Source organism: Halomonas citrativorans, assembly GCF_900163645.1.
Taxonomy (GTDB): Bacteria; Pseudomonadota; Gammaproteobacteria; order Pseudomonadales; family Halomonadaceae; genus Vreelandella; species Vreelandella citrativorans.
Map to the genome: position 1 here is coordinate 1 of NZ_FUKM01000050.1, position 57,671 is coordinate 57,671.

Annotated in this window: 52 protein-coding genes and 1 pseudogene; 20 read left to right on the top strand and 33 right to left on the bottom strand. The window is 54.0% G+C overall.

Annotated features, from left to right (window positions below; genetic code table 11):
- Nucleotides 1-175 precede the first annotated feature (175 nt).
- From CZ787_RS12555 to ybaK, 3 genes are all read right to left on the bottom strand, one after another.
- On the bottom strand, nt 176-1,033 hold the full coding sequence (locus CZ787_RS12555; protein WP_087109706.1) for a PA4780 family RIO1-like protein kinase: 858 nt from the start codon (nt 1,031-1,033) through the stop codon (nt 176-178).
- 46 nt (nt 1,034-1,079) lie between these two features.
- Nucleotides 1,080-2,477, bottom strand: coding sequence for an ATP-dependent RNA helicase DbpA (gene dbpA / locus CZ787_RS12560; protein WP_087109708.1), 1,398 nt, complete (start codon nt 2,475-2,477; stop codon nt 1,080-1,082).
- Between the two features lie 104 nt (nt 2,478-2,581).
- Nucleotides 2,582-3,049, bottom strand: a complete 468-nt coding sequence (ybaK, locus tag CZ787_RS12565) for a Cys-tRNA(Pro) deacylase (protein ID WP_087109710.1) — start codon at nt 3,047-3,049, stop codon at nt 2,582-2,584.
- 123 nt (nt 3,050-3,172) lie between these two features.
- Here ybaK and CZ787_RS12570 point away from each other — a divergent pair, with 123 nt between their 5' ends.
- Entirely contained in the window at nt 3,173-3,358 is a 186-nt protein-coding gene (locus tag CZ787_RS12570) for a DUF3008 family protein (protein WP_087109712.1), read from the top strand.
- Nucleotides 3,359-3,457: 99 nt separating this feature from the next.
- Here the strand turns inward: CZ787_RS12570 and CZ787_RS12575 are convergent, their stop codons facing one another.
- Nucleotides 3,458-4,324 (bottom strand): cation diffusion facilitator family transporter, encoded by an 867-nt coding sequence (locus CZ787_RS12575; RefSeq protein ID WP_087109714.1) that lies wholly within the window; start codon nt 4,322-4,324, stop codon nt 3,458-3,460.
- A gap of 122 nt (nt 4,325-4,446) precedes the next feature.
- Between CZ787_RS12575 and CZ787_RS12580 the strand changes: the two genes are divergently transcribed.
- Nucleotides 4,447-5,316, top strand: coding sequence for a LysR family transcriptional regulator (locus tag CZ787_RS12580; RefSeq protein WP_087109717.1), 870 nt, complete (start codon nt 4,447-4,449; stop codon nt 5,314-5,316).
- A gap of 202 nt (nt 5,317-5,518) precedes the next feature.
- Nucleotides 5,519-6,928, top strand: coding sequence for a PhoH family protein (locus CZ787_RS12585; RefSeq protein WP_087109719.1), 1,410 nt, complete (start codon nt 5,519-5,521; stop codon nt 6,926-6,928).
- A 78-nt stretch (nt 6,929-7,006) separates the two neighbouring features.
- Here CZ787_RS12585 and CZ787_RS12590 read toward each other — a convergent pair whose 3' ends face one another.
- The 4 genes from CZ787_RS12590 to CZ787_RS12605 all read right to left on the bottom strand — a co-directional run bounded on the left by CZ787_RS12590 (nt 7,007) and on the right by CZ787_RS12605 (nt 10,985).
- The gene (locus CZ787_RS12590; protein WP_087109722.1) at nt 7,007-8,002 is read right to left on the bottom strand and encodes a YihY/virulence factor BrkB family protein; all 996 of its coding nucleotides are present in this window, start codon (nt 8,000-8,002) and stop codon (nt 7,007-7,009) included.
- On the bottom strand, nt 7,999-8,223 hold the full coding sequence (locus tag CZ787_RS18855) for a hypothetical protein (protein WP_176372219.1): 225 nt from the start codon (nt 8,221-8,223) through the stop codon (nt 7,999-8,001). Before CZ787_RS18855 ends, CZ787_RS12590 begins: the two co-directional genes overlap by 4 nt.
- Before the next feature lie 205 nt (nt 8,224-8,428).
- On the bottom strand, nt 8,429-9,094 hold the full coding sequence (locus tag CZ787_RS12600; protein ID WP_087109726.1) for an alpha/beta hydrolase: 666 nt from the start codon (nt 9,092-9,094) through the stop codon (nt 8,429-8,431).
- A gap of 121 nt (nt 9,095-9,215) precedes the next feature.
- Complete coding sequence (locus tag CZ787_RS12605; protein ID WP_087109728.1) at nt 9,216-10,985, bottom strand: SLC13 family permease; 1,770 nt, start codon at nt 10,983-10,985, stop codon at nt 9,216-9,218.
- Nucleotides 10,986-11,511: 526 nt separating this feature from the next.
- Here CZ787_RS12605 and CZ787_RS12610 point away from each other — a divergent pair.
- A complete protein-coding gene (locus CZ787_RS12610) occupies nt 11,512-11,808 on the top strand; it encodes a type II toxin-antitoxin system HigB family toxin (RefSeq protein WP_087109730.1) in 297 nt (98 codons plus the stop codon).
- A complete protein-coding gene (locus tag CZ787_RS12615) occupies nt 11,805-12,167 on the top strand; it encodes a helix-turn-helix domain-containing protein (protein WP_225733795.1) in 363 nt (120 codons plus the stop codon). The genes CZ787_RS12610 and CZ787_RS12615 overlap by 4 nt, the downstream gene beginning before the upstream one ends.
- A 399-nt stretch (nt 12,168-12,566) precedes the next feature.
- Here CZ787_RS12615 and CZ787_RS18860 read toward each other — a convergent pair whose 3' ends face one another.
- The 10 genes from CZ787_RS18860 to CZ787_RS12660 all read right to left on the bottom strand — a co-directional run bounded on the left by CZ787_RS18860 (nt 12,567) and on the right by CZ787_RS12660 (nt 22,818).
- Complete coding sequence (locus CZ787_RS18860; protein ID WP_176372220.1) at nt 12,567-12,740, bottom strand: hypothetical protein; 174 nt, start codon at nt 12,738-12,740, stop codon at nt 12,567-12,569.
- A gap of 92 nt (nt 12,741-12,832) precedes the next feature.
- On the bottom strand, nt 12,833-13,039 hold the full coding sequence (locus tag CZ787_RS12620; protein WP_054641278.1) for a cold-shock protein: 207 nt from the start codon (nt 13,037-13,039) through the stop codon (nt 12,833-12,835).
- A gap of 412 nt (nt 13,040-13,451) precedes the next feature.
- A complete protein-coding gene (locus CZ787_RS12625; protein WP_087109734.1) occupies nt 13,452-14,186 on the bottom strand; it encodes a tellurite resistance TerB family protein in 735 nt (244 codons plus the stop codon).
- A 103-nt stretch (nt 14,187-14,289) separates the two neighbouring features.
- The gene (locus CZ787_RS12630; protein ID WP_087109736.1) at nt 14,290-17,358 is read right to left on the bottom strand and encodes an AAA family ATPase; all 3,069 of its coding nucleotides are present in this window, start codon (nt 17,356-17,358) and stop codon (nt 14,290-14,292) included.
- Nucleotides 17,355-18,503 (bottom strand): exonuclease SbcCD subunit D, encoded by a 1,149-nt coding sequence (locus tag CZ787_RS12635; RefSeq protein ID WP_087109738.1) that lies wholly within the window; start codon nt 18,501-18,503, stop codon nt 17,355-17,357. Before CZ787_RS12635 ends, CZ787_RS12630 begins: the two co-directional genes overlap by 4 nt.
- An 80-nt stretch (nt 18,504-18,583) precedes the next feature.
- Nucleotides 18,584-19,408, bottom strand: coding sequence for an ammonia-dependent NAD(+) synthetase (gene nadE, locus CZ787_RS12640; protein WP_087109740.1), 825 nt, complete (start codon nt 19,406-19,408; stop codon nt 18,584-18,586).
- A gap of 77 nt (nt 19,409-19,485) precedes the next feature.
- On the bottom strand, nt 19,486-19,995 hold the full coding sequence (locus CZ787_RS12645; RefSeq protein WP_087109742.1) for a CinA family protein: 510 nt from the start codon (nt 19,993-19,995) through the stop codon (nt 19,486-19,488).
- Nucleotides 19,996-20,279: 284 nt separating this feature from the next.
- Nucleotides 20,280-21,269, bottom strand: a complete 990-nt coding sequence (locus tag CZ787_RS12650) for a lipid A deacylase LpxR family protein (protein ID WP_087109744.1) — start codon at nt 21,267-21,269, stop codon at nt 20,280-20,282.
- A 263-nt stretch (nt 21,270-21,532) separates the two neighbouring features.
- Complete coding sequence (locus tag CZ787_RS12655; protein WP_087109746.1) at nt 21,533-22,072, bottom strand: YaeQ family protein; 540 nt, start codon at nt 22,070-22,072, stop codon at nt 21,533-21,535.
- 56 nt (nt 22,073-22,128) lie between these two features.
- Entirely contained in the window at nt 22,129-22,818 is a 690-nt protein-coding gene (locus CZ787_RS12660; protein ID WP_087109748.1) for a glutathione S-transferase family protein, read from the bottom strand.
- Nucleotides 22,819-23,030: 212 nt separating this feature from the next.
- Between CZ787_RS12660 and CZ787_RS12665 the strand changes: the two genes are divergently transcribed.
- From CZ787_RS12665 to CZ787_RS12675, 3 genes are read left to right on the top strand one after another with little or no spacing between them, the layout of a single operon-like run.
- The gene (locus CZ787_RS12665) at nt 23,031-24,410 is read left to right on the top strand and encodes a GntP family permease (protein WP_087109750.1); all 1,380 of its coding nucleotides are present in this window, start codon (nt 23,031-23,033) and stop codon (nt 24,408-24,410) included.
- Between the two features lie 9 nt (nt 24,411-24,419).
- The gene (locus CZ787_RS12670) at nt 24,420-25,190 is read left to right on the top strand and encodes a glucose 1-dehydrogenase (RefSeq protein ID WP_087109753.1); all 771 of its coding nucleotides are present in this window, start codon (nt 24,420-24,422) and stop codon (nt 25,188-25,190) included.
- Between the two features lie 32 nt (nt 25,191-25,222).
- On the top strand, nt 25,223-26,233 hold the full coding sequence (locus CZ787_RS12675; RefSeq protein WP_087109756.1) for an L-idonate 5-dehydrogenase: 1,011 nt from the start codon (nt 25,223-25,225) through the stop codon (nt 26,231-26,233).
- A 102-nt stretch (nt 26,234-26,335) separates the two neighbouring features.
- Here CZ787_RS12675 and CZ787_RS12680 read toward each other — a convergent pair whose 3' ends face one another.
- The 4 genes from CZ787_RS12680 to CZ787_RS12695 form a co-directional block, all read right to left on the bottom strand.
- Nucleotides 26,336-27,109 carry an enoyl-CoA hydratase-related protein gene (locus tag CZ787_RS12680; RefSeq protein WP_087109757.1) on the bottom strand — a complete coding sequence of 258 codons (774 nt, stop codon included), beginning with the start codon at nt 27,107-27,109 and terminating at the stop codon, nt 26,336-26,338.
- 159 nt (nt 27,110-27,268) lie between these two features.
- Entirely contained in the window at nt 27,269-29,056 is a 1,788-nt protein-coding gene (locus tag CZ787_RS12685) for an acyl-CoA dehydrogenase (protein ID WP_087109759.1), read from the bottom strand.
- A gap of 129 nt (nt 29,057-29,185) precedes the next feature.
- Entirely contained in the window at nt 29,186-30,559 is a 1,374-nt protein-coding gene (locus CZ787_RS12690; protein ID WP_087109761.1) for an MFS transporter, read from the bottom strand.
- A gap of 170 nt (nt 30,560-30,729) precedes the next feature.
- Entirely contained in the window at nt 30,730-31,365 is a 636-nt protein-coding gene (locus CZ787_RS12695) for a class I SAM-dependent methyltransferase (protein ID WP_087109763.1), read from the bottom strand.
- A gap of 44 nt (nt 31,366-31,409) precedes the next feature.
- Between CZ787_RS12695 and CZ787_RS12700 the strand changes: the two genes are divergently transcribed.
- From CZ787_RS12700 to CZ787_RS12710, 3 genes are all read left to right on the top strand, one after another.
- Nucleotides 31,410-31,790, top strand: coding sequence for a VOC family protein (locus CZ787_RS12700; RefSeq protein WP_087109765.1), 381 nt, complete (start codon nt 31,410-31,412; stop codon nt 31,788-31,790).
- Nucleotides 31,791-31,906: 116 nt separating this feature from the next.
- Nucleotides 31,907-32,308 carry a DUF4870 family protein gene (locus CZ787_RS12705; RefSeq protein WP_087109768.1) on the top strand — a complete coding sequence of 134 codons (402 nt, stop codon included), beginning with the start codon at nt 31,907-31,909 and terminating at the stop codon, nt 32,306-32,308.
- A 3-nt stretch (nt 32,309-32,311) separates the two neighbouring features.
- Nucleotides 32,312-33,247, top strand: coding sequence for a lysophospholipid acyltransferase family protein (locus tag CZ787_RS12710; protein ID WP_087109770.1), 936 nt, complete (start codon nt 32,312-32,314; stop codon nt 33,245-33,247).
- A gap of 37 nt (nt 33,248-33,284) precedes the next feature.
- Here CZ787_RS12710 and CZ787_RS12715 read toward each other — a convergent pair whose 3' ends face one another.
- Together CZ787_RS12715 and CZ787_RS12720 are read right to left on the bottom strand one after the other, a co-directional pair.
- On the bottom strand, nt 33,285-34,694 hold the full coding sequence (locus CZ787_RS12715; protein ID WP_087109772.1) for a mannose-1-phosphate guanylyltransferase/mannose-6-phosphate isomerase: 1,410 nt from the start codon (nt 34,692-34,694) through the stop codon (nt 33,285-33,287).
- Nucleotides 34,695-34,718: 24 nt separating this feature from the next.
- Complete coding sequence (locus CZ787_RS12720; RefSeq protein ID WP_087109774.1) at nt 34,719-36,293, bottom strand: alkaline phosphatase; 1,575 nt, start codon at nt 36,291-36,293, stop codon at nt 34,719-34,721.
- 154 nt (nt 36,294-36,447) lie between these two features.
- Here CZ787_RS12720 and CZ787_RS12725 point away from each other — a divergent pair, with 154 nt between their 5' ends.
- The 4 genes from CZ787_RS12725 to CZ787_RS12740 all read left to right on the top strand — a co-directional run bounded on the left by CZ787_RS12725 (nt 36,448) and on the right by CZ787_RS12740 (nt 41,140).
- A complete protein-coding gene (locus CZ787_RS12725) occupies nt 36,448-37,989 on the top strand; it encodes a glucan biosynthesis protein (protein WP_087109776.1) in 1,542 nt (513 codons plus the stop codon).
- Nucleotides 37,982-39,964 (top strand): glucans biosynthesis glucosyltransferase MdoH, encoded by a 1,983-nt coding sequence (mdoH, locus tag CZ787_RS12730; RefSeq protein WP_087109777.1) that lies wholly within the window; start codon nt 37,982-37,984, stop codon nt 39,962-39,964. Before CZ787_RS12725 ends, mdoH begins: the two co-directional genes overlap by 8 nt.
- The gene (locus CZ787_RS12735) at nt 39,964-40,149 is read left to right on the top strand and encodes a hypothetical protein (RefSeq protein WP_087109779.1); all 186 of its coding nucleotides are present in this window, start codon (nt 39,964-39,966) and stop codon (nt 40,147-40,149) included. Before mdoH ends, CZ787_RS12735 begins: the two co-directional genes overlap by 1 nt.
- 223 nt (nt 40,150-40,372) lie before the next feature.
- The gene (locus CZ787_RS12740) at nt 40,373-41,140 is read left to right on the top strand and encodes a creatininase family protein (protein ID WP_087109781.1); all 768 of its coding nucleotides are present in this window, start codon (nt 40,373-40,375) and stop codon (nt 41,138-41,140) included.
- Nucleotides 41,141-41,178: 38 nt separating this feature from the next.
- Here CZ787_RS12740 and ribA read toward each other — a convergent pair whose 3' ends face one another.
- Nucleotides 41,179-42,285 carry a GTP cyclohydrolase II RibA gene (gene ribA, locus CZ787_RS12745; RefSeq protein WP_087109783.1) on the bottom strand — a complete coding sequence of 369 codons (1,107 nt, stop codon included), beginning with the start codon at nt 42,283-42,285 and terminating at the stop codon, nt 41,179-41,181.
- A 97-nt stretch (nt 42,286-42,382) separates the two neighbouring features.
- Here ribA and CZ787_RS19110 point away from each other — a divergent pair, with 97 nt between their 5' ends.
- On the top strand, nt 42,383-43,255 hold the full coding sequence (locus tag CZ787_RS19110) for a RibD family protein (protein ID WP_140398988.1): 873 nt from the start codon (nt 42,383-42,385) through the stop codon (nt 43,253-43,255).
- Nucleotides 43,256-43,318: 63 nt separating this feature from the next.
- On the opposite strand, the pseudogene CZ787_RS19115 reads toward CZ787_RS19110, so the two are convergent.
- The 4 genes and pseudogenes from CZ787_RS19115 to CZ787_RS12765 form a co-directional block, all read right to left on the bottom strand.
- Nucleotides 43,319-44,182: pseudogene (locus CZ787_RS19115) on the bottom strand (lysylphosphatidylglycerol synthase transmembrane domain-containing protein); the annotation flags it as partial.
- Between the two features lie 4 nt (nt 44,183-44,186).
- Nucleotides 44,187-46,112 carry a glycosyltransferase gene (locus tag CZ787_RS12755; protein ID WP_087109787.1) on the bottom strand — a complete coding sequence of 642 codons (1,926 nt, stop codon included), beginning with the start codon at nt 46,110-46,112 and terminating at the stop codon, nt 44,187-44,189.
- Nucleotides 46,109-46,507 (bottom strand): 6-pyruvoyl trahydropterin synthase family protein, encoded by a 399-nt coding sequence (locus CZ787_RS12760; RefSeq protein WP_087109789.1) that lies wholly within the window; start codon nt 46,505-46,507, stop codon nt 46,109-46,111. The genes CZ787_RS12755 and CZ787_RS12760 overlap by 4 nt, the downstream gene beginning before the upstream one ends.
- 28 nt (nt 46,508-46,535) lie before the next feature.
- Nucleotides 46,536-47,525, bottom strand: coding sequence for a zinc-dependent alcohol dehydrogenase (locus CZ787_RS12765; protein ID WP_087109791.1), 990 nt, complete (start codon nt 47,523-47,525; stop codon nt 46,536-46,538).
- Nucleotides 47,526-47,832: 307 nt separating this feature from the next.
- On the opposite strand from CZ787_RS12765, the gene CZ787_RS12770 reads away from it, so the two are divergent.
- Nucleotides 47,833-48,561 (top strand): CDP-alcohol phosphatidyltransferase family protein, encoded by a 729-nt coding sequence (locus CZ787_RS12770; protein ID WP_087109792.1) that lies wholly within the window; start codon nt 47,833-47,835, stop codon nt 48,559-48,561.
- Nucleotides 48,562-48,632: 71 nt separating this feature from the next.
- On the opposite strand, the gene CZ787_RS12775 is transcribed toward CZ787_RS12770, so the two are convergent.
- Nucleotides 48,633-49,043 carry a DUF1090 domain-containing protein gene (locus CZ787_RS12775; RefSeq protein WP_087109793.1) on the bottom strand — a complete coding sequence of 137 codons (411 nt, stop codon included), beginning with the start codon at nt 49,041-49,043 and terminating at the stop codon, nt 48,633-48,635.
- Nucleotides 49,044-49,269: 226 nt separating this feature from the next.
- On the opposite strand from CZ787_RS12775, the gene modA reads away from it, so the two are divergent.
- Genes modA through modC form a run of 3 tightly spaced genes read left to right on the top strand, consistent with a single transcriptional unit; the run spans nt 49,270 to nt 51,855 of the window.
- Nucleotides 49,270-50,055, top strand: a complete 786-nt coding sequence (modA, locus tag CZ787_RS12780; protein WP_087109795.1) for a molybdate ABC transporter substrate-binding protein — start codon at nt 49,270-49,272, stop codon at nt 50,053-50,055.
- Complete coding sequence (modB, locus tag CZ787_RS12785) at nt 50,052-50,750, top strand: molybdate ABC transporter permease subunit (RefSeq protein WP_087109797.1); 699 nt, start codon at nt 50,052-50,054, stop codon at nt 50,748-50,750. The genes modA and modB overlap by 4 nt, the downstream gene beginning before the upstream one ends.
- A complete protein-coding gene (gene modC, locus CZ787_RS12790) occupies nt 50,743-51,855 on the top strand; it encodes a molybdenum ABC transporter ATP-binding protein (RefSeq protein ID WP_087109799.1) in 1,113 nt (370 codons plus the stop codon). The genes modB and modC overlap by 8 nt, the downstream gene beginning before the upstream one ends.
- 219 nt (nt 51,856-52,074) lie before the next feature.
- On the opposite strand, the gene CZ787_RS12795 is transcribed toward modC, so the two are convergent.
- The 3 genes from CZ787_RS12795 to CZ787_RS12805 all read right to left on the bottom strand — a co-directional run bounded on the left by CZ787_RS12795 (nt 52,075) and on the right by CZ787_RS12805 (nt 56,859).
- On the bottom strand, nt 52,075-52,665 hold the full coding sequence (locus CZ787_RS12795) for an SIS domain-containing protein (protein ID WP_087109801.1): 591 nt from the start codon (nt 52,663-52,665) through the stop codon (nt 52,075-52,077).
- Between the two features lie 131 nt (nt 52,666-52,796).
- Complete coding sequence (locus tag CZ787_RS12800) at nt 52,797-54,713, bottom strand: FUSC family protein (protein ID WP_176372221.1); 1,917 nt, start codon at nt 54,711-54,713, stop codon at nt 52,797-52,799.
- A gap of 493 nt (nt 54,714-55,206) precedes the next feature.
- Nucleotides 55,207-56,859: a DASS family sodium-coupled anion symporter gene (locus CZ787_RS12805; protein ID WP_087109844.1), complete on the bottom strand. Its 1,653-nt coding sequence runs from the start codon at nt 56,857-56,859 to the stop codon at nt 55,207-55,209.
- Nucleotides 56,860-57,671: the final 812 nt, after the last annotated feature.

Below are 57,671 nucleotides of genomic sequence, written 5' to 3' on the forward strand. Positions count from 1 at the left end.
AATCCGCCCCCGCGGGTGAGCTGTTCAAGCACTTCGGCTTTACGGTTGAGAATATTCTTGGCACGGCAGAAGAAATGCTAAGGTAAGAAAAAAGCTGAACAACGTTCTACTCAGGGCATGGCTAGCATCACCACAAATGCCATGCCCTGATTACCAACGCTGGCTACCAATAAGCTTAATCTTCATCCTCGTCATCGCGCATCCGCGCCTGACGCTCAGCCTCTTCTTCTTTGGCGTCATCGATCACTTCCATCAACTCATCGACATTGGCGATGTGAGTATCGAAGTCAAAGTGACCGGTCAACTTACTCTCTGGATGCAACTCGCCTGCCTCATAAAGCGCCCACATCTCTTTGCCATAGTGGGTCTTTAGCAGTTCCGGCGCATAGTGGCCAAAGTAGGCGCGCATATTGTTAACGTCACGCTCAAGCATAGCGGCGGCGCTATTGTTACCAGCGGCATCCACGGCCTGGGGCAGGTCAATAATAACCGGCCCCTCGGCATCTACCAGCACGTTAAATTCCGATAAGTCGCCGTGGATCAGGCCAGCACAGAGCATGCGCACCACATCCTTGATGACTTTATCGTGATAGCGCAACGCCTGCTCGTGGGTCAGTGTTACGTCATCCAGGCGTGGCGCAACAGCGCCCTCGGCATCGGTAATCATCTCCATGAGCAGTACGCCATCCACAAAACCGAAAGGCTTGGGTACGCGTACTTCAGCCGCGGCAAGGCGATAAAGCGCATCTACTTCCGCAGTTAGCCACGCCTGCTCCTGCTCTTTTTGACCATAGCGGGTCTTCTTCGCCATGGCCCGGGCACGCCGGCTATTACGCTCTTTACGCCCTTCCTGGTACTGTACCGCCTGCTTAAAGCTGCGCTGTTTAGCCTCCTTAAATACCTTGGCACAGCGTACTTCTTCGCCACAGCGCACCACGTAAACCTGTGCTTCCTTGCCGCTCATCAACTGCGTCAGCACCTCATCGATCAGGCCGTCATCGACCAGGGGCTGTAATCGTTTGGGTGTTTTCATGGCTAGCTGCAATGGCTCCTATAGACGTAGGGACAGTTTCTGGCACTCAATAGCGAATGCGACGCACACGAAAGGCGCGCCCTTTTAGTTTGTCACGTTCGAGTTTGGCTTGGGCTTTTTGAACGGCGCTGCGCTCAACTGCGACATAAGCACTGCGGGCCAACACTTTAATTTTACCGACCTGATCGCCGCGCAGCCCGCCCTCGCTGGTCAGGGCACCCAAAATATCGCCTGGCCGCAGTTTATCCTTTTTGCCACCGGCTAATTGCAGCGTCGCCATAGGAGGTTCAAAGGGGGCTGTTTGTGTGGCTTTAGGAAGCGCTTCCGTGGTGAGCTGCTCGCTCAGAAGCTCTGCCAAGCGCCCCAGGCGATAGGTTTCTTGAGGGGTTACCAGTGTACAGGCAATGCCACTGGCACCAGCCCGCCCGGTACGCCCTACGCGGTGAACATGGACCTCTAGCTCACGGGCAATTTGATAGTTAAACACCGCATCCAATTGCGCAATATCCAGGCCACGTGCCGCCACATCGGTTGCCACCAGGATTGACGCACTTTGGTTGGCAAAGAGTATTAAAATACGATCACGGTCTTTTTGCTCTAAATCGCCGTGCAGCGCTACCGCGCTAAAACCGGCATCCACCAGGCTATCAGCTACCGCCTGAGTTTCGCGCTTGGTGTTGCAAAACACCACGCTGGTCGTCGGACGATTGACCAGCAACAGCTGTTTAAGCGCATCAAAGCGGGCATCTTCACTGGGCACTTCATAGAAGTGCTGATCAATGGTAGTGGCGTCATGCACCTCAGCCACTTTAACGCTGACAGGATCAATCATGACACCGCGCGTCATGGCCGCCAAGCCACCGGACTCCTGTTCATCAGGGAAGGTAGCGCTAAATAGCAGCGTCTGGCGATCCGCCGGGGTTTCCGCAATGATCGCGTCCAATGATGCTTGAAAGCCCATATCGAGCATACGATCCGCTTCATCCAGCACAAGCGTGCTTAGCGAACCCAGCGTCAACGAACCTTTACGCAGATGCTCTTCAATACGCCCCGGGGTACCAACAACGATATGCGCGCCATGCTCAAGCGAGCCTAACTGTGGCCCAAACGGCGCTCCGCCACACAGTGTTAACACTTTAACGTTAGCCATGGCTCGCGCCAAACGGCGCAGCTCTTCGGCCACCTGATCAGCAAGCTCACGAGTGGGGCAAAGTACCAGGCCCTGTACAGAAAATACTTCAACCCGTAGTTCAGCGAGTAGCGCCAAACCAAACGCCGCTGTTTTGCCCGAGCCTGTTTTGGCCTGAGCTAGCACATCCCGCCCGGCCAGCATGGGCGGCAGGCTTTGCGCCTGAACAGGCGTCATCTGGTGATAACCCAGCGACTCAAGGTTAGTAAGCAGCGTGGCCGGTAAGCCGAGCGACGAGAAGGAGACGTCTGACACAATAAAACCTGCAGGGCCGTTTAACGGCCAGTAAAGAGGTAACTAATACGGATGCACTTTAATGTGAAGCACCATACCAGAAAGTGCCGGCCCCTGCGTGTATCTCATACCGCTAGTGGCGCAAACTCAGCGTTGCAAAGGGTTGCCAGATCATTGGGCGCCAGCTCAATTTCAAGCCCACGCCGCCCGGCGCTGACAAAAATAGTGGCAAAGCCCACAGCCGACGCATCAATATAGGTTGCCAGGCGTTTTTTCTGCCCCAAGGGGCTTACCCCGCCCAACACATAGCCAGTGGCACGCTCGACCTCGGCAGGTACCCCCATGACGGCTTTTTTAGCTCCAGCGGCCTTGGCAATCTGCTTTAAGCCCAACTGCTGAGTGACCGGCACGATACCCACGGCAAGCGTCTTGCCATCCAGCGTTACTACCAGGGTCTTGAATACTTGCTCGGCCGCCACCCCCAGTTTTTCAGCGGCTTCCAGGCCGTAAGACTCCGCCGCTACATCGTGCTGATACTCATGAATTTCAAACAGGATACCCGCTTTTTTGGCCGTATTAATGGCTGGTGTCATGGCGCTCTCTTGATGTTTAGTAAAGTTGGGCAGCCCTCGTGGCGCGCTCTGGAAAGCCTCTTCCTGCCTGCTACGCTAAATAGCGTAAGCGCTAAAGGGAAGTCAACCGAAAGGAGCCTTATTATGCCAGCCACATCGAAAGCTCAGCAAAAAGCCGCAGGCGCCGCTCTTTCCGCCAAACGTGGAGAAACCAAGCCCAGCGAGCTTTATGATGCTTCCAAAGATATGTACGACTCAATGAGCGAAGAAGAGCTTGAGGAGATGGCAAGCACCGAGCGCAAAGGCAAACCAGAGAAGAAAGGCGATTAACTGCGCTTGTAGTGCTCCGCTTTTACATCATAACGCCCGTTTCATTAAGCAGGCGTTATGATGAACACTAACGAAAGTTACAATGCTATTACCCCCGGTTTACGTGGTCACCAGGGTAATACTGGTGATAGGGCGCAAATTACGCTGCAAGCAGTGCTGCTCAACGCTCTCCACAATCTCTTCAGCATCATCGATCTGCTGCTTGTCGAGCTGGATATCCACCATCAGAAAACTGCCCACCTGCGCCAAGCGCACATCGTCACTGGCGATATCAAAATCGGCGATCTCTTCCACCATATCCTGGCGAATGCTGCCCATGGGTTCGCCAAACATCAGTTCGCGAAGCGCTCCACGTACCATGCGGATAGGCATGGGTAAAAAGTAGCCTGCAATGACCAGCACCATTACCGGGTCTGCAAACCGCGCAAAATTTGCCCAAGGCGTTAACGTGAGTCCCCAGGTAAGTGCAAAACCAAGCATTACCGCCGCGCTTAACCAGGTATCCATTTGCCACTGACGCAGCTCAGCCGCCAATAAGGAGGAGCGAGCAATACGGGCATAGCGCTTTAGCCACCACCAGGTCAACAAACAGCCGCTCACGTTAGCGACACCAAATAACAAGGCCAAATCAAGTGTCACCAAGCGTCCGCCCTGCGCCAGGCTCCACACGGCTGACACTAAAGAGAACAGACACACCAGCGCAATCACCACGCCTTTGAGCAGCACCGCTAGCGGCTCTACCGTTAGCCGCCCAAAGGGGTAGTGATCATCCGCGGGTTTGCGGGCATGCTGTAACGCAAGCAGTGAGAGCGAAGCGAGAACAAGGCTTAACAGCGAATATCCGCTATCAAATAAAATCGTGATAGAGCCACTGGCTAATCCGAGGACCAAGCCAGACAGCGCAAAAAAGCTTGCTGAAATAGCTGAAAATCTTAGCGCACGGCGCTCAGCAATAAAGGGGGTCACGCAGAAAACTCCGTTCTGATTTAGCAGGATTGTAGGAAATCGTGCTGCATGGTAAAGGGTGTACTAACGTTTAACGAATCGCTCAGCGCTAAAAAAAATAGCGCTCAACCACGAGACTCCGTATGCGAGCTGAACAAGTCCAGGCGTTTGTTGAAGTTACCGAGCACGGCTCGTTTGCCGCCGCTGCGCGGCAGTCAGGCATAAAGCGCAGTACGCTAAGCGCGGCGGTCCATGCCCTGGAAGATAGCCTGGGTGTGGCGCTGTTTGAACGTTCGGGAAATAGCCTGACACTAACCGCCGTAGGTGAAAGCGTACTACCCGACTGTTACCGGCTACTAACAAGTGCCAATCGAATCAAAAAGCACTGTCACCAGCATCTGCAAGGGGTTGAAAACCAACTGTGTATTGCCCGCGATGATGCGCTTCCCGAGCAGCTCTGGCGCCAGGTTATGCACGATTTGAAGCAGCAGTTCCCGCTAACCGCGGTATCGGTTTATCTTGTTCCGCCGCAGGAGCACAGCCAATTTATTCTGCGCCAAACCGTCGATATTGCGTTTGGTCTTTATACCGCCGAAGGCGTTGCCACCCATGCAGCCAATCTGGCACCTGTAAGCATGCGCTTAGTGGCCTCTCCACAGCACCCACTGAGTCGGCTGCCCAGCGTCAATCGCGATGATCTCGCCCAATACACGCAAGTCTGCTTAACCCACATTCAGGACGACAAACTGGTGAGCGAGGCGCTGTTTTCCGCGAACTACCTGGGCTTCACCATGTTTGAGGTGATCCGAGACGCGGTAATAAACGGCACGGGATGGGCGCTCCTTCCCCACCCACTGGTTAAAGAAGCATTGGAAAGTGATCAGCTCTGTTCACTGAATCACGATCTTGCCTTGGACAGCCACTATTACCGCTATGTTGAGGGTGAAAATCTGGGCGTAGTGGCCACCGCGCTCCTTAACAAAGTGGCGCGTTTTCTAGGAAATGCGCAGTAGTGGCCACTTCGGTGAAATGTATGAGTAGTCACTTCGTTGAAATATAGCAGTGGAAAAAAGCGCAATATCCTTCCACGCTATAAAAAGTGCCTCACAAGGAGATTTAAAGACACGCCAGAGGAACGACACAGGCAAGTGTCATCTAGGCGTAAGATGTAGCTGCCAGTGTCGATGTTGCCGTCAACCAAGGAGCTATCGCCCGATGGTAAGACTCGATAAGAAAGCGACAAGGCTTTATGTCCTGGACACCAATGTCCTAATCCATGACCCCGCAGCGCTCTACCACTTTGAAGAGCATGACGTGGTTATCCCCATGACTGTTCTTGAGGAACTGGATAAGCATAAAAACGGAATTCGTGAGATTGCTCGTACGGCACGTCAAGTTAGCCGTACGCTCTCTGATCTTACCAACCAGGTTACTTTTGACGAGATTCAACGCGGCATCCCCATCCCACGTATTAGCGGCGAATCTGGACGCCTGCACTTTCTCTGCTTCAACGATTTAAAGCCCTTCGACTCGATGGACGACAGTCCGGATAACCGTATTCTGGCGGAAACCTGTCGGCTGCGCGATGAGCGCCCCGATGCCTCGGTCATTCTAATTACCAAAGATATCAACCTGCGCGTAAAGGCAGCCGCGCTAAAAGTCCCTGTGGAGGATTATTTTAACGATCGGGCATTCTCAGACAGCGATGCCATGATTGAGGGTGCCCAGGTGTACGCATCGGCGGGACACAACGGCGGGGCACTTTGGGAAGCGCTGAATGTTGATGTCAGCGTTGAGCGGGTGGAGCATCAAACGTTTTATCAATTAAGTGGCGACATGCCCCGTCACTGGCACTTGGGAATGCTTGTCTCCGACAGCGAGAATGGCGCTGAGTTTGAGGCCATTATTCGTGAGCTGTCGCCCTCATCAGCGCGGTTACAACTGTTGACCAACTATCGCCACCACGCTGGCGTGTGGGGCGTTCACGCCCATGATAGCCGTCAAAACTTTACCCTGAACCTGCTGATGGACCCGGACATTGATCTGGTCACTATTGCCGGCAACGCGGGCACGGGTAAGACCTTTATGACACTGGCCGCCGCTTTCCAGCAAACCCTGGATGCCAAGCAGTTTGAGCGCATCGTATTTACCCGCGCACCTATTCCGATGGGCGAGGACATTGGTTTTTTGCCCGGCACCGAGGAGGAGAAGATGTCACCGTGGATGGGTGCCTTCCACGACAATATGGATAACCTGTTGCGCAATGACGAAGGAGAGTCGACCTGGGATAATGGCGCAACACGGCAACTGATAGGCTCACGCGTGCAAATTCGCTCACCAGGCTTTATGCGAGGGCGCACCTTAAACGACACCTTTTTGATTATCGACGAAGCACAAAACTTTACACCCAAACAGCTTAAATCACTGGTTACCCGTGCTGGACGTAATACCAAAATTGTCTGTTTAGGCAACGTGGGGCAAATCGATACACCCTATCTAACCGCCAATACCTGCGGCATGGCGGCCGTAGTTGAGCGCTTCCGTGACTGGCCACACGCCGGGCATATTACGCTCAAAAGCGTTGAGCGTTCGCGCCTGGCGCTGGCGGCTGAAGAGCTTTTGTAAAAAAAGCTGTTCTAAAAAGGGCTCTTACAGCGAGGGTAACCGCCTAATACGCAAACGTACGGTAAATCCGCCAGCTAGCTACTGGCGGTTTTTTTCTTTATCGCCGTTCCAAGGGCTTTCAACCCCCAGCGTATCGGCGGCAAAAGCTTCGCGCTCGCCTAATGGGCGCTCTTCACCAATAGTGGTGTCTTTATAGGTCTGGCGCTCCATTTCACTGTTCACTTCTGCACCTAGCAGTACCACAAATGCAGACAACCAAAACCACATCATCAGTACAACCACGGCGCCCAATGACCCATAAAGCTCACTGAAGCTTGAAAAGTAGCGTACATAAAGTGAAAGCCCGCCTGACCCAAGTAACCATAAGGTGGTCGCCAGCAGCGTGCCATAGCTTAACCAGCGCCATTGCGCGGCACGCCGATAAGGCGCAAATCGGTACAACAGGGCAATTAAAAAGCTCATGATGATCAACAAGGCAGGCCAGCGCAGCCACTTAAATACTTTATCGAAAGGATCGTCCACCGCTAAGGCATCGACCACCACAGGCACAATCGCAATAAAGCCAAGCGATACCAGGGTCATGCCAATCAGGCCAAACGTCAGTAGTACCAACACAACACCGCGAAGAAAGAAGTTACGCCGCTCCCTTTCGCCATAAACCACATTCAGCCCCACCACGAGCACTCCCACGCCTTTGGAAGCGATATACATGGCGACCAACAGCCCTAAAAGCACCGCCATTACGTTGCCAGATTCGGCACTTTCAACCACTGTCTGAGTCTGCTGATCAATAAGGTTTGCCGCATCCGGGGGCATAAAACGGCTTATTTCATAAAGCTGCCGCCCTGCTTCCACCGGATCAAACAGTAATCCCCACAGCGATATTACTGCTGCAATGGTAGGAAATAGTGCCAGCAAAGCGTAAAACGCGACACCAGCCGCCAACATGGTAAGGCGGTCACGCTTAGCGGCGCGCAACACCCGCCATACAATATCAAGCCACCCACGGCGTGGAATCTCATCGGGCTTTTTGGCACGTCTCCCTCGGTGGTTCTGTGGACTCTCGTGACTCATGGCGACCCTTCCCAGATTAATAACAGTGCCAAAACAATGGCTAACGCCATCATCAAGCCGCTCGTATGGTGGCGCATCCAGCTTTCCATGGCCGTTAGTTGAGTTACGCGCGCCATCATCCGATTTTCAATGGCCAGAGTAATATCCACAGACGCTGCTTTAACATCGCCAAACCACTGCCCAGCAGAGCGAACCCTACCAAGGCATTTTGAACGAGCCACGCATAAGGCCACCATAAGTCGCCTGCAGGCGGCGGGCGTGTACGCCAATGGCGATCAAATGGGCAAACCAGCGCTGCCATCATAAGACACAGCGCTAATACAGCCTCGATGAGGTCTACCGACGAGATTACTGCCATTGCTATCCTTGCAGCGGCTTATAGACAAATTACTTTGCCTATCTTTTGATCACTTGTCGATGTAAGGGTTACTTCAGAAGAGTACTCAACCACTGGCCAATATCGCCCACTTGCTGAGGGCAAAGTGCGTGAGCCATAGGGTACTGGCGATAGTTGACGGTGTAGCCTTGGGCTTTTAGGCGATCAAACCCAGCCCGTCCCAAACTCTCTGCCACAATAGGGTCCAGGTTACCGTGTTGCACCTCAATCGGAATTGCCTTGTTGGCGTCACTTAACTCAATTGAGTCTGCCGTGGCAAAGTAGGTCGACATTGCCAGCAACCCGCCTAACGGCAACGGAAAAGATAGCGCCGCCTGATAAGCCACTGCGCCCCCCTGAGAGAACCCTGCCACGATAATCCGCTGGCTATCGATACCGTGATCAATCTGTTCCTGTATCAGTGCCTGAATACGCTCCGCAGAGCATTTCAGCTGTACTTCATCAACACGGCGCCCCAGGTCCATCGCCAGAATATCGTACCAGGCGGGCATCACCATGCCGCCGTTAACGGTCACCGGCAGCCGTGGTGCGTGCGGCATAATAAACCGTACGTGGGCATCTTCAGGAAGGTTAAGCGCGGGCACCAGAGGCTCGAAATCATGCCCATCGGCACCTAAGCCATGAATGATAAACACACAGGCATCGGCAGGTTGACCGTTTTGCGGCTCAATAATTAGTTCACCTGGGTCCGTCATGATATTTATCCTTACTTAATTGAAAAAGCACGCGATTAGGGCGCTTGAACGTTTAGCGCAAGCGGTGATGAAACATTAACAGACCCTAACGTAAACCGGCATTCACAGCGAATGATTACGCTTAGAAGGGCCACACGTGGGGAATCAATATGAGTGCGATGGCCCCGGTTAGCACGTTTAGGCCACCGCCTACGCGCATAAAATCACTGATACGATAACCGCCGGGCCCATACACCATTAAGTTGGTTTGATAGCCAATAGGCGTTAAAAAACTGGCCGAAGCGGCAAACATTATCGCGATCACATAAGGCATTGAGTTTACGCCAAGGCTCTCGGCGGCGGCCATGACGACCGGAAAAATGATGACCGCAGCACCGTTATTAGTGACAAGCTCGGTTAGCAGCGCCACGACACAGTACGTACCTATCAAGAGCAGCCAAGGGTTGCTGCCTACGACATGCAGTACGCCACCGGCAATAGCATCTGCGGCGCCCGAACTCTGAAGTGCGGCTCCTACGCCAAACGAGGCAGCAATCGTCAAAAGCACTTGGCTATCCAGCCCGCGCCGGGCAGCTTCAACCGAACAGCAGCCGCTTAAAAGCGCCAGTGCAGCGCCCAGCATCGCGGCATTTAGCATGCTCAAAACGCCGAATGCAGCCAGCAATACCGCCCCCAGCAAAATCCCCCAGGCGAGCGGTGCTTTTTCATGAACAGGCCGCGCAGAGCCATTTAGTTCACTGATCAAGAGAAAGTCTTTTGACTGACGGTGACGCTCAATAAACGGAGGACGCGCTTCCAGTAGCAGCACATCAGCGGGCTGCAGGCGTACCTGCCCCAGATTGCCGGTGACACGCTCACCGCCTCGGCAAATAGCCAGTACGGCCGCACCATAAAGCGTCCTAAAACGGCCATCTCGAATGCGCTGGCCAATGAACTGGCACTGGTTCGACACTACGGCTTCGACCAAGCGGCGCTCTTTGAACTCTTTTTCAAGGCTGGAGGTATGATCGTGCGAGGGTATTAATCCACGAATTTGCTGTAATTCGACAGCGGCATCGCTGGTGCCCACAAACACCAGCCTATCGCCACCCTTTAACTGCTCGCCAGGCCCCACAACACTCACAACATTACCGTCACGCTCGATCTCAACCAGGAACAGCTCTTGCAAGTGGCGCAGCCCAGCCTCCTCCACCGTTCGATTAACCAAAACGCCTTCTCGGTCGATCTCCATCTCAATGGTAAATTCACGCGGGTTAGCGAACGCATTGGCCAACCCCTCGCGGGCAGGTAGCAGGCGCGGCCCCAGAATCACCAGATAGGCAAGCCCTACCACGGCGACCGGCACACCCACCCAAGCAAGGTCAAACAAGCCCATGGTCACATTGGGATAACGCTCCGTCAGCAGCCCATACACCACCAGGTTGGTGCTGCTGCCAAACAAGGTAATCGTACCGCCAAGAATAGAGGCGAAACTTAACGGCATCAGCAGCCGCTGGGGGGAGCGTCGCAGCCGCCGACTCCAGCTCATAACAGCCGGTATATAGGTAGCCACTACAGGGGTGTTATTTAAAAAAGCACTTAAAGAGGCCACCGGCAGCAGTAACCGCAACAAAGCACCCCGCTCGGTTTTAGGACGCCCCAATACATAGCGAATAATAAGATCGATACCGCCTGTTTCACGGATGCTAGCCACCAGCACGTACATAAAAGCGACCGTAAACAGCCCACTGTTGGAAAAGCCACTTAACGCCTGAGCTGGCTCAATAACACCCAAGGTCATCAGTACAATGACAGCGCCAAGCAAAATGATGTCGGGCCCTAAGCGCGAGACGGTCATTAGCGGGAAGATGGTGACCACCACCGCTATCGCAATCCATGCATCCAGTGTCATAACGCGACACTCCTAACAAAAAGTAATGCGCTATTGTGACCTCAACCACATATTCTAAAAAGTTATTTTTAGAAACATTTAAAGACCAAAATGGAATAAAAAAATTCACACACAAAAAACCCCGCTCGTGAGCGTAATGCTGTTCGGTTAAGGTTTGCCGATGACCGAACAGCATTACCGCTTCGGCGGGGTCTTCCTATCTCAAGCCCTTGAGAATAAATAAGCGCCCTAGTAGGCAGTAGGCGATATATCCATGGTGCCACTGGAATCGATCGAAATACGGTATCGCGTTTCTTCATTCTCTCGCGCCAAGAATTCAGCCTCCTTCAGCCCCCCGCCGCAAGCGCCCCTTGGCCTGGGTCCTGAAAGGCATGCAGTCGATCACTAAGGACGCGCTTAGCGGCATCTGACGATATGGGCGTTCTAATCAATCTTAGCTTTAAAGGGGGAGGCGGCGCTAGCTTGCTGGAATCAAACTTTACTCCCAAATTGGGAGGCGCTACAATATCCCATATTGGGAGGTGGCATGAGAGTCATAGCAAAGCGTACGCTGAAAGAGTTTTGGGTGCAGGGCTATGGCGATGCCGAAACCCCGCTGACCGAGTGGTATAACATGATGCTAAAGGCATCTTGGGAAACACCACAGCAACTAAAGGCTGATATTAGAACAGCAAGCATCCTGAAAGGTGGGCGCGCTGTTTTCAATATCGGCGGCAATAAGTACCGGGTAATCCTATCCATTCGTTATGAGCAGCAAATTGCCTGGGTTCGATTCGTCGGCACCCATGCTCAGTACGATAAAGTTGATGCGGAGACAATATGATGAACATTCAGCCCATCCGTAATGATAGCGACCTTGATCGCGCTTTCGCTCGCCTAGAAGAGCTTTGGAGTGCCGCGCCTGACTCTCCTGAAGCCGATGAAATTGAAGTGCTTTCCATCCTTATTGAGAAGTACGAGGATAAGCACTATCCCATCGGCCCGTCCGACCCCATCGAAGCTATCAAATTTCGCATGGAGCAACAGGGGCTAACGCAGCGCGACCTTGAGGCTTATATCGGTTCTAGTGGCCGCGTCTCTGAAGTATTGAATCGTAAGCGCAAGCTAAGCCTGGGCATGATAAAAAGACTTCATGACGGCCTAAAAATCCCTTACGACAGTCTTATGAATCAGGTCGCCTAACCACCAGACCCCGCTTCGGCGGGGTTGAATCCTTCCTGCCCATCAAAAGACTCTAACCGCATTTCTGCTGTGTCTCAAAAAGTTCAACCGCATTACAAATCCCTACGGCATCGGATATCACACCTTCATCGCCTATTTCGACCGACGTATCAGGCTGTGGTGGTCCTGGATCACTACATCCCGCCAGTAACAAAGCCGTGGCTACGCCTATAATCAACCTCATTCCACCCCCCTAATCATATTTTTGTTAGAGCATCATGGGGTGGCTGGGAAGTGGATAGCAAAAAGCCCCGGCGCTAGGCTCGTAATGCTGTTCACTTAAGCGGCGCCGCCTTGCGATTTACTGGATAGCGGGTTTTGGATATTTTTACCGTCCTCGGCCTTGATGGCCGAGGACGGTCATCCAGAAAGGTGAAGAGCAGACTCTATCCATTCGACAGGGATATGCTGGGCAAAGGTGCTGAGGCTAGTGAAGGAATGTAGCTCATCAATATCGAGCAATGTCTGTTGAATAGGCACAAAAAATCCGGTATCCAATGAAGAATACCGGATTTTCTTAGAGCCTTCGGTCATCGGCAAGCCTTAACCGAACGGCATTACGCTCACGAGCGGTTTTTTCAGCATACTAACGCTTGGCGCTAGCAGCGAACATCAAATGCTGAGAATTAACCCAGAACTTTGATGTTGGAAGCCTGAAGGCCTTTTTTACCCTGAGTGACGTCGAAGGAAACCTTCTGGCCGTCTTGCAGAGTTTTGAAACCGTCAGCTTGAATTTCAGAGAAATGCGCGAACAGATCGTCGCCATTGTCGTCCGGAGAAATGAAGCCGAAACCTTTAGTGTCGTTAAACCACTTAACGGTACCAGTTGCCATGATCGAAATCCTCGATGTAGCTTAATGTAAAGCCGGGAAATACCCGAATTGCAGTGGGTAGAACAAGAAACTTTCACCAGACTCACGCTTAGGCGTTCGATACTGCTGACAACGTTCGACTTGCTAACCAACTGCGTTCAAGAATGCGCCTAACCAGGTCACACGTCAACACTATGCTTAAAAAAAAAGTTAATGCAACACATTTTCCTCTAAAACCCAATTTACTTCTTTTTCAGCAATTTTGGGGTGGCGAATGCATGTTACTTTGCGCGATCCCCCAGCACCCAACACGCTCCGCAGCACACCGTAGGAAGCGCTTAAGGCTGATACGGTCATTGACGCCGAATTGTTCGACCAGGGCTCCCTTCGCCACTTAATAGCACAGGCACCGCAACTTGAAATCGACCTTCAATTAGCCCGCCTGCTGGGCCTGGTGTTCAAGCTCTTTGGTGACATCCGGGGTAAGCTTTAACGCTTGCGCCAGTTGATCCAACCAGGCGCGCTCCATGGGGTTCTGGTCATCAGTCACCGCGACACTCATTAGATACATTTCCCGGGCAGCCTGGGGCGAGTCCGCTTCGCGGGCAAGCGCTTCGGCATCCAATGGAGCCTTTAGCTGCCTTTCGACCCAGTTATGCATTTCCTGGTCGGCCCCTAGCGCATCGATCTGCTCCGTAATCAGCACCTGTTCTTGCTCATCAATATGTCCGTCGGCGCGAGCCGCCATTATCATGGCCTGCAGCAGCTCGAGGCTACGCCGCTCCTGAATCTCGCCGCTTAATACATCAACACGCTCGCCTTCTGCGTCATTGCTGGTGGCGGGCTGGTTGTTAGCTGCCTGCGAATTCTGCCAGGCTTTCCAAGCCAGCATGCCAACGCCTGCAATGGCGCCATACTTAAGTGCTTTACCGCCCATACTGCGGCCACGTTTGGAGCCAACCAGCATCCCCATAGCGCCACCGCCCAAAAGGCTTTTCATATCAAACCCACTGGAACTCCCCGTCTGGCCTGAGCGCTGATCACTACCGCCTCCGCCCAACTGACGAGACAAGCCCTCCAGCATGCCCTTTACATTGACTCCGCTGCTGCCTTTTTGGCTGCCGCCGGCCTGCTGCATAAGCTGTTGAAGAATTTTACTAGCGTTCATCCTTGTACTCCTTGGGGCTGACAGATTGTACTGACAACGTACGTGCTAACTATGTACGTACTAACAACGAATGCACTCACAGATCCTATTGAGTCTAGAGGACCTACGCCGGTATAACACCCTGCACTTGTACCGTGCTTCCTTGGCGGCTGGCACGTACTTCTATACGAACCGGCATTTGCTCTTTGAGTTCACTGACATGAGAAATAATTCCGATCATACGCCCGCCCATTTGCAGCTCGCTTAGCATCGCAATGGCTTGATCAAGGGCATCCTGGTCCAGGCTGCCAAAGCCCTCGTCAATAAATAGCGTATCGAGCTGAATGCCGCCGGCATATGCCTGCACCACGTCAGAGAGCCCTAGTGCTAGCGCCAGCGCGGCCATAAACGATTCGCCACCCGAGAGCGTCGCGACGGGTCGATTTTTACCGGTATACGTATCGGCAACATCAAGCTCCAGGCCTGAGGCCTTATTTCCTTTGGAGGGGTCTTCACGGCGCACCAGCTGATAGCGCCCCCGGCTCATCCGCACTAGCCTTTCGGATGCCTGGATCAGCACATCATCCAACAGCACGCCAAGCACAAAACGCTGCAGGCTAATGCGATGCCCGGTGCGTCCATTGGCGATCTCGCTCAGCGTTCCCCACAGCCGATACTCGGCTTCAAGCTCTGCCTCGGCGGCGTGGGCGGCCTTGAGCTTTTGCTGAGTAGCGGTTAGCTGTGCGATTCGCGCCGTCAAGCGCTGGTAGGTTTGATCACAAACCTGCTCATGCGCCTGCGCGGCAGTTACCTGGTCAGCCAGAGCGGTCAAATCAGGCGGCGTTAGCCCCTCAAGGCGTGTCTGGCTATCCTCAAGCTGGCCATCCAGCTTGGCCAGCGCCTGCTGAAAGAGGGTGACGGTTTCAATAAGCGCTTGGCGCTCGGGGGCTTCCAGGCGGGCCTGAATAAAGTCAGCATCGTTGTCGAAAGCGCTACCGCTTAGCGCCAGTTGCCATTCGTTTTGGGCCACACTTAGCGCCTGAGTCGCGTCGGCGGCGCGCTGGGTAATATCTGACAGCGTGGTTTCGGCGCGGGCCAGCGCCGTTTGTGCGTGATGAGCACTCTCCTGAGCAGATTGCCACGCTGCCTCAGACTGCTGAATGTCGCTTTGCACACGGCCAAGCTCTGCCTGCAGTGACTCAAGTGACCCATGTGGCTCGGGCAGTGCCCTGCGCAGCTGCTCACATTGGGCTTCCAACTGATGACACCGCTTTTGGGCGGCCTCTAACTCAGGCTGCTGTGTCTTTACCTGGGTATCCAGCGCTTTCCATTCGCTGCGCTGTTGCTCAAGTGTGCGCTCTTGGGCTGCCAACTCTCGAGTAAGCACTTGATAGCGCTCAACATGTCGCTGGCTCTCCTGGCAGGCAGCCTCCAGTGCGCTTAGTGGCTTGGCGCCCCACTCGCCCAGAGTATGACGCAAGTACTCGCTCTGCTCATCGTTATACTTAAGCTGTTGGGTCAAACGCTGCTGCAACTGTTGAGCCTGCACCAGCGCTTGATGCGCCTGCTCATGCTCCGTGCGTGCGCGTTTCACATCCGCTTGGGTAACGGGGGGCTGCTCTTGTACGGCGGGTGCAGGATGCTCACGGCTGCCACACACCGGGCAGGGCTGCTGGTTTTCCAGCCGAGCGGCGAGTAACGCGGCTTGGCCCTGGTGCCAATGCATCTCCTGCTCAGTGGCGCGACGCTTATAGCGCTCAACCGTTTGTTGTTGACGCTCAACATCGCTTGCCGCCTGAGCCACTTGCTCGGCCAATACAGCACGCTGAGATTCAAGCCCGGCCAGTGTTTGCCGCTGCGTGTGCAGCGCTTGGCGGCTTTTTAACACTTCATCGCAGCCTGCAAGGTGATAGCGCTCTATCTGCTCCGCTTTCAGCCTGGCGGCAAGTGCCTCGCCCTGCTCGGCGATGGTGTCGCGCTGCTGTGTTTGTTGGTCAAGCTGCTGATGCAGGCTTTGCCATGTTTGTTGCGCCTGCTGTAGCGCCTGCTCTACAACAGTAAGCGCCTGAAATTGCTCCAACGCTTGCTGTAAACGACCAGCCTGTTCACGGCGTTCCGGCAACTGCTGGTAGCGGGTTTGTGCCTGTTGTAACGCTTGCTGAGCGTGTTGATGCGTCGCCTGCTGTTTTTCAACGGTCGTTTGAGCCTGAACGCGTTCTTGCTGGGTAGCGCTTGCCGTTTGCTGCGCGGTTTGCACGCGGTGAAAGGGTTCGGCCAGCGCCTGGGTTTGTTCATGGGCGTTTAAGCGCTGTTGAACGCGCTCTATTTCCGGCCGTTGGTATAGCAGCTGGTTTTTTTCTGCGCCCAACGCCGTATGGCGGTCAAAAAGCGCCTGGCACTCCTGTCCTTTGCGCTCGGCTACCAGGGCCTGCTGGTACTGTTGCTTGGCAATGGCTAACGTCTGTTCAGCAGCCTGATGCTCTGGGACCAGCGTTTCAAGCGCTTCGATAAGTGCCGCTTCGCTCTCACTGTCGCTTGCGTCCAGGATGCCTTGCACACGGTGCTGGTGATCTTTCACCGCTCGGTCTATCTGGTTGGCCTGCGTGCGCAGATGCTCTTCGATGCGTTGAAAAATTTGGGTTTGAAACAGCTGGGAAAAAATCTTTTCACGATCTTTGGACTCCGCTAACAGCAGCTCCCGGAACTTGCCTTGGGGCAACACCATGACCTGGCGGAACTGGCTGGCATCCAGCCCCAGTAGTGCCTGCACTTGAGCGGTAGCATCGTTAACGCTACGCGCGACGAGGCACTGATTTTCCTTGCCTTCAGCGGTTAGCCGCCACAGCTGGGCTTCTGCGTTTTGCGTTGTCGTCCCTTCACCTCGCGCTTTAGGGCGCTCCTGCTGAGGCACGCGGCGCACCCGGTAACTTTCTCCGCGCAGGTAAAAATCCAGTGTTACTTCAGTTAGCAACGTATCGGCGGCCTGGTCGCAACGCATCTGGGTGCCCGAACGTTCTTCTCCCGTGGTCTGGCCATAAAGCGCGAAGCAGATGGCGTCCAGAATCGAGCTTTTCCCGGCGCCTGTCGGGCCGTTGATCAAAAACAGCGGGCTTCTACCCAGCTGAGAAAAGTTGATGGTCTCCTCGGCCGCAAAAGGGCCGAAGGCCTGCATGGTGAGTACGAGCGGCGTCATGACTGGCCCTCTTCATCGCGGCTCAGGGAGGTGATGACATCACTCATGGCGCGCGCCTGGTCCGCGCTCATGGCGTCACCGCTGGTTTGTTCGAAGAAGTCGCTGAACATATCCAGGGCATTAAAGCGCAGCCGTTCGCGATCCAGTTGCTGACGCTGCTGCGTCCCTAGCATGCCGGGCTTTTCGAGGTGCAAAACGTTAGGGTAAATAGCGCGCAGCTTGCCCATGGGGTCTAAAATAGCGTGGCGGTCGGTTAATCTGACTAACAGGTAGTCATCGGCATGGAGGTCCTCGCGCCCTTGTCTCAACAGCTCATCAAGCTCGCCTTCCAGCACGCGCACTTCGCGCTTGGGCACCAGCGGGCGATGCTCAATGCCGGTCACTCCCTCGTTACCTATATCCACAAGCGTAACGCCTTTACGCTGCCGAGCTTCTGAAAAGCTGTATTTAAGCAGCGAGCCGCTGTAGCGAATATGTTCGCCGCCGCGGTATTGCGGGCCATGCAAGTGACCAAGCGCGACATAGTCGAAGCTGTGCATGGGCTCCCAGGCAACGCTTTCTGCACCGCCCAAGGTTAACGGGCGCTCGGAATCAGATGCGCTGCCGCCATCTACAAAGCAGTGGCTCATCAGCACCGTTGGGCGGGTAGCGTGGCGCTTCTCACCAATACGCGTTAGCAAGTAGCGGTGGGCGCTATCAAAGTCGCGGACCGGTTCACCGAACTGGCTGCGTACGCATTCCGGATCAGCATAGGGCACGCCAAAAATATCAATCTCAACGCCGTTACTAGCGAGCGTAACCGGGGTATCGCAGGCGCTCAAGTCAGAAAGAATATGCAGCCCGGCCTGACGCAAATGGCGTGCACCAAAGCCCAAGCGCTCGGCACCATCGTGATTGCCGGAAATGATGACCACTGGCAAACCACGCGCTTGGCAAAGCTCGCCCAGCACATCATCGAGCAGCGTCACGGCCGTGGCAGGCGGCACCGAGCGGTCATAGATATCGCCTGCAATCAGCACAGCATCCACGGCTTCGCGGTCGACGATCTCGATCAGTTGGTTTAGAACGTGGCGCTGGTCTTCAAGCAGTGAGATGTTGTGAAACAACCTCCCCAGGTGCCAATCGGCGGTATGAAGTAGACGCATGGTAGGCTCAACAGCAGGTTAGGTGGTAGCATCATAACAACCTAACCTGACGGCGTTTAGCCTTTACTGGTGAGAAACACTTAGGGGGTCTTGGGCAGCTGACGTTTATGCTCGGTGCGGGTATAGGTATCAATAATGGTGGTGTACGCCTCATCGCTGATGGCATCGCCGACCAGGAAGGCATCAATATCCACATAAGTCACGCCTAGCGCCACTTCATCCGCCAGCTGGGGTTTGAGCGTTTCAAGGTCAGCAGTGGGTTGTTTTTCAACCAAAGCGGCGGGGGCGCCCAGCGCCGCACCGACGTCACGCACCTGGCGTTTGGTTAGTCCGGTGAGCGGCGCAACGTCACAGGCACCGTCGCCATATTTGGTGAAAAAGCCCATTAGTGCTTCGGCGGCTTGATCCGTGCCGACCACCAGGCCGCTTCGTGCTCCGGCCGCTGCGTATTGCGTCACCATACGCTGGCGCGCCTTGATATTGCCCAACACAAAGTCGCGGTGAGCGTCGTCTCTAAACGTTAGCCCACCCTCTTCCAGTGCGGTCAGCAGGGCATCACTTGCCGGTTTAACGTTAACGGTCAGCACATGATCGGGGTCGATAAACGACAACGCCTTCTGCGCATCGTCTTCATCCTGCTGAGTACCATAAGGCAACCGCATCGCGTAAAAAGAGGCGTCGATGCCCTGCTCACGCGCCTTATTAACCGCCAGCTGCGCCAAGCGGCCGCCTACTGTGGAATCCACGCCGCCACTAATGCCCAATACCAGCGCATGCTGCCCTGTATCGATCATTTCGCGACACAAGAAATCAACGCGCTTATCAACCTCTTGCTGGGGGTCAATACGCGGCTTTACCTGTAAAACCGTTTGAATATGCGATTGGGTTGCCTGCTGATCTACCATCCTGGCCTCCTTGCGGTCGAATGTTCATCCATAGCGGATAGCGTTTTATTCAGGCTAGAGCAGAAATGTGTTTGGTTCTACTCATCTAATGGCGCGCTACCGTTCAATACATCACGGTGATATTTAGGAATGCGCTCCAATGCATAGTGCGCGGCGGCTAGGCGAACGTCGTTACGATCACCGGAAAAGCGGCGAGTCTCGGTAATCATGTAAATCTTCTGATCATGGAGAAATGCCCAGGCAAAGCATACCGTACCGACGGGAATATCATCATGCGGTTCAGGGCCTGCAATCCCGGTATTGGCGACGGTTATATTGGCATCGTTATTATTAAGTGCCCCTAACGCCATTTCTCGAGAGGTTTCTTCACTGGTAAGCCCATACGTATCAATTGTATCGAAGCTGACGGACAGGTAGCGATTTTTTGCCTCAGGGGAATAAACCGCCAGCCCACAGTCAATACACTGCCCGCTACCGGGCACACGGGCCAGCTCAGAGACGATCAACCCTGCGGTGCATGACTCGGCAGTGGCCAATTTGAGTTTTTGCTGCTGTAGATAATCAGTAATTTGCTTAAGCAATTCCATTGCGTATCTCCTGACAAATCACAATCCCTGTCGTTTTATTCTTCCCATTAAAAGGTAGCTGTTCTCGAAGAGGGCTGAAAAATCAGCCAGCAAGTTCATCATTTGTTAATAACGCGCCATTGCCCAGGGATCAAAAAAGCCCTTATCAATTGATAAGGGCTTAGCGCTGTTTCTTCCACCCATCCGTGTAGGAGCTATTCTGTAAGCGTTAGTCATGACGCTCCTCTACACTGACCAGGGCATTTGCCCTGGTCATGTGCTGAACAAGTCGGAAGGCTTTTTAACTAGAAGCTTTTTGAAAGCGTAATCGCGCCGTACTTGTCCTGCTTCTCTTGGCCATCAAATTCACGTGTCCGCTGAACACCGGAAAAAACGGCTTGCCACTCATCCCAGGCAATGGCAAAACCAGCGGCCCCTTCTCCTACCCACTCTTTACGGTCAACCGAGTGACTGCTGGAAAACACGTTGCCATCCAGAGTGAGGTTATGCGCGACGTAGTAGCCTTCGACATTAGCGAACACATACCACTGCCAGCCCGTTGTACTCGTCATGCGGCCACGGTTACTGGGGTTGGGGGTAAGCGTCGGGATACCGCTGGCATCATCACCCCAGCGAACGCCATAACCCGCACTGGCGTAGGTATTGAGGTTGCCCAAGGCAACGCTGACACCGGGGCCGTGAGCCAAGCGCTTACCGGCCAGAGGCACGTTATGCCACCACTGACGACGCATGGTTAGGTTAAGCAATGGCTCATCCTTTAATTGATGATGCCAGCCGTTTGGGCGTTCGCTATTGGTGGCACGGTGCACCTCACGCTGAATGCTGTCAGCAAGCGATGATGGGCCTACCAGGCCGGCCTCTATATGAAGATCAGTGGCTTGCTGCCAGCGCCCTACCGGGACATCTTCATAAAGCGACATACCCGCATAGACCAGGCCTGCATAGGGGCGGTCGTCCTCAATTAGCTCAGAGCGCTCGATATCATCCGGCGTATAAATCTGGTGCACCAATCGGAAAGCAACTGAATCCGCTTGGCCTATCAAACTATCAGGCAGCGCCGTGGCTAAACGCTGGGTCCAGTTTTCCGGGCTGGGCTTAAATGCCCAATTAAGCTCAAAACCGCTGGTAAAGTGCCCATCGTCACTGCTCATTAGACCGTCATTTTCATGTGTCACAGAAATGACGTTGTTATCTGCATTCGCCAAGGCAGGGAGTAGACTCATTGCTGCTACAAAGGGAAGCAGGCGCCAAGCAGGCAGGCAGACGTTGTACATTGCTCATCCCTTGAGTGGGGGTTAAAACCAAAGTAGCGCCCTTGAAGAGCGCTAGCAAACATTTCTGATTGTATGTAAACATGCAAAAAGATAGCAAGGAAATATTATTCGCCGAGCATCAATAACAACCCAAAACCCTGGCGCAAGGCGCTGCATCTCTTCTGTTCCAAAGGTTGGTAACAGTAAGCATAGCCAGTTCATATGCCCTCGATACGCGCACCACCAGTTGGCAGTACCTTGCTGTATGTATTTAAAGAAATAGCCTAGCGGTCCCTTAAAAGCCATTGCGGAGTAATTTCATGCTGGCCGTTTTCATCAGTGATAAACAGCGAGCCCTCACTCACCATAACAGCCCAGTTAATGGCGCGCGGGAGGTTCTGAGCAATCACTGCCAAGGCTTCTTGAGGCAAGGTCGCTACGTGAAGGTTTTTAAGGGTTGCCACGCCTGGAAGCACTTTGTTTTCCCATATATCGGTGCGCCCGTAGGCAAGCAGCGATACGCGCTCGGCGCGCCGTGAACACCAAGTTAGGCGTTCGGCATCCGACAAGCCTACTTCGACCCAATGCAGCACCCGCCCATCCAGGCTCTTTTCCCATAGTGCGGGTTCATCCACATCGGAAAGCCCGCGCCCAAATGCAATCGCCTCGCTGTACCACAGTACATAAGCAATCAGCCGCGCACTCATCCGCTCTTCTGTTTCAGAGGGGTGGCGTGCCACGGTAAAACGTAGCGTTTCATACACCCCACGATCCAGGTCGGTAAGGTTAATATCAACTTTGTAAGGCGTCGCACTAAGGGCCATCAGAATATCCAGCGATAAATTTTGGCTAGTTTACCTGATGCGCGGCCCGATAGGCGCTAGGCATTCCGATAATCAGCCGTTAGGGTGCTGTGTTTTAACGTATCGGCTTCGTGATTAGGCTCACGCCATTTTTCGTCGAGCGCTGCTTGATACCACGCCTGCATCGCTGGCAGCGTCAACAGGTGCTTTGCATAAGCGTTCGAAGCCTCGCTTAAAGGCAAGCCAAACGTTTGTACACGGAAGACGACAGGTGCGTAGAAGGCATCTACCGCCGTAAATTCGTCACCTGCCAGGTAAGGGCCACCAAAGCGTGAAAGGCCTTCTTGCCAAAGCCTATCCAATCGAGCGAGATCAGCTCTGAGCCCAGCAGAAACATCCTGAAGCGTGACGCGCACGCCGCAGTTCATGGGGCATTCGTTACGTAACGTGGAAAAGCCGCTATGCATTTCGGCGCTGGCCGAACGTGCCCAGGCACGTATTGTCGCCTCTTTTGGCCATACCCGAGCATGCTGCTCGGCAATGTATTCAACAATGGCCAGCGAATCCCAGACGGCCGTCTCGCCATCCACCAGGCAAGGCACAAGCCCGGAAGGCGAAAAGCGAATAAACGTATCACGACTCGCCCCATTGCCACCCTCAAAGGCCATAACGTGTTCCTTAAAAGGGATATTAAGCGCTTTCATAAGCACCCAAGGCCGCAATGACCATGAAGAGTAATTCTTGTTGGCAATGTAGAGATCAAACATGGTTACCCCTTTTTTACGTCAAATAAGCAAGGATGGCTACGCTGGTCGCATTAGGTCGCCTTTCTTTATCCCATAAACTGCCTGTTTCATCGTCAAACAGATTCTTTTTTTTACTTTATTTAAACCAAGGTCGTGTATGCAAGAAAATATCAAGCTGTACGATGTTACCGATAACATAGTCAGCAATTAGCACTATCATTGGGAGTACTCGCATGGATGGATGGACGCAAACGTTGTCCACAGGACCGTTGCTAGGCATTGCAGCATTAGCGGTCTTATCCCTTTTAATATTGATCATCAGACTCAAGATGCATGCGTTTGTGGCGTTGATGTTGGTGAGCTTACTGACGGCGCTCGCCACGCAGATTCCAGTCAATGCGATTGTTCCCACAATGGTGGATAGCTTTGGGGGAACGCTAGGCGCTGTTGCTCTACTGGTAGGGTTAGGGGCAATGCTTGGCAAGCTTGTTGAGCATTCAGGCGGCGCCAAAGCGCTTGCCGATAAAATGATTGATCTCTTCGGCGAAAAGCGAGCGCCTTTTGCCCTCGGTATCACGTCACTGCTAATGGGCTTTCCGATATTTTTTGATGCCGGTTTGATCGTCATGCTGCCCATTATCTTTGCAGTTTCGCGTCGTCTGGGCGGCCCCATCCTTCTTTATGCCATGCCTGCTGCCGCTGCCTTTTCGGTTATGCATGTTTTCCTGCCCCCTCACCCAGGCCCGGTTACCGCATCGGAGCTTTATGAGGCAAATTTAGGGTTATTGCTGCTTGCTGGCGTGGTGATTGCATTCCCCCTTTGGTGGATATCAGGCTATATGTGGGGGAAAATTGTCGCGAAGCGCTACCCCTTCCCTCTCGCAGACTCCCTGTTCGGTGACGTCAGCGATGACCACGTTATCAACCCGCCTTCGGTCAGCGTTGTTATCAGCATGCTGTTGCTGCCGATTGTGCTGATCTTCATGAACACCGGCTTAAACTTTCTTCGCTCAATGGGCGTTGTGGATAGTGACGCGCTATGGTTCCAACTGCTATCAGCCGTCGGCAACACGCCGGTAGCGCTGCTTATTTCAACGTTGGTAGCAATGTTAGTACTAGGCCGCCGCCAAGGTATCGGAGGCAGTGCGTTAGAAAAAATACTGGATTCTTCTCTGGGGCCGATTTGCTCGGTGATCCTGATAACCGGCGCTGGGGGCATGTTCGGAGGTGTACTCAGGGCATCCGGCATTGGCGATGCGTTATCGAGTTCGCTCAGCGATATTGGTTTACCGATCATTCTGGCGGCTTATGTCATTGCCGTGATTATGCGCTTGGCCCAAGGCTCGGCAACTGTCGCTCTGGTAACCGCCGCTGGGCTCATGGCACCCGCCGTGATTGGCGGTGACTTTACATCCATGCAGGTAGTGGCGATTACCCTGGCAACAGCAGCGGGCTCTGTCTTTGCGGGGCATGTCAACGACTCCGGGTTCTGGCTCGTTGGCCGCCTTTTAGGAATGGACGTCAAGACAACGCTCAAGACCTGGACAGTGCAGCAGGCGCTCGAATCCGTTGTCGGCTTTATATTCGCGGTTATTATTTTCATGCTGTTTTAGGTGAGCACGATGACAAAAACACTTTTCGATATTAACGGCCGCTTGGCACTGGTAACCGGATCCTCAAGGGGGCTGGGCAATGCGCTTGCTAGGGGGCTTGCTTCCCAAGGAGCTCATATCATTGTGCATGGGCGGGACCTGGAAAGCGTCAAGGAGGAAGCCCTCAACATCGCCCAAGAGACAGGCGCCAACGTTGAAGCCATCAGCTTTGATGTCACTGATGCCCGGGCGACTCAGCAAGCCGTAGAAGCACTTATCGATCAATTTGGCGTTCCGGATATCCTGGTCAACAATGCAGGGCTTCAACGCCGAGCGCCGTTCAATGAGTACTCTACGTCAGATTGGGATGCGCTCATCGCCACCAATCTTTCGAGCCTGTTTTACGTGTCTCGTGCGTTGACTCCAGCCATGAGTGAACGCGGCTCGGGTAAGGTCATCAACATCGGCTCGGTACAGTCCAAACTTGCCAGAGAAACCATCGCCCCCTATTCGGCAACCAAAGGCGGTGTTGCTCTGCTCACGCAGGGCATGGCTGCTGACCTCGCTCGCTTCAACATTCAGGTCAACTGCATTTCTCCTGGCTATTTCAAAACCAAAATGAATACAGCGTTATGGCAAGACCCGAGTTTTAATCAGTGGGTGGAAAAACGTACCCCAGCGCAACGCTGGGGGCATTTCGACGAACTGGTGGGCACGCTGGTCTATCTCTGTTCGGATGCTTCAAGTTTCGTTTCTGGACAAAATATTTTCGTTGATGGCGGAATGACCTCGGTGGTTTAACACCTGGAAATTGCCTTTGGGGATGAAGCACCATGCAAGCATTAGTTATTCACGGTAAGCAGGATCTGCGCGAAGAAAATATTGATCTCCCAGCGCTCGCTCCCGGAAAAGTGCGCTTACGTATGTCTTTCGGTGGAATATGTGGCTCGGATCTTCATTATTATCATGAAGGTGCCAACGGTGCTTTTGTTGTTCGTGAGCCATTGATTCCAGGTCACGAAATGTCAGGAGTAGTCGATGAAGACCCAAGCGGACAATGGCCGCTTGGCACACCGGTAACACTGCACCCCGCCACATTCGGGCAAAGCCAAACCGGTATCGAAGATAAGCCCCACTTGTGGCCCAACGGAGCCTATTTGGGCTCCGCGTCAACCTGGCCACATACGCAAGGGGGCATGAGTCAATTCCTTGATGTCGATGCCAGCATGTTGCGTGCATTACCCGATACTCTGCCACTCAAACGTGCAGCCTTAGCAGAGCCACTTGCTGTGGGTCTGCATGGAATCGAAGTAGCCGGAGGTGTTGACCAAAAGCGCGTATTGGTATGTGGAGCTGGACCTATAGGTCTACTCGCTGCCGCTGCTGCACTTGCCAGGGGCGCAAAAGAGGTATGCATTACCGATATTCTTGAGGGACCGCTGTCACGTGCGAAAATACTCGGGGTTCATCGCACCATTCAGGTGGATAGGGAAGTGCTCCCCGAGGAGGCCTTTGACGTGGTGCTTGAGTGCACCGGCGTTCCCGTCTCTATCAATAATGCTATTCTCGCCGTGCGCCGCGCTGGCGTTATTGCTCAAATAGGTATGATGCCTGCCGCTCCGCAGCCCATTGCGCTTGCATCGCTGATTGCGAAAGAAGTTCAGCTTAGAGGCTGTTTCCGGTTCAATAATGAGATTGATGAAGCTATCGCGCTACTGGCAGCTAATTCAAACTTTGATCACGTTATTACGCATGTATTGCCCGCCGCCGATGCTCAACAAGCCTTTGCTATAGCCAAAGATGCGGAGGTGTCCGGCAAGGTATTGATCGAGTTATGGAAGTAACAGATCAACGATTAAGATAATTGATCCCAAAAAGGGTGGCGTTACCGCCACCCCCTCAATAATTGACGGAAACCAACCGACGTACCTATCACGCCAACCTGACTAAAAGTTGGCCTTACGCTTTTCTATAAATGCGCTCATGCCCTCTTTTTGCTCTTCACCGGCAAAGCAGAGCGCAAACAGGCTAGTCTCCAGGGCCAATGCACTATCAAGGTCCTGGTCCATCCCGTCATGAACGGCCTGCTTGGCACCGCGTACCGACTGAGGGCCATTGCCTTTTAACTGCTGGGTAAGCTCTTCGACATAACTTTCAAGCTCTGCCTGAGGCATTACGCGGTTAACCAGACCGATGCGTAGCGCTTCTTTCGCGTCTATCTTGCGCCCTGTCGTCACAAGATCAATCGCCATGGCTGGACCTACGCGGCGTGGTAAGCGTTGCGTACCACCAAAGCCTGGGATGACACCCAACAGAACTTCGGGCTGGCCGAATACCGCGTTGTCGCTGGCTACTGCCCAGTCGCAGGCCAGTGCCAGTTCGCAGCCGCCGCCAAGGCAAAACCCGTTCACAAGGGCGACCACCGGCACCGGAAGCGTTTCAAGTCGTTGAATGGTTCGTAACGCCTGGCTTGCAAAGGCGCGCGCTTCTTCCGGCGTTTTATCACGCATTTCGGTGATATCCGCTCCAGCGACAAAGGACTTTTCACCGGCGCCAGTAATTAATACGGCGCGTAGGTTTGTCTGATTTTCAAGCTCAGTAAGGTGGGTCTCTAGCGCAGAAAGCACATCGCTATTTAACGCATTCAACGCCTTGGGGCGGTTGATGGTCAGGCGGACAATCCCCTCGCTATCGACCTTTTCAATAACTGATTCGCTCATATTGGCTCCTTCATTGTTATGGTGGCTTACATCGTTATGACGGCTTAACTGGCCTGCCTTGCAACCCTAGCGAACGCTTGGTTGGGGGGCAATTACTTCTTCCCTCCCCCTCCAGATAAACAATCGCCTCCAAGGGCGGCGATTGTTGCAATAAGGCGATTAGCCAATCTCGAAATCACTCAGGCATTGAATGCCTGCGTCAATTACCGCCCGCTGGGCACGCCCTACAGGGAGCCACTGGGTGATCACAAACTGTGCGCTTAGGAGTTTTGCCTTATAGAAGGAGTCTGTTGTGCCCTGCCCAATGGCCGCCTGCGCACTGAGTGCCGCTTGCCCCATTTGCCAGGCGCATAACACATGGCCTGCCAGGTTTAGCAACGGGGTCGCATAACCCTGTACGGCATCGGGCCCTTTTTCCGGGTCTTTGCCCTGCTCAAGCACCTGCTGCTTAGCAGCGCTTAAATCCTCAAGTCCGGCAGCCAGCGCCTGCCCCAAATGAGCCAACGCAGGTTCAGCCTTGAGACGTTCAACCGTGTCGGCTACCTCGTTTAGCAAGCTGGAAAACGCTTCGCCATTATCACGCTGTAACTTGCGTCCTGCTAAATCCAGTGCCTGAATGCCGTTAGTGCCTTCATAAATGGGTGCGATACGAGCATCACGCAGCAGCTGTGCCGCGCCGGTTTCTTCGATATATCCCATCCCGCCGTGCACCTGAATACCTAACGAGGCGATCTCTACCGCTTGATCCGTCGAGAAGCTTTTTACCACAGGAATCAGGATATCCACGCGAGCCTGAGCCGCCTGGCGTTCACTCTCGTTTTCAGCATGGCGGGCGGTGTCCAGCTGTGCTGCACAGTACAGCGCTAACGCACGCAGCGCATCGGTGCGTGCACGCATGGAAAGCAGCATGCGCCGCACGTCGAGATGCTCACTGATGGAGCACTCTTTACCGCCTCGCGCTGCCGACAAACGACCCTGATGGCGCTCTTTTGCGTAGGCAAACGCGTGCTGGCAGGCGCGTTCGGCCACGCCAATCCCTTGGATACCCACTTTATGACGCGCCTCGTTCATCATGGTGAACATGTGATTCAGGCCGCGCCCCTCTTCACCCACCAGATAACCAATTGCCCCACCCTGCTCGCCAAAACTTAACGAACAAGTCGGTGAGCCGTGGATACCCAGCTTGTGCTCAATGGCGGTGCATAAAACGTCGTTACGCTCGCCCAGGGTGCCATCATCATTGACGAGAAATTGGGGCACCAGAAACAGCGAGATGCCTTTATTACCTTCAGGCGCATCAGGTTTACGCGCCAGCACAAAATGAATGATATTTTCAGCGGCGTCGTGCTCACCCCAGGTAATATAGATTTTCTGGCCACTTATCCGGTAATGATCACCTTCAGGTACTGCCTTGGTACGCACTTTAGAAAGATCCGACCCTGCCTGGGGTTCGGTCAGGTTCATGGTGCCTGTCCAGATCCCTTCTACCAGATTGGGTAAATACGTCGCTTTCAGCGGCTCGCTGCCATGATGGGCCAATGCTTCAATGGCGCCAGCGGTTAACATGGGACAAAGCCCTAACGCCATATTGGCACCGTGGAGCATCTCCTGAACGGCACTGGCCACCACTTCAGGCAAGTTCTGCCCACCTAACGCTTCCGATACGCCGATGCCGTTCCAGCCGCCTTCTACATACGTCAGGTAGGCCGCCGCGAACCCGTCAGGCGTCGTTACTCGCCCATCCGGATGGTGTTTGGCGCCTTGATGATCACCGGTAGCATTTAGCGGCCCCCACACGTCACCCGCAAGCTTGGCGGCTTCATCCAGCACCGCCTCAACAACGTCGGGTGTTGTCTCTGTAAAATTGGACAGCGTCAGCGAGTGATGCCCGAGCAGTTCTTCGAGCACAAAACGCAAATCGCGTACCGGCGCGACGTAGTGATTCATGGCAAAACCTCGATGTAGAAATAAAACAGTCGTTTGTTATAAACCGTTATATTCGATAGTAGTTTCCTGCCTATCGTTACACCATTAGCCCAACGTCTCACCTCTTTACGATACAGACCCGCTACCAAATTACTTACGCGTACCTAACTGTTCCACATCGTCATAGTAGGCAATTCGGGTTTCTTCCTCGGCGGGCGGGCCGACTACGGGTTCCGCTACGTCCACGTTTGGTACTGCATCCGACAAGTCTTCCAGATGCTCGTGCTCAAGCGCCCCTTGGACAAGCTCCTCGGTAACCACAAGCTCTGCCCCGGCCGCAGTCATGGGCGTCGTCGCGGTAAACGGCGCCACCGGCATCGGGGCGGGGCGCACGCTGCGCCGCCAGGCAAAAAAGAGCAGGAAGAACAGGCTGAGCCCACCAAATGCCCAGAACAACCCGGCATCGCCCACTGCTGTCATAACGGGTGAGATCATCAGCGGGCTTAAGGTTGCCCCGATAGAGTTAATCAGCAAAAGTCCTTGGCTCATACGTACAAGCGCCCCGGCTGGTGCTCGGTCGGCAGCATGACTGACGGCCACGGGGTAGAACGCAAATACTCCACCGCCCAGCAAAAACAGTAATACCGCCAGCAGCGGCGTGGAGAGCGGTAGCCAAAGAATTGCCGCCGACACCAGCACACAAAAACCACTGATCCCGATAAGTACCATTTGGCGGTCGTGACGGTCTGACCAGCGCCCAATTGGATACTGAAGCAGCATGGCCCCCAGCACCACCAGCGCCATCATCTGGCCGACCTGATTCACGCTCATTCCAATGCGCTGCAAATAAAGGGGCAGCAGGGTATACGCCGCCGCGACTACCATGCCCGACCCCAGGCTACCCAGCACACCCGTTGGGGTTAACATGATCAGTCGATAAGGAGGTAGCGGTTCGGCGTGCTCAATCAGAGGGGTAACACGCGGAATCATCGCCATTGGCAGCACAGAAAGCGATGCCAGCATGCCGATCACCATAAACGGTGCCGTCACGCCCATGGCATTGGTGACGCCCAGCAATAGCTGACCAATGACACCGGCGGCGTAAAGCGAAATCATGTAGAGCGCCAACAGGCGGCCACGTACCTTTTGTTCGCCTGCCGTGAGCAGCCAGCTCTCAATGACCAGATAGACGCCGACCGTTGCCCAGCCGCCAATCAAGCGCAATGCAAACCAGGCCCAAGGGTCAAAAAAGAGCCCTTGAAGAAGCACCGTCACGGCAACCAGCGAGGCGAAACTGCCATAGGAGCGAATGTGCCCAATACGCAGCAATAACCGGTCGTTAAACAAGGCGCCCAAGGCCAGGCCAATAAAGTACGCTGATGAGACAATTCCGATCACTGTCGCAGACTCGCCTGCCGCATCCAGGCGTACCGTGATCAAGGTAGCCAAAAAGCCGTTGCCAATGCCTAAAATAAACAAGCCCAACAGAGGCGCAAACGCCATAGCCAGTAATTGCCGCGACATGAAAACCTCACCTTGCCAAACACGTTGTCAAAAAACAGGGTCAAAAAAAGCGGGCGTAGCTGTTTAAGAGCCGTTACCACCTTTTACACAACCACAGGCAAGAAACGGGCGCGCAATTATTGCCCTGGATAGCATAAAGTCAACGCTTTTTCATAGCCTGTTCGTATCGATCAGTGTTTTCTCAAAATTACCGTATCTTTTTCAGGAAATTCGACTGTTAGTTGATGCTGTGCGGCCCACCATTCAAAGGTTGCCTCACTGAAAAAACAGATATGGGTGGGATCATTAATATAGTGCCAGTTGGCAAATGCTGCATGAGTGGTCACTCGCTTGGTCATGATGCCCAGATAACCATCAGGGAGTAGCTGATCAACCAACTGCGCCAGTACCTTTCCGGGCATGGCTAAATGCTCAACGACCTCAGTCGCGGTTATAAAATCATAGGTTTTCTGCAAAACGGACATGTCGGGCGCATAGAAAATGTCGTAGATCGCCATGGGGTGGCCAACTCCCTCGAACATCACAGACAACGTAGGGCCAGGCCCTGAACCAAAATCCAACCCTTTGGCACCTTTCGGCAGCTTGGCTAGCAACGGCGTGAACAAGCGCCCTAAAAACCGCCGGTATCCCATATCTTGCGGTGAATTTTGATGCTGGTCATACTCTGCTTTTTCATCCGCTACGCTTAAATGCTGCTCGGACGGCACAAACACCAGCCAACACGTGGCACACTGGTAATATTCACGACGATGATTTTGATGATAGAGCGAGACCTTAATTTCACCGCATAGCGGACAACATTGCATCGTCGTATTCTCTGGTTTTCGGTTTTGTATTTAAGGAAAGAGGCATGCTCTCAGGCTTGGATCATCTTGTTGTTACTGTCACAGATATGGGTCGCGCGGTTGATTTTTACTCGCGAGTTCTAGGGCTAGACGTACGCTATCGTGATGCCCAACGGGTAGATTTAATGCTGGGCGATACCGCCCTACGACTCCATCAAACCGACACCGACATCGAGCCTATTTCTGCAACCCCTACGCCTGGCAGCCTGGATTTATGCCTACGCTGCCAATTGCCGCTGGATGAGTTCAAGCAGCATCTAGACGTGCTGGGCATTGAGGTTGAACTTGGCCCGGTGGCTCGCCAGGGCGCCAATGGCGCGATCGAGTCCGTTTATCTGCGCGACCCCGATGGTAACCTTTTGGAAATTTGCCGCCCGGCTCGCTAATTTTACCGTCAGTATCTTGCAGGCCAGTGACTAATGCTTAGCGGCGTCGTGCAAGGTATTATAGTGCGTTAAGAGCCTTCGCTTTATTGCCTCATCCGTATTAAAGGTAAAAAGACATGCAAGATAACCGTCATGACTCGCCGATTGAAGGCGAAATTATTTCAGAACACTCCACCGTCGAGCCAAGCAAGCAGCACGACACCACAATGGCCATGGTGGTTTATGCGCTTTATCTGGCAAGCTTTGTTGTCGGCTTCACCTCAGTGGTAGGCGTCATCATTGCCTATGTCTATCAAGGCAAAGGCCCGGCTTGGCTGGACGAACACTACCGCTATCAGGTTCGCACCTTCTGGATTGGCTTGCTGTACGCAAGCATTAGCTTCCTGCTTACCTTTGTACTGATCGGCTTCCCGCTTTTATTCGCGCTGGCGGTTTGGTTTATTGTTCGCTGCGTTAAAGGGTTTAAGGGCTTACAGGATAAACGTGCTCCGAGTAATGTGGACAGCTGGTTAATCTAACGAATGACGGAACATGCAACGACATCAGACAAGCGACTCTCCCGAGCCACGGCGATTGCGTGGCTTTGGCGAAGGCTTTCGCGCTGGCCCCTGCCGCGCCTGTGGCGTTTTGCCTCCACGCTTGGTCCTCTCGTTTACTGCTTTAGCCGCCGTGAGCGAAACGTCACCGATATTAATCTTAAGGTGGTATACCCCGCGCTTGACCAGCGTAAGCGCAGGGCGCTCGCTAAACAGAGCCTTCGTCACTCCACCGCCACCATGATGGAGCTGGGCTATGCCTGGATGGCGGAGCCTGATCGCGTTGAAGCAAGTATTGTTGAAGTGCATGGCCGCGACAAGCTGGACAGCGCACGCGCGCAGGGCCGTGGTGTTATTGTTCTGGCGCCGCATTTTGGTAACTGGGAAGTGTTGAATTTCTGGCTTTCCAGCCATTTCCCTTTCACCGCTATGTACGAGCCTCCCAAAATAACCAACCTTGAGCCGATTATTCGCCATGGCCGCGAACGGATGGGCGCGCAGTTAGTGCCCACTAACCCGCGAGGCGTTGCAGCACTGCTCAAAGCACTTAAGCGCAGCGAGGCCATTGGCATTCTGCCTGACCAGGAACCCGACTGGGGCAGCGGCGTCTTTGCGCCGTTTTATTCACGCGATGCGTATACCGCCACGCTACTCCCCAAACTGGTGGCGCGCACCCAAGCACGCGTTGTCACAGGCGTTGCCCTGCGTCTTCCTGGCCGCGGCTTTGCTATCCATTTTCTGGACGCCGACGAGCGGGTGTATAGTGCTGACGAAACAGAGTCTGCGAGCGGGGTTAACGCCAGTGTCGAAGCGTCAATTGCGCTGGAACCCGCCCAGTACCAGTGGGAATACAAGCGCTACCGCAAAGTCATCGAAGAGCAGCAGCAAAACCCCAACGCCAACGACTTCCGGCTTTACTAAACTCTTCCTGAGAGGTGCTGATAGACATTATCAGCACCTACTCATCGTCATGACGTGCATAGACATCATCGAGTCTTTCGATATCGTCTTCCCCCAGATAGGCACCCGACTGAACCTCAATCAGCTCTAACGGGATTTTACCGGAGTTCTCTAAGCGGTGGAGTGTGCCAATCGGAATATAGGTCGATTGATTTTCACTGACTAAAAAGCTGCGCGCTCCCACGGTTACCTGTGCCGTTCCGCTCACCACGACCCAATGCTCGGCGCGATGATGGTGGCGTTGAAGGGAGAGTCGGCCGCCGGGTTTCACTGTAATATGCTTAACCTGATAGCGCTCACCACTATCAATTGCTTGAAAGTCACCCCAGGGGCGATGTACCTGGGGCGTTGACTGAAGTTCGCGGCGCCCTTTGCTGGCTAACACCGCCACTAATTGTTTTATTTGCTGGGCCTGGTCCCGGTGCGCCACCAGCACGCTGTCAGAGGTTTCAATCACAATCAAGTCGTTAACACCCAGCGTGGTCACCAACCGGTGTTCGGCCATCACGAGTGAATTCGTGGTCGAATGCAAAAGCGCATCACCTTGCACCACGTTTCCCGCTTCATCAGCTGCGGCCATCTCCCAAAGCGCATCGAAACTGCCTACATCGCTCCATTGAGCATCAAGTGGGATGACGGCCGCAAAACGGCAGTGCTCCATGACGGCATAATCAATCGAATTGGAGGGGCAGCGCTGAAACGGCGCCTCGGCGAGCCTTAGAAAATCCAGATCGCTGTGAGCGCCATCAACAGCGGCCTGGCAGGCAGACAGCATCTCGGGCTGGAGGTCCGCTAGCTGCTCAAGATATGTCGAAGCGCGTAACAAAAACATGCCGCTGTTCCAAAGCGTATCGCCTTTTTCAAGCAGTTGAGCGGCGCGTTCGGCATCTGGTTTTTCAATAAACGAGGTGAGCTGATACCCCCTCTTCAACACGTCACCACAGGCGATATAGCCGTATCCCGTTTCAGGATGCGTAGGCACAACGCCAAAGGTGACTAAATAGCCCTGCTCTGCCAAGGGCACGGCCCACGCGACGCTTTGTTGAAAAGCGCTCACATCGCCAATGACATGATCCGCCGGCAAGACCAACAACAGCGGATCGTCTCCTGCGGCCTTGGCTAACAACGCCGCACAGGCAATCGCAGGCGCCGTATTACGCCCTTCTGGTTCTAGCACAATACGCCCTGCCTGGTTCGCTTCACGCAGTTGCTCAGCCATAAGGAACCGGTGCGCCTGATGGCCCATAATAAACGGTGGTGTCGTACTTATCCCTTCCAGGCGATCCAGCGTTTGCTGAAGCAGGCTCTTCGACGAGGTTAAGCGCAAAAACTGTTTGGGCATTTGCTCGCGTGAAAGCGGCCACAGCCGTGTGCCGCTTCCCCCGCATAGAATCACCGGCTGAATCATAGTCTCGTCCTTGTAGGCAAAGCGTTACCGGCTGCCAAATGCTTCCCGTAACCAGTGGCGAAGCTGGCTCATTCGCGCAGCCTTTTCAGGGTTATCCAATGACGGCAGCGTGCCCTCCACAAATCCATACGTGCAAAAAGGCGCCAATAACGCTGGGTCACCGCTAATAATATGCACCGGCACTGCCGCACTGACATCGTCACCGGTAATAAGCGGTGCTGGCTGATGATCGCCAAGCACAATCAGCAACGTTTTATCGTCTACCACGCGCTCCGCCCAACGTCCGACCACCTCTACAGCGTAGTCGACAGACCAAGCGTAATGGTCTCGTATCCGCTCAACATCCTGCCAGACCACCTCCGGTGGGTCACCCGCGTGCTCCCAAGGCGCAAAAATAGCGCCATCGCCTATCGTTTCCCAGTCATCAATCACCGGCAAAATAGGCGTCCAGGGGGCATGGCTTGAAATCAGCGCCATTTGAGCAAATACGGGCGTATTACCCAGCAAATGGCGCTCCGTATAATCAAGCGTGAACTGGTCAGGCATCGTGACCCAATGTAATGCGGGGCCTGCATAATCGATATCTTTAGCGGCAACGATAGTGTCAAAGCCATACGCTTCACCTTCCGGCCAGGCAAGCGTAATCGCGGGCATAATACTCAACGTCTGTTGCCCGGTTGCCTTAAAGTCATCAATGAGCGTTGCGTTTTCACTGTTAAGCATCAGCCAGTACCAAAGCTGATTATCGATCCAGCGACCGCTGAGTAACGTGGCATGTGCCAGCCAGGATTGTCCTCCCCGGATAGGCGCCTGCAGCAACCCCGACACCACGTGGAGATTTTGCGCTGCCAAGCGGTGCTCCATGGCTGCCAGCGTCGGCAACAATATATCGCTATAGCGAACATCATTGAGCGCGGACACGCCATAAGATTCAACGAAGGCGACAAGCACGTTGACCTCTTCAAGGCCTGGCAACGGCTGAGCGTCAAGCGACACCGAATCAAGCTGCTCAGCAAAGTCCAGCTGTGCCTGATGGGTCACGCGTATTTGCTGCCACTGAAAACGCGTTGACTCCACGGCGGGCAGTGTGGAGAGACGAGATAATGGCTTGCCAACATTATCCGCGATGGCCAGGCCCGCGGCCAAAAGTAAAACACCTAGCGCCACTTTTCCCTTAAAGCGATCCAGCCCCCAGGAAAGCGCCGGAAGCAGCACGTAAAGAAGCCCCCACAAAATGCCCATTAGCCCAGCTGCGCCTGCAAGCATCGCGCAAAATGCCCATATTTGGCCTACATTACCTACTAACAAGTGAAAGATTGAGCGCAACAAAGGCAGGTCTAAATATACGTTAAGCGGGCGTCCAAATGCCGTATAAGTGGTGGCATTACCCAGGTTAGCAGCGGTGACTAACACCACCCAACCCGCTATGGCCACGCCAAGAACGCGGCGACCATAGCCAACGGGGAGCAATAACATGAGCGGCACGATGACCCACGCCTCCCAAGCGATAAGCGGTTGGCCTAGCGTGCCAACGTGCCACCATAAAGGCGCAACAAGGAGGATATTAAGAGCGAAAGCACCTATAAATAGTCGCAACATAGCATGCTCATGGTTCTCTCAGCATAGCCATGTTAACGACCATACGTTAAATGAACGGTGTGCATAAAGGATTTAGTGTACAAAATTTGTTCAAACATGCTGATAGTGATGTTAGCTCACCCTGTTTTAGTCAGCCATCGAAAGGAACTCGCCTATGCGCTGTACGACGTTGAAGAGCCCGGAGATCGGAAAGTGGATATTACTGCTTGGCTGCTTTACGGCATTGCCAGCCAGTGCCCACACAGATGACCATTTCAATGCGGTCATTGAGCAGGCTAAACAGCTTGCTGAACAGGCGTATCAAGCGCCTGAAGAATCACTACCCTCGGCCCTAAAAGAGATTGATTACGACACCTATCGACAAATCCGCTTTTCGCCCGACCAGGCCTACTGGCGTGATGAAAGCCCCTTCAATTTACAGTTATTTCATAGCGGATTTATTTTTCAAACGCCTATCACGCTGAATATCATTGAGGGCGATGACGTTACTCCGCTGCCCTTCTCCAGCGATGATTTTCAGTACGATGACAATGCTGAGGCGCTTCTTGAGCAGGATTTAACCGGCAGTGGCCATGCCGGATTTCGGCTGCACTATCCCCTCAACAATGACGATTACGCGGATGAGTTCGCGGTCTTTTTAGGCGCCAGCTATTTCCGTTTGGTGGGCCAGGACCAAACCTACGGATTATCAACGCGAGGATTAGCGATCGACACAGCGTCATCTGAAAAGGAAGAGTTTCCAGCCTTTCGGGAGTTTTGGCTATATAAGCCAGGCGAAGATGCCGATGAAATCACGCTGCTCGCGCTGCTCGACAGTCCATCGTTAAGCGGTGCTTACCGAATAACACTGCGTCCTGGTGAGCAAACCAATGCCAAGGTAGAAGCCGAGCTATTTGCCCGTCACGATGTCGCCAAGCTAGGTATAGCCCCGCTTACCAGCATGTACACGTTTGGCGAGTCTAGCCATGAAAGGTTTGATGATTTTCGGCCGCAGGTACACGACTCTGACGGATTATTGATACATACAGGCGCTGATGAATGGATTTGGCGCCCGCTCAGTAATCCTCAAGAGACACATATTTCAAGCTTTGTGGATAACGCCCCCCACGGTTTTGGGCTGATGCAGCGTGAGCGTGACTTTAGCCGCTATTTGGATATGGAAGCGCATTACCATCAACGGCCCAGCCAATGGGTAGCGCCTATTGATGCATGGGGCGCAGGTCATGTTGAACTAGTAGAAATACCCACTCCGGATGAAACCCACGACAATATTGTTGCCTATTGGGTCGACGATGAGCCGCTTAACGCTGGGGACTCACGCCACCTTCACTATCATACCCACACACTCAATGATGCCCAGGACCACGACGTAGGCCGAGTCATTCGCACCCGTCATGGCAAGGCCACCATTGAGGGGAGCGCCAGTGAAGGCGCTACATTAGAGCGCCAGTTTGTTGTCGATTTTCAAGGCGGTGCGCTTGACGACATTGCCCCAGACCAACCCGTCAAGCTCGACATTAGCACCCAAACCGGCAACGTCACGCAGCCCCATGTTATGTCGCTCCCCGATAACATGTGGCGCGCCAGCTTTCGAGTTCCGCCGACAACTGAACCAAGTGATATCCGCCTGCGTTTAATGCTCAACAACCAGCCCATTAGCGAAACCTGGAACTATGTGTGGTATCCCGATGCGTAAATCTATTGAACTTACCCCGTTGATTCCGTGGTTGGCCTTTCGTCGCGCATTGCTGGCCGTGCTCGTCATCAGTTCCAGCATTGCTGGCTGTGTTGTGATGTTCAAGGTTATTTCCTTTTTGGAAATAGGCTGGCAAATCACCATGTTGGTACTGTTTGCACTAACGTTTAGCTGGATCGCCTTGGCGTTTTGGGGCGCTGTGTTCGGTTTTATTGTGTGCGCCCTGCGGCTAGATCCCTTAAGCCTGCGTCGGCAAGTGCCGCTTTCGCCTAACGGCAATTTACTGGTGAGTAAAACAGCGCTGGTCATGCCGATTTATGCAGAACCTCCCATCCCCACTATTGCAGGCCTCGAAGCGACCTGTCGCTCGCTAATTGAGCAGGCACACACCTCCTCGAACCGTCCTGAGACGCTCTTAAGCGAACACTTCGACGTCTTTATTCTGAGTGATACGCAGGACCTCAACAAAGCCCAGGAAGAGGCCGCCCACGTGGCAGCACTTCAGCAGCGCCTTGCCGGCCAACTGGCGGTTCACTACCGTCGCCGAGAGAACAACCATGAGCGTAAGGCAGGTAATATTGCCGATTTTTGCTGCCGCTGGGGACGCCGCTACGACTATATGGTGGTTCTGGATGCGGATAGCCTGATGAGTGGCGAGACGCTGTTAACACTTGTTCACCGCATGCAGCGCGAGCCCGGTGTCGGCTTGATTCAAACCGTGCCGATTCCAGTTGGCCAGCGCACGCTGTTTGGCCTTTTCACGCAGTTTGCCTCTGCACTTTACAGCCCGATGTTGGCCGCAGGCCAAAGCTTCTGGCAAGGCGATGCTGCCAACTACTGGGGGCATAACGCCATTGTGCGCACGCGCGCCTTTATGGCCAGCGCAGGCTTGCCTACCATTCCCGGAAAACCGCCGCTTGGCGGGGAAATTCTTAGCCACGATTTCGTTGAAGCCGCACTGTTAAAAAGAAGTGGCTGGCAGGTACTTCTTGATACCACGGCCACCACCGCCGTTTCACGCCATGACCCGTATGCCAGCGCCTCTCATAACAGCTTTGAGGCCATGCCCAGCAATATGCTCGACTTTGCCAAGCGTGATCGTCGTTGGCTGCAGGGAAATTTACAGCATCTACGTTTGCTAACGGGCGCAGGCTTTCACCCAATCAGTCGGCTACATTTTTTCTTCGGCGCCTTTGCCTATTTATCATCGCTTGTGTGGCTCGCTTTGCTGTTGTGTACGAGCCTCCTGGTCGGCTACCAGGCGATTGATGAGCCGACAGAGCAGATGCTGTCCAAATCATTATCAGTAGGGCTACTGACTGTTACCTTGGGGATGCTGCTGGCACCCAAGTTTCTGGGGTTTTTACTAGCACTCGGACAGTGTCCTCATGCTTTTGGTGGCAGGCTTAAGCTATTCGCCAGCATGGTATTGGAAATACTCTTTGCCGCGTTGATTGCTCCCTTGATGATGGCATGGCACAGCCTGTTTATTATCACCGTGCTGCTAGGACGCTCTATTGAGTGGCAAACCCAACCCCGAGGCGAGCGCTCTTTACCATGGGGAGAAGTGTGGCAGCATGCTGGCTGGATGACGTTATGTGGCCTTGCCTGGGCGGGAGCTGTCATGCTGTTTTCCGCCTCAGCCTTTGGATGGCTATCGCCGGTATGGCTGGGCCTGCTGTTAGCCGTGCCGATCATCAAGTACTCCAGTAGCAGCACGTGGGGCGGCGTTATCAATCAGCGCTTAGGGCTGCTGCAAACGCCTAGCACGAGTTTAAGCCCATCTTTGCTGGATGAATTTAACGCCCTTATGTCGCGTGACAATTCAACCTTGCCTGCCATGGCCGATGGTTCCCCGTATGTTCTTAATGCGCTGCCTTCTGAATTGTCTGGCGAGATGCCACCTCAGTCGCTAAACCAGTTTAGCATCCAGGCGCTGTCGTCCCCGGCTGCCCAGACGAAGGAGCCCCATTAATGCTTGGCCAGCTAGCACATCGGCTAAGCAGCTCGAGCGGGCGCGCCTGTTCGATGCTGGTTTATTGGCGCCCTGGTCGACAACGCAGCCTGTGGTTCGCCGCAGGTGCAGATGGCCTGCGCTCGGGCGACCTGTATGCCTGCCGAGCGGATCATCCCCTACTGGCGCGTACCCGTAGTGGGTGATGACGTGTTGCAGCTTTTCAAACGTTAATTTTCGACCTAACCTGCCAACAGCGGTGTGGTTTCAAGCGCAGGCGCGCTATGGTTACCAAAACATGTTTACCAAAACGCGTTTACTAAAACATGTTTACTAAAACATGTTTACTAAAACGTTCATCAGGATCGGTTATCACACCCTCCATACCAAGCTCCGTTACAAGGAGCTTACGCTAGGAATTCAGGATTTATGATTTACGATTGGCAAGCGCTTAGCGCTCCCGAGTTAGCGGCGGTCGCCGAGCGCGATCCTGTCGCCGTTTTAGTGCTGGGCGCGATTGAGCAGCACGGCACACACCTACCGTTAGGCACGGACCTTATTATTGGCGAAGGGCTGCAGGCTGCTATGCTGAGCGTTCTTGACCCCGCTCTAGAGGTCGTTTGCTTACCCTCTATTGCGGTGGGCGCAAGCGACGAGCACGCTAACTTCTCTGGCACGCTTAGCCTTCCTGCGTCGCTCGCGATTGCCACGCTTGAAGCGCATGGTAAATGCGTCGCTCAGGCGGGCATCAACCGGCTGGTACTCATCAACAGCCATGGCGGCAATAAAGCCATTATGGACCTGGCCGCGCTCACCCTACGTCAGCAGTTTAATATGCGCGTCGTTAAAGTGACGTATACGCGGCTACCACCGCTTGAAGGTGCGATTGACGCTCAGGAACTGCGTTATGGATTACACGGCGGACTGCTTGAAACCGCCATGATGCAATACCTGGCGCCAACAACCGTCAATCTGGACAACTATCAGGCTGCCCCGCTCGGCACGTTAGAAAATTGCCGACTGGTAGGCCCGGAAGGGGCCGCCGCGTTTGCCTGGCTCGCCGAGGACTTAAGCCAACACGGCGTGGCCGGTGATGCCCGCCAAGCCACGTCGGCATTGGGCGAACATCTGGTACAACATTACGCTGAACAACTGGCAACCGTGATCACGGAAACGGCTCGGCTGCCTGCGTTTTAAGCGTGTTAATTACTTACTACCCGCAATGGTCTGGTGTGTTAGCGCCCATGTCGGCCTAAGACGTCGCCGAAAAGATGGCCGGCTCGATTGGCTTTTGCGCTCAGGTAACGATGATTCTGGTCGGTGACGCTCCCATAAAGTGCTTGACGCGATACCACCTCAATCCCGCCTTCACGCAGGGCAGCGATCTTCAATGGATTATTCGTCAGTAGCTGCACTTGAGAGATCTTCAGCGCATTAAGCATGTCCACCGCCACGGCGTACTGGCGCTCGTCGTCACCAAACCCCAGCACCTGGTCAGCATCCATGGTATCCAGGCCACCATCTTGCAGAGTATACGCGCGCAGCTTATTGGCAAGCCCAATGCCCCGCCCCTCTTGGGCCAGGTAAAGTAGTACACCTCCCCCCATGGCCTGAATGTCCGCCACGGCATTACGCAACTGCTCACCGCAATCGCAGCGCAGGCTGCCAAATAAATCGCCGGTCAGGCATGCAGAATGCAGGCGTAAAGGAACCGCCCCTTCCAGCGTTTCAGGCTGTCCGATCACTACCGCCACATGCTCGCGTAGCCCGTCCGGCTCGCGGAACAGCACAAAGCGACTTTCAGCAGCGTCTTCCAGCGGAATCCTGGCTTCGCTCACCCGTTTCAGCATACCCGGTGCACCGGCCAGGCACTTTGCAGCATCTCTCGCATCAACTTCCAACAGCTTGCCTTGAGCAATTTCCTGCGCCACCGATTCAGCCACCTGGTCACTCACATCGGCACATAGCGCGGCTGGAATTAGCAAAGCACGGCGCAAGAGTGCGACCGCGCCACGCTCACCTGGCCCTGCGAGTTTAAGGCCACTTAATAAGGAATGCGCGGGTCGACTTGCCGTTTGAACCACCGCGAGCGCCTGCAAATCATCTTCGTTCACATGCTCAACCAATGGCAAACAGGCTGCTTCCGCCGTTAGTGACATGCCCATCGCCTCCAGACGATGGCGCGTTAATACCAGAGATGGTCGCGTCCCTGCGAGTTTGGCCAGCATATCGACCGACTCAATGCCCTCTAATGCCTGTACCAGCAGACGCTTTTCCCCCGTGTTAAGCACAACCGGCAGTCCACGGCGAATATCGAAAATAGCGCGTTCAATATGATACATACAGGCCTCCTAATTGCCTGGTGCAGCGGGTAGCGTACGCTTGCGTTGAACTATACGGCCCCGCAAGATAAGACTGTTTTCTCAGCGTGGAGGCGTTATGTCCGACACTCATCACCATAGTGGCTGCTCTGGTCCTAAAACATTGTTGGAGAAGAAGGCGTCGCTGGATATAGACACGGCGTGGGCGTGGCTGCTGGCAATATGTGAAGGCCAAACAACCGAGGCGCCATTGCGGCTCGACGCTGAGGGCAACTGGCACAGTCAGAACGCTATAACACCGGCGGCCACTGACCTGCTGGACTGCCTGGTGCCGCTGGCAAGCCGCCCCCACTGGGTGATTGCCCAGTTGGGGCAAAGCCTGGATGGGCGTATTGCGACGGAGAGCGGCCACTCGCACTACGTCAACGGCCATGAGAGCCTGGTTCACCTGCACCGTCTTCGGGCTTTGGTGGATGCCGTTATCGTCGGCGCCGGTACGGTCAGTGCTGACAACCCCCAATTGACAGTGCGCCATGTCACCGGCACGCATCCCACGCGGGTAGTACTTGATCCACGCGGCCGTGTGCCCGCAGGCATTAAGCTGTTCCACACCGACTCGGCGCCCACGCTGCACATCGTGGGGCCGGATGCACCGCTGCCGACCAATTCGCGGGCTCAGCGCCGTGTACTGCCGCTTAATGCGCAGGGGCAGTTTGCCCCAAATGATGTGATCACGCTGCTTAATCAGTGTGGTTTGAAGCGCATTCTGGTGGAGGGGGGCGGCATAACGGTCTCCCGGTTTATTGAAGCAAATGTTATCGATCGCCTGCATCTTCTGGTCGCCCCACTGCTGATCGGCTCGGGCAGGCCGGGGCTTCAGATGACGCCTATCGAGACGCTTGGAAGTGCTCTGCGCCCGGCGATGCGAACATTTCGCTGTGGAGACGATACGCTGTTTGACGTGTTGCTGAGAGCCGCCACCTTCACCTGACGGCTGGGAACGATGACGTTTATCCAGTGCTACCCAAATGCCCGGCAGGCTTGAAAGCAGTACTAGCACGCCATAAGCAAGGGATACCGCAACCCCTTGAGCAGTGGGCAGCCCCACCAGCGCCCAAGTGGCCACGGCGGCCCCTTCACGCAGCCCCCACCCGGCAACGGACAGCGGAATTAACATGGCGAATAGAAGCACCGGCGCCAATGCCAAAATTTGCGACGCCGCAAGCTCGACGCCAATTGCACGCGCCGCACAGACCATGACTACCCCATAGCTCATGACAATAACGAGCGAAGATACCAGCTGTAGGTGCCACACCCCGGGGCTAAAAAGGCCTCGCTTGATATCCACTCCCATCGAATGACACCACGCCGGTAACCGTGATGAAGGCAAGCGTACTACCCCTTGCCACACGGCCACGCCTGCAAGGCACAGCCCTCCAATAATAGTGAGGCTAACCGGCCAGCCAAGCACGGCGTGCCATAGCGGGGAAAGTAACAAGGCCACAATGGTTAAACCCACCACAGCCACCTGCCCAGAGGTGCGCTCGATAATTACCGCCCGCCATGCGCTACCCCGTGAGCCTGCTTGCTGAGCGTGCCGATGAGCGCGGCCAGCATCGCCCAAAATGCCGCCAGGCACGATCTGATTTACTAACAAAGCAAGATAGTACTCCCGCAATGCATAGCTAAACCGCAGCGGAGCCCCGACTCGGTTGGCCGTCAACTGCCATCGCCACGCACTGAGCATAATTTGAACCACGCTAATCAGCAGCGCCACAACGACCCAACCCAACGATAAGCGCTGTACCTGGTCCATGATGTCACGGGGCTCTACAAATAACGCGATCGCACCCAGCAAGCCAGCACTCATTAGCCCGCGTTGAGCCCAAGGAGAACGCCACATCCGCTGCATGTTCATCGGGTTACGCCCTTTTTTCGGGCGTTGCTAGCAGGTCACAGTGGCCCACCCAAATACCCACCTCACCGGAAGCCGCCGAGTGTGTACGTCGCTCACGCCACTCACCAATGCGAGTAGCGGCCTCTGGTGCCTGTTCTGTCGCCGCTTCCGCCCAGCCGTTAATTAGCGCCGTCATTAAAGGCTGATGTAAGCGGTTAGCCGAACTCAACAGCCAAGGGGTAGCAACCTGCTCAACGTGATAATTCGCTTGTTCAAGCGCATTAACCAGCGTCTCGTGAGCCTGCCCGCCCAAGGCATCACCTAATCCCTTGTCGCGATGCTGATGCGCCATAAACAGCGCCAGTAGCCAGTGGTCATCATCATCGGATAAGGGCGTATTCTCGGCATCGGTAAATCCCCACTCTCCGGTCACGCTAAGGGCCATTAAAAGCGCCTGGTCACGTGACTGGCAATGCGTTACGAGCGTTTCGATCCAATATTGAGACACAAGATCCAGCAGTGCCGATGCGGTTATCAGATCCGCATCCTGCAGAGGCACATGAACAAGCGAATCAAGCGACGTACAGAGCGTTTCTACCCGAATGCCCGCCTGGGCATTTTCCAGCTTGCCGATGCTGTCGCGGGCGTCGTTGAGTAGTTCAGCGTCATGGTCAATGAGCGTCCAGTGCTGCGGCGTCGGTAGAAAAGGCACGAGGAAACGCATATTGCTTCCTCTACCTGCCCCTAAATCGACCAGCCTCGGCGTCTGAGTGCGTTCGTTTAACCATATAGCGGCTTTTTGAGGGAGCTGCTGGCTTCTAAACGTAACGTCCGCCTCTTCACGTAGCGTGAGCCAATCGGCCTCAAACTGGCTGCCATTATGAAAAGAGGGAGCCGGGTTCAGCGCTTTAGCAAACGCAGCACCGGCATGCTGCCAATCGCTAAGCGTTTCACGTACCGCTTCTGCACCGGCTTTAAGCGACGCACGCAGCTCGGGGTCATCGCAAAAACGGCTCAGTGCTTGTGTCAGTGCCTTTACATCCCCAGGCGTTACTTTAAGGCCTGCGCCTTCCGGCAAGGTTTCATCAAGAGCGCCACCGGTCGTGGTAATGACAGGCAGGCCTCGCGCCAGCGCCTCGGTGACCACCATGCCATAGCCTTCGTACCAGGAAGGCAATACCAGGGCATGCGCGCTTTCATACGCTTGGGTTAAGGTCACCGCGTCGCACTCGCCGTGCAACTGCACACAAGACGCAAGCCCATGCGCTTCAATCAACTGCTCTACCCGCTCGGCAAACGCCGCATCACGTGCGCCGCCATAACAGTCACACTGCCAGTTTTTCTGGTTTAATCCCGCCAACGCCTGGACCAATACATCCTGCCCCTTACGCGGAACAAGCGTTGCCACACACACAAACCGTAACGGCTCGCCAGGTATTGGGGCGGCGTTCATTGGGACAACATCCACCCCTGGCTCGACAACACTAATGGTAGCCGCCATAGGCATGGCGTAGTGGTTTGCCAACACCTTCAACCGGCGCTCAGTAAACCGACTGGTCACGATTATTTGTGAGACTGCGGCAAGCGCCGTCATCTCGGACTGATGAAATTGCTGCTGCTCGGACTCGCTTAGCCCTTGCTCATCACCCAGCGGATGATGCACCAATGCCGTCATCATCAACCGCTTGGCCTGCTGAACAATGATGTCCGGTAACATCCCCATGGCGAGACCATCGATCACAACGTCCGTAGCCTCGGGCAAATTGTTTAGTGCCGTAGCCAATTGCTCGGCAGCCTCCTGGTCAGCATTAGGGAAGCGGCCTGATAAGCTGATGACATCGACGGTGCGCCCTTCCTGACGCAGCGCTTCGACAATGCGTGCATCGTAGATATAGCCGCCGGTGCGCTGATCAAGCGCCCCCGCGATAATAAACGTCAGTGGTTCACTCATAGATCGCCTTCATAGCTTGCCCAGGCAATATGCGACTCATGCAGTTTGACTTCCATACGAGCGATGCCTTGCGCGGTTTTTCCCATTCGGCCTTCGCCGATGGCATCGGCCAAACGGCTGAAGATAACGCTGGCCATAAACTCGGTTGAGGTGTTTTTACCCTTAAAGGCTTCTTCGTCATCCAGATTGCGATAGTTCAGGTGCGACAACACCTCTTTGAGCGTTTCACTGGCAAGGCCGATATCAATCACTAGTCCGTCCTCATCAAGCTCCGGGCGCTGAAAGACCACATCAACAACATATGTTGCCCCATGCGTGCGCTGGGCAGGACCAAAAATGTCACCTTTAAAGCTATGCGCAATCATAAAGTGATCACGAACACATAGACGGTACATAAACGCTCCTGATAGTAAGCTGTAGTGATTAAGCGTGAGAGGGGTAACGAAGGCGGTGGCATAGCACATCACTGCCCGCAGAAAAGAGTTCGGGAGCAAGCTGGGGAAAGGCGTCAAAGTCGCTCTCACCGCTAATCAGTGTGTCTAATCGGCTATCGTTTAACAGGCTCAAGGCCAACATTAAACGGCGCTGGAAGCCCCAGCGCGGGCGCAATTTAGCGGGTAGCTGGCCCACCTGGCTGGCGCGGAGGCTAAGGCGCTGTGAATGAAACGCGCCGCCCAAGGGGATACTCACCTCCCCTTCGCCAAACCAGCTCATTTCGATAATTCGGCCTTCGTTGCCTACCTGGCATAGCGCTTGGCGTAAGCCTTCGGGGTGGCCGCTGGCGTGAATGATGCAGTCCTGATTAACGGGCGCTTGTTCGGGGGTACAAAAGGCAAAGCCTAAACGCTCGGCGAGCACCTGGCGCTTCGGGTTAATATCAATAAGCGTGACGCTCACACCGGGGATCTGTGAACACAGGTAGGCCACCAGGGCGCCTACAACACCGGCCCCGATAACACTAACGTGCTCCCCAAGCATAGGCTCGGCGTCCCAAACGCCATTAATGGCCGTCTCCATGTTGGCGGCCAGCACGGCGCGCTGTGCCGGTATATTGTCAGGAATAGGTAATACGGCGGAAGCAGGAACGACATAGCGGTCCTGATGGGGATAAAGACAAAATACCGTCTTGTTAAGCAGGTGCGTAGGCCCTTTCTCAACAACGCCGACACTACAGTAGCCATACTTGACCGGCGCGGGAAAACTACCTGCCTGAAAAGGGGCCTGCATACGCTCCACTTCGCTTTCGGGTACGCGGGCATTGAATACCAGCGACTCAGTGCCACGGCTAACGCCACTGAACAGGGCACGTACTCGTACGTCTTCCTCCCCTACGCTGGTAAGCGTCTCTTTTTTAAGCTCGCCGACCCTTGGGCGCGTTACCCAGAAGGCAGTGGCCGTATCGTTCGCCGACATGTCATTTCCCTATTATTCGCGTTTTCATCCAATCAGCTGGGCACCTCTGCCGTTAATCTGGCATGGCCAACGTATGAAATTTTTGTGGCGTACCTTAAAGCTTAGCCCAGAAAAGACACAGGTCGATGAATGCGAGCGCCAATTTCGTTTAAGAACGGTTAAAAATGTACGCAGGTACTTTTCAGGGACATCAATACGCTATGATTAATGGGGTAGACAACCGCAGAGCCACGTACAAGAAGTGTATATATAAAACAGGCTCACCCATCAATTGACTGCGGGCGGGGTATCCGCTTTGCGAGACACAATGGTTCGAATTAACACGCTCGCTTCTAGCCATCTTTTATCGAGCCGCCTCTACAGCGCCAGCGAACTAGCGGTGGGCAGTTTGCTATTGCTGGGGCTGGGCAGCCTGCTACCCACATTGACGGTAACGGCTTTGAACTGGGGGCTAGCGTTTGGCACGTATGCGTTTATTAGCCTTTTCGTATTGATTTTCTGGTCGGGTGGTGCACTTGGCTGGGCCAACAGAATAACGTTACTGCGCGCCGTATTAGTCGCGTTAGTGGCGGGGGCGCTGGCCGACAATGCATTCACTCATGCCATTTGGCTATGGCTTGTTATCGCGACCACCGCGCTGATGCTGGATGGCGTGGACGGCTGGATAGCCAGAAAAACGCAGAGCTATAGCACGTTTGGCGCTCGTTTTGATATGGAGCTGGATGCGCTGCTTATCCTGTTGCTCTGTGTGGGGTTAATTCAACTTGAATCGTTAGGGCTGTGGGTGCTTTTGATTGGCGTTATGCGCTATTTATTTGTGGTGGCTAGCTGGCACTTTACGTGGCTTTCAGCCCCTTTATTTGCCAGCATACGCCGTAAAGTGGTGTGCGTTTGGCAAGTATCCGCCCTACTATTGGCGCTCACCCCACTGACGCCCACGCTCGTTGCGAGCCTGTTGGCGTTTAGCGCGCTACTCTCACTTGCCTACTCCTTTGGCATCGACACCTGGTGGCTTTATCAACAGCGCCGACGCTAAGCACTTTAATGACCTGCACGTTACTTACCCTGCTACTGATGGGCGCTATGCTTGGCATAGCGCCCAATGATTTACTCGCTAATTTGCTGCTGTAACACATTCAATTCTTCGGTATGGCGTTCTAGCTCAAGCGTTGCCTCTTCCAGCTTAACGCGCCTTTTTTCAATGTCAGCTTCTTCCCCCTCATTGAGCGCCTCTTCAAATTCCGCTTGGCGCTCTTGAACCTCTGCAAGGCTCTCTTTTACTTCATCCGTTGCATCATTTAATACACTTTCATTCGTGCAGTTATCGTCAATCGCATTTAATGCGCGCTGCAGGCCTTCTTCTCGATGCTGATTACCCTGAGCTTGGGCATGCGCTAACTGCTCACGAACATCGGCTGCCTTGCTTTCACATAAATCATCGGCGGCAGTGGCGACCGGTGGTAACAACATACCTGTCAATAAGGCAACAACACCTGCCTGAATCATGTTTTTTTTCATGTTTTTCCCTATAACAGCTCATTTGATAAATACTGACTAATCGAGGATTAGATACACAAAATGCTTGGCAGTTCGCGGTTGTTACTCTGTTTAAACGTTGCTGACGCAATGACCAAGGGCACACCACCCGTGCGTATGGCCAATGTTGGATACCGTCTCCTGGATTAGATCACGATAAAAGCGTTACATTAACCCTCAAGAAGATGCGCACAAGGACCGTAACAGTATGATCAATCTCGCCATTTACCGCCTCTTTATAGCCGCCCTGCTCATGATGGTTATACCTACCGCAAGTTATGCAGCGGCAAATGTTCAAGTGGCGGCGGCAGCTTCGCTTACCGATGCGCTTAACGAAGCTATCGCGGCCTATGAAGCGCAGCACGACGTGGCTGTAACGCCTATCTATGCGTCCTCCTCCACCCTTGCCCGCCAAATTGCCAACGGTAGCCCAGCGGCGCTGTTTATTTCAGCAAACGTTGAGTGGATGGACTGGCTGGAAGCCCAAGACATTAATGTTCAAAAGCGCAGTGATTTACTGTACAACCGCTTGGCGCTGGTTTCGGCAAGCTCTGACTTGCCCAAGCACTTCACACCTGGCGAAGACGCCCGCATCGCCACACTGCTGGGTGAGCGGGATCGACTCTCGGTCGGCGACCCGGACCATGTGCCGGCAGGCATCTACACCCAACAGGCGCTTGAAGCGCTAGGTGAATGGGAGGAGCTACTCCCAAGGCTTGCGCGTGGCAACGACGTACGCGCAGCCCTTACACTGGTGGAGCGCCAGGAAACGCCTGCGGGTGTTGTGTATCAAACCGACGCATTAGCCAGCCAACAAGTAAGAGTATTGGGGCTTTTCCCGCCTGAAACGCATGCGCCTATCACCTACCCGATTGCCTTGATCAACGCCGAGCAGAACGATGCAGCGGTTGCTTTACGCCAATGGCTTGAGAGCGAAGAAGCACTGAGCATCTTTGCACAGTACGGATTTGATACAGGTATGGATGCCCGGTGAGCCTTTCGCCTGCTGAGTGGGAAGTTATCCGCCTGAGCCTTTTAATCGGGCTGGCCGCCATCGCCTGGATTCTACCTCCGGGTATTGCGGTAGCCTGGTGGCTGGCGCGCTTTGAGTTTCGCGGTAAAGCGGTGGTGGACGGCTTGATTCACCTGCCACTGGTGTTACCGCCTGTAGTAGTCGGCTATTTATTGCTGGTGACGCTGGGTAGACAAGGCGTTATTGGCCAATGGCTGTATAGCACACTGGGAGTATCACTGCCGTTTACCTGGCAAGGCGCTGCGGTCGCCAGCGGCGTAATGGCATTTCCGCTGCTGGTGCGCGCCCTCAGGCTCTCGCTTGAGGCAGTGGACCCGAAGCTTGAGGCCGCTGCCAGCACGCTGGGCGCTAGCCGATGGCGGGTATTTACCACGATTACGCTGCCGCTCGCCGTGCCTGGCCTGCTAACCGGCACGGTACTCGCCTTTGCCCGGGCGCTTTCCGAGTTTGGCGCAACGATTACCTTTGCCTCCAACATTCCTGGAGAAACCCGCACCCTGCCACTGGCGCTTTACACCCTGATTCAATCCCCCGGCCAGGAATCCGCCGCCGCGCGACTATGCTTAATTGCCATTGCCATTGCGCTGGTTTCGCTGATTGCTTCTGAGTGGCTGGCCCGACGCACCCGACAACGCCTACAGGAACGCGATGGCTAACGTAACGACTACTCCTCAGGCCAGCGACCCACGACTCAAACTGCAGGTTGAACAGCAGTTGGGGGCTTTTCATCTTTCAGTTGCACTCAACCTGCCCGCGACAGGCGTAAGCGGCTTTTTTGGCCCCTCCGGCAGCGGAAAAACCAGCCTGCTTAGGCTGATAGCCGGGCTTGAAAGGCCAAAACAGGGCGTCATAACACTGGGCGAGCAGACCTTGCTGGATACTCGGCAAGGCATCTTCGTACCGCCGCACCGTCGGCGTATTGGCGTTGTGTTTCAAGAAGCGCGCCTGTTTCCGCACTACCGCGTGCGTGGCAATTTAACCTACGGCATGCGTAAGCCGGCCGCGCAGCGCTTTGCTGAGATAGTGGAGCTATTGGGTATCGAAGCCTTGCTGGAGCGCATGCCCGGCACGCTTTCAGGTGGTGAAGCTCGCCGTGTGGCAATTGGCCGAGCGCTACTGAGCGAGCCCCAACTACTCCTCATGGATGAGCCGCTTACCGGGCTTGATGGCGCGCGCAAAGAGGAGCTGCTGCGCTACATCACCCGGCTCACCCAGCAGGTGGATATTCCGGTGATCTACGTTAGCCATGATGCCGAAGAGATCACGGCGATTGCCGATCACTTGGTGGTAATGAAAGCCGGACAGGTTCGCGCCAGCGACAAACTAGGCGCCCTGCTCCAGCGCTTTGATCTAACCCATGAACTGGGGGGATTTGATGCGGCCTCGCTACTGCAAGGCGAAGTAGTCGCCCATGAAACCGCGTATGGCCTGACCCATTTAGCGCTTGATGACAATTATCAGCTGGTACTGCCTGGTACTTCAGCGCCGATTGGCAGCCACTTACGGGTACGTATTCTGGCCCGGGATATTGCCCTAGCGCTTACCCCACCGGCCAACACTAGTTATCGCAACCAGCTCAGCGCCACCATCACTGATTTCATCACCCTCCCTGAAGCGCCTTACACAGTGGAGCTGCGTTTAAGCATCGGCCGGTTTTTCTTACGAGCCCGGCTAACGCGTAAATCATGGGATGAGATGGGGTTAGCAAAAGGCATGCAGGTCACGGCACTCATTCGCAGCGTGTCGTTTACGGCATGTTAACTGGGCCAGGCCCGCATTTACCTTATAGGCTTTTGCGGTTAACTCACCCCATGCAGTGATAGTTAGCCAAAGCTATACTATTTTACTGAAATAAAATTTATTTTTTAACTACTTAGCTTCTATCTTTCGGTAATTGTGCTGAGCGGGATCGGTTTTGGGGTACTTGCTGACCATACGGCGTTTTTTAGCTGATATAAGCACCCTCGCTAATAACGTCTCTTATACGTAGTTAGCCGGAAAAAAGTGCCGCTCAATAAGCTCAATCAGAATATGTAATATTTTGATATGAAGCTCCTGAACCCGGTCGGCAAAATCACCTGCTGGCGTGCAAATATACACATCACTGAGTGCCTCAAGCTCAGGGCTTCGTTTACCGGATAAAATAATCACCTTAAGCCCCTGCTCTTTAGCAGTATGCGCGGCCGCTACAACATTCTTGCTGGTACCGCTGGTGCTAAGCGCCAACAAGCAGTCGCCTGATCGACCATGCGCTTCAACGTAGCGTGAAAACACCTGTTCATAGCCGAGGTCGTTACCCACACAGCTCATGTGGCCGGGGTCACTAATAGCTGCGGCGCCCAGTGCTGCTCGATCTTTCCGGTAACGCCCCGTTAGCTCTTCAGCAAAGTGCATGGCATCACACATCGAGCCACCATTACCGCACGAGTAAACGCGTCCTTTTCTCTCAAAGGTATCAATCAAAATGCCTGCGGCCTGCTCAATAGTCGCCAATGCCGCTTGATTGGATAAGAGATTCTCAAGGGCAGTATGTGCTTCACGCAGGCTGAACTGGATGTGCTGAATGGACATGGTTTTCTCATGCAAAAATGTTAGATGTTGCTCCTGCTGTAGATGCTAAACCAAATAGCGCCGTTAAGACATTTTGGGTATAAACCGGTGAACCCACGGCGGCGTTTTAATATTGAATCACAGGCCAAGCCTCATGGCGCATTGTCGTGCCGATCCAGCGTCTGATGTATCAGAGTGATCGCATAAGCGGCTGTGTCATCCGCAGAGTCGTTAGCCGCTAAGTCGTTGGCCGCTAAGTCGTTCACCACTGACGCCGACAGGTTATTTTGAACAGGGTTTTCTAAAGCGGGCGTCTCAAGATTATTCTCGGCCGGGTGGGCAAGCCGAGCGCGAATACCGGCGATTGCTTGCTGCTCTTGCTCATTCGGCGAAACATGGCTAAACCGACGCTCCAGCAGATGCGCGGCGTACGCCAGGGTCGAGGCGTATTTCAAATTCTGGTAGGCCCACCGGTGCGTCGCTCCGAACGATATGAAGCTTTGCATAGGGCTTGCAGCATCAACGAAGCTCGCCCGTGCTGTATCAAGCGCGGTGACGGATGCTATCAGGCGTGAATGACGCTTCGCGTCGCCCTCTTCGGCGACAATATCCCCCAGTAGCTTTTCAAACGCGGATAGAAAGCGATCAAATGCCTGGCGTGCCTGCCCGCGAGTACTCTGCGGCAAGACGGCAAGCGAGACGATGATTCCAGCGAAGGCACCCACCAACGTTTCTTCCAGACGCAGGACAAGCAACCCCGGCGTAAACTCCCCCAGAATTCCGTAGATGAGCGAAAGAGCGATGGTGATTAGAAACGTCATCATCGCGTAAGAGAGCATCATCAGATAAAACGCTGCAAAGATCGAGATCGTCACCAGCGGAATGGTCCAGTAGAGATTGCCATGCACCAGGGTAGCAAGCCCAATACCCACGCAAATGCCCACGGCAGTACCCAGTGCCCGATTAAGCCCACGAACGGCGACAGCACCCCGCGACTGAGTATTGGAGAAGATCAAGAAGGCCGTCATCACCGCCCAGAACCATCTTTCCGGAGACAACACGAGACCCACTGTCATGGCAATGGCGGACGCCAGTGTTACCTGAACAGCTTGCCTGAAGAATGGATTAGCCAGAAGGCTTCCGCGCGGCGATGGGGCCGCGGCAGGCACCGAGGGCGGGCGTTTGGGGGATAAAGCCGAAGAGGAAGTACCGATAGAAGCGACATCGGCACGCACTTTTACTTCAATATCCCGCAGCTCAGTGAGCTGCTTTTCAAGCACGGCAAGCTCGGGGCCGGATGTCTTATGATCAACTTTTAGTGCGTCATCGAGCACCCTTTCGATAGCAAGTCTCAGGTCAAACAGCCGCATCGCCAGTAGGTCGGCTAATTTGACATCGACTGCTTCCGACATTGCGGGTAGATAGCTTTCGCATAAGAAAGCCGCCTCCTGCGCCCGGCGCGCAAGTTGGGTCGTTTCACGCAAGTCAATCGCCATGCCAGCCTGCAGCGAACGTGCGACCCCGACCTGCAACCGGTCTGCAGAAAGCAGGGAGGCGCGTATCGCCCGTTCAAAATCCTGAATGGGCCGTTCCGGCAGCACAAAATTGCGGACGAAATGAGCGATAAAGCCTGATAACGCTAATGAAATAGCGATATCCATTAGGTCCGTATCAGGCGCCTTCAAAAAGGCAGCAATGACACCGCACATAAAGGTGAACGCGCCGACGCCCTGCCAGCGAGCGCCAAACTGGCGTATAAATACTGCCCAAAAAATAACCCCAAGCAGCACGGCACTAATGTGAAGAATCGAGTGTTCAACTAGCGAAATCGCCGCAATGACGGCGAAGCCGCAGAGTGCGGCAAAAACGCGGGAAACAGCGCGTTTGCCAGCCGTCGCATCTTTTATCGCCACCGCTCCTTGAAGCGCAGTGAGCATCGCAACGGCATAGGCTGGCACAGGCATGGGAAACCAGCGATGAAGAAGGAGAAGCGCTAGGCAGACAAGCCCCATCGTGAGCATTGCGCGCACAGCCAAGCGAAGCCGAACCCGGCCAGGGTCAGACGTCAAAATACTCAGCCTGAAACGGCCAAGAGCACAGGTTGCGAAATCGTAAGGTCTAATCACCATTATTGACAGGGCTCGGTAGTAAGCAATCGGACAGAAGCGGTCAGCAAACGTCTCTTATTCACTCCAGACACTTTTATGAAGTCGAGACGCCAGCGCTATCCATTTCTTTTCCTTGTTGAGGCGATGGTATGGAACAGGAACAAAAGACGACAGACGCCTGAGCCACATCGTTATAGGACGTAATATTTGCAGGCGGCCTCTTTCCCTTACATTCCCAACATGCACTTATCATTTATGAATCGATTCTTCATCCTGACAGGTTTAGTGTCAACCCAATAACCGCCGCGCTCTTTTTCTAAAATATTAAGTTGTCTTTTCCAACAATAACTTTCAACAACAATAGCGTCATCAATAAACGAGTACGAACGATGTGCATAAAAAAAGCCCTTATCGATGGATAAGGGCTTTGATCAAAAGCGATTAAAAGAGCGCTTTAGTGGCGGAAAGCTTCGGGATAGACCGTCAGATCAACCCCCCATAGCATCGGTAAAAGGAAGTATACAGCCGCCGTAATCAGGAGCATGGAGATAATATTCAGGCCGAAACCGTTACGTACCATTTCGGTGATCTTGATTTTGCCGGTTGCGAAGATAATCGCGTTGGGCGGCGTCCCCACCGGCAACATAAAGGCACAGTTGGCCGCCATGGCAGCAGGTACCATCAAAGCAAACGGGTGAATATTTAGCGCCAGCGCCAGCGATGCCAGTACCGGTAAAATCATGGTTGCCGTTGCTGTATTGGAGGTAATTTCCGTAAGAAACAGCACTATACCGGTCGCCAGCAGAATGACCAGAATGAAATTCATTCCCTGGAGCACGCTCATCTGGTTGCCAATCCAGCCAGCCAGACCTGAAGACCCGAATCCTGCCGCAATGGCCAAGCCGCCTCCAAATAGCAGTAAAATACCCCACGGTACGTCCCGCGCGATATCCCAGTTGAGCAGACAGCCGCCTTTGTTTTTGGAGGGAAGCAGGAACAGTAATATCGCAGCACTGATCGCTATCATGGCATCACTGATGCCTGGAATATTAATAATCTGGCCTTGCCATAAGAAAGAGCGCGTAATCCAGAAAAACGCTGCAAAAATGAACACCCCCAGAACGGCCTTCTCTTCAAATGAGATCTTGCCTAGCGCATCCTTTTCTTTCTTGATGAGCTCCTTACCGCCGGGAAGGTTACGAAAACTAATCGGATAAATCAGATAGGTAAGCATCAACCAACCCAACACCAGCAGCACGATAACCACCGGGAAGGCAAACATTAACCAGCTGGCAAAGGAGATTTCAACACCAAAAAGCTGATTCACGACCGCAGCTAAAATGATGTTCGGCGGTGTACCAATCAACGTGCCTAACCCACCAATAGTGCCGCCGTAACCTACACCAAAAATTAGCGCTTTACTGAACTTGTCAATTTCCTTGCTATCAACCTCGCCCCCGTTTTTACCCAGTTCCTGGCTCACCTGGTAGACGATCGCGGTGCCGATCGGCAGCATCATCATGACCGCGGCGGTATTCGACACCCACATGGAAAGAAACCCAGTGGCAGCCATAAAGCCAAACACGATACTGTTAATACTGGTGCCCAACACGGAAATAATCGTCAGTGCAATACGCTTGTGCAGGTCCCACTTTTCCATGGCCAGTGCGATCATAAACCCGCCCAGGAAAAGAAAAATAATAGGATTTCCATAAGCAGCCGTAACCGTACTTCCATCCAATGCGCCCGTAATAGGCAGCAATATAATGGGTAATAACGACGTTGCCGGGATAGGGATAGCCTCAGTAATCCACCAAACAGCGACCCACAACGTAGTTGCCAAGACCATGCGGCCTTCAAAACTTAAATCAGCAGGATGAAAAAACAGCGCAACCAAAGCAAACAGCAGCGGCCCAAGTACAAGCCCTACTGTTTGGGGCTTATTGTAGGCAGGTGGGCGTGGAGATGGCCCGCTGCCTTGGGACTGACCACTACCGGATGCGGCGGAAGGACGTGAGGTGCTGGAAGCATGCGTTGAGGGTAACGCACACATCAGCAGTTTCTTGGCTTGATCGTGGGAATACCATAGCTGGTCCCACACGGTCATCATGGCAACTCTGCGCATTATAAAAACACCGCCGTCAGGTGAGCAAAAAAGTAGATTGATAGTGAGCAACTTACCCAGGCTGAGAAGGGCTCAACGATTTCGTGGCGCCCTTTATTCACTGCAATAGGACATTAGTCCAGTAAATCACTCATAATTACAACCAAAGTCTAACAACGTTAGTCGTATAGCCTGGAACAGCAGGCACCTTGGTTATTGCCAAAAATGTCTATCGCTGTGTGCTGTCAGTCGAAAATCTGGAAAAAACATCGGGTTTTCAAGCGTCACCCATCAACACAGGCTTTGCCTTGGTGACATATTGATGGCAAAAAAATTAACTTTTTGTATAGCTTTTATTAAGTCGTTTTTTACCGATCGTGGTCTATGCTGAAACCTGAAGCGGTCTTTCAGAAACGATACTTTAAAAATGCAGTGAAATGGCCCAAGGGTACGGGCTTTGGATTAGCGGGGATCAGGGGTTACTAACTGCAACGCTCAAAGAGTCAAGGTGATGCGTCAACATCTTTCAATAGAGCAAAACCATGCAGTCGTGAGAATATTGAAAAACAACTTACAGAACAGCGATGTAGACGTTAAAAAAACCAAGAAGCAGAAATGACAAAACTTGCTTCACTGGCTTTTTTATCGGGCTGCGTAGTCACATTGATCGCTACGTTACCTCTGTAATAGCGATAGGGAAGGCAGCGAAATCCCTCTACTCATCGTAGCGGGATTTTTATTGGGCGAAAGCATAAGAGCGAGAAGAGGCAATAATTCCTTTAGGGGTTTGCTTCTGAAGAAAACCTATATTACTC

Excerpts from the sequence above, each read along its gene's own strand:
- CZ787_RS12665 (WP_087109750.1), top strand. The coding sequence starts at position 23,031 with ATGGATGGATGGACGCAAACGTTGTCCACAGGACCGTTGCTAGGCATT.
- CZ787_RS12720 (WP_087109774.1), bottom strand. The coding sequence starts at position 36,293 with ATGTTGCGACTATTTATAGGTGCTTTCGCTCTTAATATCCTCCTTGTT.
- CZ787_RS12775 (WP_087109793.1), bottom strand. The coding sequence starts at position 49,043 with ATGAAAAAAAACATGATTCAGGCAGGTGTTGTTGCCTTATTGACAGGT.
- CZ787_RS12630 (WP_087109736.1), bottom strand. The coding sequence starts at position 17,358 with ATGACGCCGCTCGTACTCACCATGCAGGCCTTCGGCCCTTTTGCGGCC.
- CZ787_RS12605 (WP_087109728.1), bottom strand. The coding sequence starts at position 10,985 with ATGACACTGGATGCATGGATTGCGATAGCGGTGGTGGTCACCATCTTC.
- nadE (WP_087109740.1), bottom strand. The coding sequence starts at position 19,408 with ATGGTAGATCAGCAGGCAACCCAATCGCATATTCAAACGGTTTTACAG.
- CZ787_RS12715 (WP_087109772.1), bottom strand. The coding sequence starts at position 34,694 with ATGATTCAGCCGGTGATTCTATGCGGGGGAAGCGGCACACGGCTGTGG.
- CZ787_RS12655 (WP_087109746.1), bottom strand. The coding sequence starts at position 22,072 with ATGGCCCTTAGTGCGACGCCTTACAAAGTTGATATTAACCTTACCGAC.
- CZ787_RS12695 (WP_087109763.1), bottom strand. The coding sequence starts at position 31,365 with ATGCAATGTTGTCCGCTATGCGGTGAAATTAAGGTCTCGCTCTATCAT.
- CZ787_RS12710 (WP_087109770.1), top strand. The coding sequence starts at position 32,312 with ATGACGGAACATGCAACGACATCAGACAAGCGACTCTCCCGAGCCACG.
- CZ787_RS12760 (WP_087109789.1), bottom strand. The coding sequence starts at position 46,507 with ATGTACCGTCTATGTGTTCGTGATCACTTTATGATTGCGCATAGCTTT.
- CZ787_RS12585 (WP_087109719.1), top strand. The coding sequence starts at position 5,519 with ATGGTAAGACTCGATAAGAAAGCGACAAGGCTTTATGTCCTGGACACC.
- CZ787_RS18860 (WP_176372220.1), bottom strand. The coding sequence starts at position 12,740 with ATGACCGAAGGCTCTAAGAAAATCCGGTATTCTTCATTGGATACCGGA.
- CZ787_RS12645 (WP_087109742.1), bottom strand. The coding sequence starts at position 19,995 with ATGGAATTGCTTAAGCAAATTACTGATTATCTACAGCAGCAAAAACTC.
- CZ787_RS12610 (WP_087109730.1), top strand. The coding sequence starts at position 11,512 with ATGAGAGTCATAGCAAAGCGTACGCTGAAAGAGTTTTGGGTGCAGGGC.
- CZ787_RS12590 (WP_087109722.1), bottom strand. The coding sequence starts at position 8,002 with ATGAGTCACGAGAGTCCACAGAACCACCGAGGGAGACGTGCCAAAAAG.
- CZ787_RS12670 (WP_087109753.1), top strand. The coding sequence starts at position 24,420 with ATGACAAAAACACTTTTCGATATTAACGGCCGCTTGGCACTGGTAACC.
- CZ787_RS12725 (WP_087109776.1), top strand. The coding sequence starts at position 36,448 with ATGCGCTGTACGACGTTGAAGAGCCCGGAGATCGGAAAGTGGATATTA.
- CZ787_RS12765 (WP_087109791.1), bottom strand. The coding sequence starts at position 47,525 with ATGTCGGCGAACGATACGGCCACTGCCTTCTGGGTAACGCGCCCAAGG.
- CZ787_RS12635 (WP_087109738.1), bottom strand. The coding sequence starts at position 18,503 with ATGCGTCTACTTCATACCGCCGATTGGCACCTGGGGAGGTTGTTTCAC.
- CZ787_RS12675 (WP_087109756.1), top strand. The coding sequence starts at position 25,223 with ATGCAAGCATTAGTTATTCACGGTAAGCAGGATCTGCGCGAAGAAAAT.
- CZ787_RS12795 (WP_087109801.1), bottom strand. The coding sequence starts at position 52,665 with ATGTCCATTCAGCACATCCAGTTCAGCCTGCGTGAAGCACATACTGCC.
- CZ787_RS12705 (WP_087109768.1), top strand. The coding sequence starts at position 31,907 with ATGCAAGATAACCGTCATGACTCGCCGATTGAAGGCGAAATTATTTCA.
- CZ787_RS12650 (WP_087109744.1), bottom strand. The coding sequence starts at position 21,269 with ATGTACAACGTCTGCCTGCCTGCTTGGCGCCTGCTTCCCTTTGTAGCA.
- CZ787_RS12740 (WP_087109781.1), top strand. The coding sequence starts at position 40,373 with ATGATTTACGATTGGCAAGCGCTTAGCGCTCCCGAGTTAGCGGCGGTC.
- modA (WP_087109795.1), top strand. The coding sequence starts at position 49,270 with ATGATCAATCTCGCCATTTACCGCCTCTTTATAGCCGCCCTGCTCATG.
- CZ787_RS12770 (WP_087109792.1), top strand. The coding sequence starts at position 47,833 with ATGGTTCGAATTAACACGCTCGCTTCTAGCCATCTTTTATCGAGCCGC.
- ribA (WP_087109783.1), bottom strand. The coding sequence starts at position 42,285 with ATGTATCATATTGAACGCGCTATTTTCGATATTCGCCGTGGACTGCCG.
- CZ787_RS12625 (WP_087109734.1), bottom strand. The coding sequence starts at position 14,186 with ATGAACGCTAGTAAAATTCTTCAACAGCTTATGCAGCAGGCCGGCGGC.
- CZ787_RS12660 (WP_087109748.1), bottom strand. The coding sequence starts at position 22,818 with ATGTTTGATCTCTACATTGCCAACAAGAATTACTCTTCATGGTCATTG.
- ybaK (WP_087109710.1), bottom strand. The coding sequence starts at position 3,049 with ATGACACCAGCCATTAATACGGCCAAAAAAGCGGGTATCCTGTTTGAA.
- CZ787_RS12680 (WP_087109757.1), bottom strand. The coding sequence starts at position 27,109 with ATGAGCGAATCAGTTATTGAAAAGGTCGATAGCGAGGGGATTGTCCGC.
- CZ787_RS12685 (WP_087109759.1), bottom strand. The coding sequence starts at position 29,056 with ATGAATCACTACGTCGCGCCGGTACGCGATTTGCGTTTTGTGCTCGAA.
- CZ787_RS12580 (WP_087109717.1), top strand. The coding sequence starts at position 4,447 with ATGCGAGCTGAACAAGTCCAGGCGTTTGTTGAAGTTACCGAGCACGGC.
- CZ787_RS12755 (WP_087109787.1), bottom strand. The coding sequence starts at position 46,112 with ATGAGTGAACCACTGACGTTTATTATCGCGGGGGCGCTTGATCAGCGC.
- CZ787_RS12570 (WP_087109712.1), top strand. The coding sequence starts at position 3,173 with ATGCCAGCCACATCGAAAGCTCAGCAAAAAGCCGCAGGCGCCGCTCTT.
- CZ787_RS12620 (WP_054641278.1), bottom strand. The coding sequence starts at position 13,039 with ATGGCAACTGGTACCGTTAAGTGGTTTAACGACACTAAAGGTTTCGGC.
- CZ787_RS12805 (WP_087109844.1), bottom strand. The coding sequence starts at position 56,859 with ATGACCGTGTGGGACCAGCTATGGTATTCCCACGATCAAGCCAAGAAA.
- CZ787_RS12690 (WP_087109761.1), bottom strand. The coding sequence starts at position 30,559 with ATGTCGCGGCAATTACTGGCTATGGCGTTTGCGCCTCTGTTGGGCTTG.
- CZ787_RS12555 (WP_087109706.1), bottom strand. The coding sequence starts at position 1,033 with ATGAAAACACCCAAACGATTACAGCCCCTGGTCGATGACGGCCTGATC.
- CZ787_RS12600 (WP_087109726.1), bottom strand. The coding sequence starts at position 9,094 with ATGACGGACCCAGGTGAACTAATTATTGAGCCGCAAAACGGTCAACCT.
- CZ787_RS19110 (WP_140398988.1), top strand. The coding sequence starts at position 42,383 with ATGTCCGACACTCATCACCATAGTGGCTGCTCTGGTCCTAAAACATTG.
- CZ787_RS12700 (WP_087109765.1), top strand. The coding sequence starts at position 31,410 with ATGCTCTCAGGCTTGGATCATCTTGTTGTTACTGTCACAGATATGGGT.
- CZ787_RS12735 (WP_087109779.1), top strand. The coding sequence starts at position 39,964 with ATGCTTGGCCAGCTAGCACATCGGCTAAGCAGCTCGAGCGGGCGCGCC.
- CZ787_RS12615 (WP_225733795.1), top strand. The coding sequence starts at position 11,805 with ATGATGAACATTCAGCCCATCCGTAATGATAGCGACCTTGATCGCGCT.
- modC (WP_087109799.1), top strand. The coding sequence starts at position 50,743 with ATGGCTAACGTAACGACTACTCCTCAGGCCAGCGACCCACGACTCAAA.
- mdoH (WP_087109777.1), top strand. The coding sequence starts at position 37,982 with ATGCGTAAATCTATTGAACTTACCCCGTTGATTCCGTGGTTGGCCTTT.